50 protein-coding genes and 1 pseudogene (1 of these 51 only partly in view) are annotated in these 55,863 nt (G+C 70.6%); 16 read left to right on the top strand and 35 right to left on the bottom strand.

Going from position 1 to position 55,863, the window contains the following annotated elements; translation table 11 throughout:
- From ACTMTJ_RS40625 to ACTMTJ_RS40610, 4 genes are all read right to left on the bottom strand, one after another.
- Positions 1-192 carry the beginning of a shikimate dehydrogenase gene (locus ACTMTJ_RS40625; protein ID WP_441224092.1) on the bottom strand. The gene continues 663 nt to the left of window position 1, outside the view, so only the first 192 of its 855 coding nucleotides appear in the window; the start codon lies at positions 190-192; the stop codon falls past the left edge of the window.
- A 69-nt stretch (positions 193-261) separates the two neighbouring features.
- Positions 262-1,296 (bottom strand): DctP family TRAP transporter solute-binding subunit, encoded by a 1,035-nt coding sequence (locus ACTMTJ_RS40620; protein WP_441224091.1) that lies wholly within the window; start codon positions 1,294-1,296, stop codon positions 262-264.
- 47 nt (positions 1,297-1,343) lie between these two features.
- The gene (locus tag ACTMTJ_RS40615; RefSeq protein ID WP_441224090.1) at positions 1,344-2,624 is read right to left on the bottom strand and encodes a TRAP transporter large permease; all 1,281 of its coding nucleotides are present in this window, start codon (positions 2,622-2,624) and stop codon (positions 1,344-1,346) included.
- Complete coding sequence (locus ACTMTJ_RS40610) at positions 2,621-3,184, bottom strand: TRAP transporter small permease (protein WP_441224089.1); 564 nt, start codon at positions 3,182-3,184, stop codon at positions 2,621-2,623. Before ACTMTJ_RS40610 ends, ACTMTJ_RS40615 begins: the two co-directional genes overlap by 4 nt.
- Before the next feature lie 219 nt (positions 3,185-3,403).
- On the opposite strand from ACTMTJ_RS40610, the gene ACTMTJ_RS40605 reads away from it, so the two are divergent.
- A complete protein-coding gene (locus ACTMTJ_RS40605; protein ID WP_441224088.1) occupies positions 3,404-4,201 on the top strand; it encodes an IclR family transcriptional regulator in 798 nt (265 codons plus the stop codon).
- A 179-nt stretch (positions 4,202-4,380) separates the two neighbouring features.
- Positions 4,381-5,028, top strand: coding sequence for a TetR/AcrR family transcriptional regulator (locus ACTMTJ_RS40600; RefSeq protein ID WP_441224087.1), 648 nt, complete (start codon positions 4,381-4,383; stop codon positions 5,026-5,028).
- 190 nt (positions 5,029-5,218) lie between these two features.
- Here the strand turns inward: ACTMTJ_RS40600 and ACTMTJ_RS40595 are convergent, their stop codons facing one another.
- Genes ACTMTJ_RS40595 through ACTMTJ_RS40575 form a run of 5 tightly spaced genes read right to left on the bottom strand, consistent with a single transcriptional unit; the run spans position 5,219 to position 12,092 of the window.
- Positions 5,219-6,268 carry a Gfo/Idh/MocA family protein gene (locus tag ACTMTJ_RS40595; protein WP_441224086.1) on the bottom strand — a complete coding sequence of 350 codons (1,050 nt, stop codon included), beginning with the start codon at positions 6,266-6,268 and terminating at the stop codon, positions 5,219-5,221.
- Positions 6,265-6,717: a type II 3-dehydroquinate dehydratase gene (locus ACTMTJ_RS40590; RefSeq protein ID WP_441224085.1), complete on the bottom strand. Its 453-nt coding sequence runs from the start codon at positions 6,715-6,717 to the stop codon at positions 6,265-6,267. The genes ACTMTJ_RS40595 and ACTMTJ_RS40590 overlap by 4 nt, the downstream gene beginning before the upstream one ends.
- On the bottom strand, positions 6,717-8,840 hold the full coding sequence (locus ACTMTJ_RS40585; protein WP_441224084.1) for an outer membrane protein assembly factor BamB family protein: 2,124 nt from the start codon (positions 8,838-8,840) through the stop codon (positions 6,717-6,719). Before ACTMTJ_RS40585 ends, ACTMTJ_RS40590 begins: the two co-directional genes overlap by 1 nt.
- 34 nt (positions 8,841-8,874) lie before the next feature.
- Positions 8,875-10,623: a thiamine pyrophosphate-binding protein gene (locus ACTMTJ_RS40580; RefSeq protein WP_441224083.1), complete on the bottom strand. Its 1,749-nt coding sequence runs from the start codon at positions 10,621-10,623 to the stop codon at positions 8,875-8,877.
- A complete protein-coding gene (locus ACTMTJ_RS40575; protein WP_441224082.1) occupies positions 10,620-12,092 on the bottom strand; it encodes an aldehyde dehydrogenase family protein in 1,473 nt (490 codons plus the stop codon). Before ACTMTJ_RS40575 ends, ACTMTJ_RS40580 begins: the two co-directional genes overlap by 4 nt.
- Before the next feature lie 153 nt (positions 12,093-12,245).
- Here ACTMTJ_RS40575 and ACTMTJ_RS40570 point away from each other — a divergent pair, with 153 nt between their 5' ends.
- The 3 genes from ACTMTJ_RS40570 to ACTMTJ_RS40560 are packed head-to-tail and all read left to right on the top strand — an operon-like array spanning position 12,246 to position 15,202.
- Positions 12,246-13,415, top strand: a complete 1,170-nt coding sequence (locus ACTMTJ_RS40570; RefSeq protein WP_441224081.1) for a CaiB/BaiF CoA transferase family protein — start codon at positions 12,246-12,248, stop codon at positions 13,413-13,415.
- Entirely contained in the window at positions 13,412-14,224 is an 813-nt protein-coding gene (locus tag ACTMTJ_RS40565) for a citryl-CoA lyase (protein WP_441224080.1), read from the top strand. The genes ACTMTJ_RS40570 and ACTMTJ_RS40565 overlap by 4 nt, the downstream gene beginning before the upstream one ends.
- A 9-nt stretch (positions 14,225-14,233) precedes the next feature.
- Complete coding sequence (locus ACTMTJ_RS40560) at positions 14,234-15,202, top strand: ThuA domain-containing protein (protein ID WP_441224079.1); 969 nt, start codon at positions 14,234-14,236, stop codon at positions 15,200-15,202.
- Positions 15,203-15,218: 16 nt separating this feature from the next.
- Here the strand turns inward: ACTMTJ_RS40560 and ACTMTJ_RS40555 are convergent, their stop codons facing one another.
- The 9 genes from ACTMTJ_RS40555 to ACTMTJ_RS40515 all read right to left on the bottom strand — a co-directional run bounded on the left by ACTMTJ_RS40555 (position 15,219) and on the right by ACTMTJ_RS40515 (position 24,850).
- On the bottom strand, positions 15,219-16,409 hold the full coding sequence (locus ACTMTJ_RS40555; RefSeq protein ID WP_441224078.1) for an LLM class flavin-dependent oxidoreductase: 1,191 nt from the start codon (positions 16,407-16,409) through the stop codon (positions 15,219-15,221).
- Positions 16,410-16,479: 70 nt separating this feature from the next.
- Entirely contained in the window at positions 16,480-17,202 is a 723-nt protein-coding gene (locus tag ACTMTJ_RS40550; protein ID WP_441224077.1) for an ABC transporter ATP-binding protein, read from the bottom strand.
- Entirely contained in the window at positions 17,175-17,927 is a 753-nt protein-coding gene (locus ACTMTJ_RS40545; RefSeq protein WP_441224076.1) for an ABC transporter permease, read from the bottom strand. Before ACTMTJ_RS40545 ends, ACTMTJ_RS40550 begins: the two co-directional genes overlap by 28 nt.
- 122 nt (positions 17,928-18,049) lie before the next feature.
- Positions 18,050-19,009 carry an aliphatic sulfonate ABC transporter substrate-binding protein gene (locus ACTMTJ_RS40540; protein WP_441224075.1) on the bottom strand — a complete coding sequence of 320 codons (960 nt, stop codon included), beginning with the start codon at positions 19,007-19,009 and terminating at the stop codon, positions 18,050-18,052.
- A 207-nt stretch (positions 19,010-19,216) separates the two neighbouring features.
- On the bottom strand, positions 19,217-19,594 hold the full coding sequence (locus ACTMTJ_RS40535) for a VOC family protein (RefSeq protein ID WP_441224074.1): 378 nt from the start codon (positions 19,592-19,594) through the stop codon (positions 19,217-19,219).
- A 123-nt stretch (positions 19,595-19,717) separates the two neighbouring features.
- The gene (locus tag ACTMTJ_RS40530; RefSeq protein WP_441224073.1) at positions 19,718-20,638 is read right to left on the bottom strand and encodes a hypothetical protein; all 921 of its coding nucleotides are present in this window, start codon (positions 20,636-20,638) and stop codon (positions 19,718-19,720) included.
- A 23-nt stretch (positions 20,639-20,661) separates the two neighbouring features.
- On the bottom strand, positions 20,662-21,654 hold the full coding sequence (locus tag ACTMTJ_RS40525; RefSeq protein ID WP_441224072.1) for an MmpS family transport accessory protein: 993 nt from the start codon (positions 21,652-21,654) through the stop codon (positions 20,662-20,664).
- Positions 21,651-24,047 (bottom strand): hypothetical protein, encoded by a 2,397-nt coding sequence (locus tag ACTMTJ_RS40520; protein ID WP_441224071.1) that lies wholly within the window; start codon positions 24,045-24,047, stop codon positions 21,651-21,653. The genes ACTMTJ_RS40525 and ACTMTJ_RS40520 overlap by 4 nt, the downstream gene beginning before the upstream one ends.
- Positions 24,048-24,109: 62 nt before the next feature.
- Positions 24,110-24,850, bottom strand: coding sequence for a hypothetical protein (locus tag ACTMTJ_RS40515; protein WP_441224070.1), 741 nt, complete (start codon positions 24,848-24,850; stop codon positions 24,110-24,112).
- Positions 24,851-24,976: 126 nt separating this feature from the next.
- On the opposite strand from ACTMTJ_RS40515, the gene ACTMTJ_RS40510 reads away from it, so the two are divergent.
- The 3 genes from ACTMTJ_RS40510 to ACTMTJ_RS40500 all read left to right on the top strand — a co-directional run bounded on the left by ACTMTJ_RS40510 (position 24,977) and on the right by ACTMTJ_RS40500 (position 28,026).
- A complete protein-coding gene (locus ACTMTJ_RS40510; protein WP_441224069.1) occupies positions 24,977-25,480 on the top strand; it encodes a SigE family RNA polymerase sigma factor in 504 nt (167 codons plus the stop codon).
- The gene (locus ACTMTJ_RS40505; protein ID WP_441224068.1) at positions 25,477-26,526 is read left to right on the top strand and encodes a hypothetical protein; all 1,050 of its coding nucleotides are present in this window, start codon (positions 25,477-25,479) and stop codon (positions 26,524-26,526) included. Before ACTMTJ_RS40510 ends, ACTMTJ_RS40505 begins: the two co-directional genes overlap by 4 nt.
- A 108-nt stretch (positions 26,527-26,634) precedes the next feature.
- On the top strand, positions 26,635-28,026 hold the full coding sequence (locus ACTMTJ_RS40500; protein WP_441224067.1) for an alpha/beta hydrolase: 1,392 nt from the start codon (positions 26,635-26,637) through the stop codon (positions 28,024-28,026).
- Between the two features lie 62 nt (positions 28,027-28,088).
- Here the strand turns inward: ACTMTJ_RS40500 and ACTMTJ_RS40495 are convergent, their stop codons facing one another.
- On the bottom strand, positions 28,089-28,739 hold the full coding sequence (locus ACTMTJ_RS40495) for a TetR/AcrR family transcriptional regulator (RefSeq protein WP_441224066.1): 651 nt from the start codon (positions 28,737-28,739) through the stop codon (positions 28,089-28,091).
- Between the two features lie 60 nt (positions 28,740-28,799).
- Here ACTMTJ_RS40495 and ACTMTJ_RS40490 point away from each other — a divergent pair, with 60 nt between their 5' ends.
- Positions 28,800-29,243, top strand: a complete 444-nt coding sequence (locus ACTMTJ_RS40490; RefSeq protein WP_441224065.1) for an ester cyclase — start codon at positions 28,800-28,802, stop codon at positions 29,241-29,243.
- Positions 29,244-29,257: 14 nt separating this feature from the next.
- Here ACTMTJ_RS40490 and ACTMTJ_RS40485 read toward each other — a convergent pair whose 3' ends face one another.
- From ACTMTJ_RS40485 to ACTMTJ_RS40470, 4 genes are all read right to left on the bottom strand, one after another.
- Positions 29,258-30,556 carry an ArsB/NhaD family transporter gene (locus ACTMTJ_RS40485; RefSeq protein WP_441224064.1) on the bottom strand — a complete coding sequence of 433 codons (1,299 nt, stop codon included), beginning with the start codon at positions 30,554-30,556 and terminating at the stop codon, positions 29,258-29,260.
- Positions 30,553-30,999 carry a CBS domain-containing protein gene (locus tag ACTMTJ_RS40480; RefSeq protein WP_441224063.1) on the bottom strand — a complete coding sequence of 149 codons (447 nt, stop codon included), beginning with the start codon at positions 30,997-30,999 and terminating at the stop codon, positions 30,553-30,555. The genes ACTMTJ_RS40485 and ACTMTJ_RS40480 overlap by 4 nt, the downstream gene beginning before the upstream one ends.
- A 211-nt stretch (positions 31,000-31,210) precedes the next feature.
- Complete coding sequence (locus ACTMTJ_RS40475; RefSeq protein WP_441224062.1) at positions 31,211-32,071, bottom strand: RNA polymerase sigma-70 factor; 861 nt, start codon at positions 32,069-32,071, stop codon at positions 31,211-31,213.
- 9 nt (positions 32,072-32,080) lie between these two features.
- Complete coding sequence (locus ACTMTJ_RS40470; protein ID WP_441224061.1) at positions 32,081-32,995, bottom strand: NAD-dependent epimerase/dehydratase family protein; 915 nt, start codon at positions 32,993-32,995, stop codon at positions 32,081-32,083.
- Between the two features lie 190 nt (positions 32,996-33,185).
- On the opposite strand from ACTMTJ_RS40470, the gene ACTMTJ_RS40465 reads away from it, so the two are divergent.
- Positions 33,186-36,050 (top strand): BTAD domain-containing putative transcriptional regulator, encoded by a 2,865-nt coding sequence (locus ACTMTJ_RS40465; protein ID WP_441224060.1) that lies wholly within the window; start codon positions 33,186-33,188, stop codon positions 36,048-36,050.
- Between the two features lie 250 nt (positions 36,051-36,300).
- On the opposite strand, the gene ACTMTJ_RS40460 is transcribed toward ACTMTJ_RS40465, so the two are convergent.
- The 4 genes from ACTMTJ_RS40460 to ACTMTJ_RS40445 form a co-directional block, all read right to left on the bottom strand.
- Positions 36,301-36,966 (bottom strand): DUF5825 family protein, encoded by a 666-nt coding sequence (locus ACTMTJ_RS40460; RefSeq protein ID WP_441224059.1) that lies wholly within the window; start codon positions 36,964-36,966, stop codon positions 36,301-36,303.
- The gene (locus ACTMTJ_RS40455; RefSeq protein ID WP_441224058.1) at positions 36,963-38,852 is read right to left on the bottom strand and encodes a RiPP maturation radical SAM C-methyltransferase; all 1,890 of its coding nucleotides are present in this window, start codon (positions 38,850-38,852) and stop codon (positions 36,963-36,965) included. The genes ACTMTJ_RS40460 and ACTMTJ_RS40455 overlap by 4 nt, the downstream gene beginning before the upstream one ends.
- Positions 38,853-39,283: 431 nt before the next feature.
- Positions 39,284-41,050, bottom strand: a complete 1,767-nt coding sequence (locus ACTMTJ_RS40450) for an alpha/beta fold hydrolase (protein WP_441224057.1) — start codon at positions 41,048-41,050, stop codon at positions 39,284-39,286.
- A 3-nt stretch (positions 41,051-41,053) separates the two neighbouring features.
- Positions 41,054-42,307: an MFS transporter gene (locus ACTMTJ_RS40445; protein ID WP_441224056.1), complete on the bottom strand. Its 1,254-nt coding sequence runs from the start codon at positions 42,305-42,307 to the stop codon at positions 41,054-41,056.
- Positions 42,308-42,465: 158 nt separating this feature from the next.
- Here ACTMTJ_RS40445 and ACTMTJ_RS40440 point away from each other — a divergent pair, with 158 nt between their 5' ends.
- Complete coding sequence (locus ACTMTJ_RS40440) at positions 42,466-42,591, top strand: hypothetical protein (RefSeq protein WP_441224055.1); 126 nt, start codon at positions 42,466-42,468, stop codon at positions 42,589-42,591.
- Between the two features lie 30 nt (positions 42,592-42,621).
- Positions 42,622-43,068, top strand: coding sequence for a hypothetical protein (locus ACTMTJ_RS40435; protein WP_441224054.1), 447 nt, complete (start codon positions 42,622-42,624; stop codon positions 43,066-43,068).
- 37 nt (positions 43,069-43,105) lie between these two features.
- Here the strand turns inward: ACTMTJ_RS40435 and ACTMTJ_RS40430 are convergent, their stop codons facing one another.
- Entirely contained in the window at positions 43,106-43,699 is a 594-nt protein-coding gene (locus ACTMTJ_RS40430; RefSeq protein WP_441224053.1) for a dihydrofolate reductase family protein, read from the bottom strand.
- Positions 43,700-44,201: 502 nt separating this feature from the next.
- On the opposite strand from ACTMTJ_RS40430, the gene ACTMTJ_RS40425 reads away from it, so the two are divergent.
- Complete coding sequence (locus tag ACTMTJ_RS40425; protein ID WP_441224052.1) at positions 44,202-44,957, top strand: DUF4386 domain-containing protein; 756 nt, start codon at positions 44,202-44,204, stop codon at positions 44,955-44,957.
- Between the two features lie 38 nt (positions 44,958-44,995).
- Here ACTMTJ_RS40425 and ACTMTJ_RS40420 read toward each other — a convergent pair whose 3' ends face one another.
- Entirely contained in the window at positions 44,996-45,781 is a 786-nt protein-coding gene (locus ACTMTJ_RS40420; protein ID WP_441224051.1) for an SDR family NAD(P)-dependent oxidoreductase, read from the bottom strand.
- A gap of 85 nt (positions 45,782-45,866) precedes the next feature.
- Between ACTMTJ_RS40420 and ACTMTJ_RS40415 the strand changes: the two genes are divergently transcribed.
- From ACTMTJ_RS40415 to ACTMTJ_RS40405, 3 genes and pseudogenes are all read left to right on the top strand, one after another.
- Positions 45,867-46,724 (top strand): helix-turn-helix transcriptional regulator, encoded by an 858-nt coding sequence (locus tag ACTMTJ_RS40415; RefSeq protein WP_441224050.1) that lies wholly within the window; start codon positions 45,867-45,869, stop codon positions 46,722-46,724.
- Positions 46,725-46,757: 33 nt separating this feature from the next.
- Positions 46,758-47,744 (top strand): aldo/keto reductase, encoded by a 987-nt coding sequence (locus ACTMTJ_RS40410; RefSeq protein WP_441224049.1) that lies wholly within the window; start codon positions 46,758-46,760, stop codon positions 47,742-47,744.
- Between the two features lie 10 nt (positions 47,745-47,754).
- A pseudogene (locus ACTMTJ_RS40405) lies at positions 47,755-47,914 on the top strand (AraC family transcriptional regulator); the annotation flags it as partial.
- On the opposite strand, the gene ACTMTJ_RS40400 reads toward ACTMTJ_RS40405, so the two are convergent.
- The 6 genes from ACTMTJ_RS40400 to ACTMTJ_RS40375 all read right to left on the bottom strand — a co-directional run bounded on the left by ACTMTJ_RS40400 (position 47,907) and on the right by ACTMTJ_RS40375 (position 55,661).
- Complete coding sequence (locus ACTMTJ_RS40400) at positions 47,907-48,041, bottom strand: hypothetical protein (protein ID WP_441224048.1); 135 nt, start codon at positions 48,039-48,041, stop codon at positions 47,907-47,909. The pseudogene ACTMTJ_RS40405 and the gene ACTMTJ_RS40400 overlap by 8 nt on opposite strands.
- Positions 48,042-48,656, bottom strand: a complete 615-nt coding sequence (locus tag ACTMTJ_RS40395; protein WP_441224047.1) for a hypothetical protein — start codon at positions 48,654-48,656, stop codon at positions 48,042-48,044. It abuts the gene before it with no gap.
- A 67-nt stretch (positions 48,657-48,723) separates the two neighbouring features.
- Positions 48,724-49,722, bottom strand: coding sequence for a hypothetical protein (locus tag ACTMTJ_RS40390; protein ID WP_441224046.1), 999 nt, complete (start codon positions 49,720-49,722; stop codon positions 48,724-48,726).
- 57 nt (positions 49,723-49,779) lie between these two features.
- The gene (gene istB, locus ACTMTJ_RS40385) at positions 49,780-50,559 is read right to left on the bottom strand and encodes an IS21-like element helper ATPase IstB (RefSeq protein ID WP_441224045.1); all 780 of its coding nucleotides are present in this window, start codon (positions 50,557-50,559) and stop codon (positions 49,780-49,782) included.
- A gap of 136 nt (positions 50,560-50,695) precedes the next feature.
- A complete protein-coding gene (locus ACTMTJ_RS40380) occupies positions 50,696-53,446 on the bottom strand; it encodes a BTAD domain-containing putative transcriptional regulator (RefSeq protein ID WP_441224044.1) in 2,751 nt (916 codons plus the stop codon).
- Positions 53,447-53,561: 115 nt separating this feature from the next.
- Positions 53,562-55,661, bottom strand: coding sequence for an alpha/beta fold hydrolase (locus tag ACTMTJ_RS40375; RefSeq protein WP_441224043.1), 2,100 nt, complete (start codon positions 55,659-55,661; stop codon positions 53,562-53,564).
- Positions 55,662-55,863: the final 202 nt, after the last annotated feature.

Genomic DNA, 55,863 nt, shown 5'->3' with positions numbered 1-55,863 from the left:
GTTCAGCCCGCGGTATCCGAGCGTGCGGGCCCAGTGCAGCAGGTCGGGCAGGTCACCGGCCGCCAGGCGGCGTTCCGCCGAGTCGATGGTCGTGTAGTGCAGCCGGACTCCCTGGCGGTCGGCCTCCGCCTGGTGTAGCAGGGGTGCGTGTGATCGCTGGATGCCTTCGCCGATCAGTCCGATCAGGACCATGACACCTCCCGGTCGGCGCCGCCTGGGATGGACGTGGAGGGCCGGTCGCGCCGGCCCTCCGGCGGAAAGTCAGGCGGACGCGCGGACGTTCTTGTACAGCTCCAGGTCCGCACCCTTGAAGTAGGTGTTGAAGTACGCCTCGGACTTGCTGATGAACGCCTGGCGGTCGACCTGGTCGATCTCCACCACGGTCCGTCCCGAGTCCGCGCGCCACCCGTCGAGCACCTTCTGGGTCTCGTCGTCGACACACTTGCGGTTTTCGGCGCGGATGTCGCGGACCGCCTTGAACAGTCCGTCCTTCTGGGCCTGGCTCATCTTCTCCAGGGTCTTGTCGGACATGACGACGTAGTGGGTGCCGACCTGGTGGTTGGTCAGGCTGGCGACCTTGAGGATCTCGTCGAACTTCTGCGCGTGGGTGGCGACGACCGGGTTCTCCTGTCCTTGCGCGACGCCCTGTTGGAGAGCCAGGTAGAGCTCCTCGACGGCGATGGCGACGGCGTTCGCGCCGAGCGCCTTGGCGTTGGCCAGAAACTGCGGCGTGTTCGGGAACCTGATCTTCAGACCGGCGAGGTCTTCGGGCTTGCGGATCGGCTTGGTCGCGGTGAACGTGCGCATCCCGAAGTACCACGAGTCCACAATGGTCGTCTTGGTGGCGGCGTTGAACTCCTTGAAGAACTCCTGTCCATTCTGGTCGATCCACTTGAAGAAGTGGTCGACGTCGTTGAACACGTAGGCCGCGTCGAGCACGCCGATCTTCGGGAACGCGGTCGACATCGCGGACCCGCCCTGTAGGTCGATGTCGATGTCGCCGGTCTGGACACTGGCGAAGCGTTCGGCGTCGGGGCCTAGCTGGCTGTTTGGAAACAGGTCGAGGGTGAGGTTGAGGTTCTGCCCTTCGACTCTTTCCTTGAGGAGCTTCATTCCACAGTAGAAGTTGGGCTGTGTCTCGGGTTGGGAGCTCCCGATCTTCAAGGTGAGACGAGGGTTCTCACCTTCAGCGGCGGGCGCGTTGTTCTCCGTGGAGCAGCCGGCGACGAGAACCAGCGGCATGGTGAGGGCGAGCACGGCGACGAGCCGCCGCCGGCTGACCGGTCGTGGATACATGGGCTCCCTCTCCTATCAGGTCAGGGATGGGGTGCGGGGCTGGAGGGTCAGAATCCGAGCAGTCGGGGCAGCCACAACGCGACGGAGGGAAACGCGGTGACCAGGACGAGCACGGCCAGCAACGGGATCAGGAAGGGGACGACCCCGCGAAATACCTCTTCGACCGGTCGACCCGTTACCGAGGCGGTGACGAAGAGGACGCTGCCGACAGGAGGCGTCAGCAGACCGATCATCAGGTTGATGATGATGACGACCCCGAAGTAGATGGGGTCGACGCCGAGGTCGACGGCGATCGGCAGCAGCACCGGCACGGTGACGAGGATGGCGGCGGTCGCGTCGACGACCGTACCGATGACGAGCATGACGACGTTGACCATGAGCATGAAGACCCACGGCTCGTCCGACAACGACGTCACAAGGCCGGCAACGTCTCGGGACACGTGCGCGCGGGTGAGGATCAGACCGAGCAGCGCCGCTGAGCCCAGGATCAGCCCGATCCCGCCGGTGATGGCGGCCGTCTCGCGCAGGGACTGGAGCAGCACCCGGAGCGTCAGCGTGCGGTAGAGCAGGCCGAGCACGAACATCAGGAGCACGGCCACCGACGCCGCCTCGGTCGGCGTGAAGGTGCCCGACAGGATGCCACCGAGCAGGATGACCGGGACGAGGGCTGGGCCGATGGTGCCGATCGCCGCGTCGCGCAACCGCTTGCGGTCGAACGGCACGGAGACGAGATCTGGGCGGCGTGCGGTATAGAAGAAGACGTACACGCAGAGCCCGACCGCCATGAGCAACGCCGGGACGACCGACGCGGCGAAGAGCGCACCGGTGGAGACCGCCGCCGTCGCGGCGTAGATGACGGCGGGGATGCTCGGTGGCATGACCGGGCTGATGAGCGCCGACGACGCCGACAGGCCGGCGGCGAAGCGGTACGGGTAGCCGGCCTTGACCATGTGCGGGACCTCGATCTTGCCAAGTCCCGCGACGTCGGCGAGCGCCGACCCGCTCATCCACGAGAAGCCCACCGCGGTGCCGATGTTGACGTACGCGAGGTTGCCGCGAACCCGGGCGAGCGCGGCGAGGCAGAACTCGTAGAGCCGGTCGGCGATGCCAAGCCGGTTGGCCATGACGCCGACGAGGATGAACAGCGGGACGGCCAGCAGCGGGAAGCTGTTGAGGCCGTCGAAGGTGGTCTTCAGCGCGAACCCGCTGGAGTTTCCGTCGGCGATCGCCCACCACAGGCACGGGCCGATGAAGGCGAGCCCGACCGGCACGCGGATGAGCAGCAGCAGGGTGATGAGGGCGCCGACCATCCAGAGTTCGAGAATCATCGAACCTCCGCCGCGTCGAAAACCGGATCCGGGTGGCCGGCCTGGAAGATGCGCACGATCGCCCGCACAGCGCCGGAGAGGAAGCCGACCAACGGAAACGCGTACAGGATCCAGATCGGGATTTCGAGAGCCGCCGTGCGCCGGTTGGGATACGCCTGGATCAACGCGATCGCCTCCCACACCAGCAGCGCGCAGATCACCGCGGTGCACGCCGCCGACACGGCCTTGACGACCGTCCGGGCCCGACCCTTGGCCACGTAGTCGATGACCTGGATGGTGATGTGGCCGTTGTTGCCGATGAGATAGCCGACCATGACGAACGTCAGGATGATCAGCGAGTAGTTGGCTATCTCGCCCACCTCCGGCCAGTTGAGGGCCGGCACGTACCTGCTGATCACCTGCCAGAGCACGCTGAGGAAGATGGCCACGACCGCGGCGCAGGCGATCGCCAACTCCACCGACGCCCAGGCGCGCAGCAGCCGCGGCTCGGGCCGCCGAGGGACCTGCTCGGCGGCGTCGGCCGCCGAGAGGTCTGTGGCGACAACTTGCTCGCCGGTCATCAGCGACCACTCCCCTTCAAGGTAGACCACTAGCCGGACCGAATGGGCCATCTAGCGGACTGCGTGCTAACGTACGGGTGCCAGCCGCTTCTGGCAAGCTTTCGAGTCCGGACCGTTACGGATGTGTGAAACGCGCGGCCGGGTAGGAGAATCGCGGTGACGCGTGGTTCGATGGTTCGCTCGGCACCATCCACCGGTCGGCGAGGAGAGTGGGAGAGCGTGGAGGCGCGCACCAGGCGAGGTGCCCCGGCGGCGGAGGCCGCCGACGCGCAGGGCGTGCGGAGTGTGCAACGCGCGTTGGACATCCTCGGCCTGCTCACCGAGGATCGACCGGCCATCTCGATCCGCGAGATCGTGGAGGCGACCGGCCTGGCGAAGACCACCGTGCTGCGGATGCTGTCCACATTGGAGCAGAGCGGCCTGCTCTGGGCGACCGCCAACGGATACATGGCCGGGCCCGGGCTTTGGCGGTGGGCACACCTGGTGCAGCGCTCGTGGGAGCTGCCGCCGGACACGCAGCGCAGCATGCGCGAGCTTGCCGCCCGCCAGCGCGAGACCGTCAACGTCTACGTCGTCCGCGACGTCTACCGGGTGTGCATCGCCCAGCAGGAGGGCCCCCAGCCCCTGCGGCACGTCGTCCACGTCGGCGACGAGCTGCCGATGTGGGCAGGCGCCTCGGCGAAGATCCTCCTGCGCGATGCGAGCCCCGCCCTGCTGGACCGGATCGCCCGCAGCTCGCCCTACGGTCCGAAGCACGTCAAGCGGCTGCGCGAGTGGATCGACGGCGCCGCGGTGAAGGGCTACGCCGAAAGCCACGGCGAGCGCGAGGAGGGCCTGTCCGCCGTCGCCGCCCCGATCATCGGCGGATCCGGGCGGGTCATCGCCGCACTGGGGCTCAGCGGCCCGACGGTCCGTTTCACCGAGACCCGGGTGGCCGAGTTCGCCGCCGACCTCATGCGGATGGCCCGCCAGATGTCCGAGCGCGGGTTCACCCACCCCTTTGGCGCCGCCAGCTAGCGCGGCGTTCAAGTCCGAAAAGCACAAGGTTTGTCACCTCCGGCCGTGCGGACCGGTGAAGATGCTGGCGACGGTAGTTGTTATACGAACTGGTACGTTAGTTAGCCAGCCGTTGGCGGGAAAGTCAAGGGCCGTGGCAAGCTCGGTCACGCCGCGCCGGCTGGACATCGGAGGACGTGATGGCAGAAACTCGGGCGCCGGCCGCTGAGGGACGCGTGCGGGACAGCGTGCGGACGCGCGAGGAGATCCTCGACGTCGCCACATCGCAGTTCGCCGCGCACGGCTACCACGGCTCCCGGGTCGACGAGATCGCCGCCCTGACGCGCACGACCAAGCGGATGATCTACTACCACTTCGGCGGCAAGAAGCAGCTCTACATCGCCGTCCTCGAACGGGCCTACGCCCGGATCCGGGCGGCCGAGCGCGAGGTCAGCGTGGACAACCTCGACGCGGTCACGGCGCTGCGCCGGGTCGCCGAGGTCACCTTCGACCACCACGGCGCCCATCCTGAGTTCATCCGGCTGGTCAGCATCGAAAACATCCACAACGCCGAGCACGTCAAGGAACTGGTCAAGCTGGTCGACCTCAGCGGCCCGGTAATCTCCATGCTGGAGGGCATCCTGCGCCGCGGCCGGTCGGAGGGCCTTTTCCGCGCGGACGTCGACGCGGTCGACGTACACATGATGATCAGCGCGTTCTGCGTATTCCACGTCGCCAACCGGCACACGTTCGGCGCCATCTTCGGCCGCGACCTGCTCGACCCGTCGCGCCGCGACTACTACCGGACGATGTGCGGTGACATGGTCGCGCGCTACCTCGCCGCCTAGAGCTTCGGCGTCAGGTGGCGGGCCGTCCCGCGGAGCTGGCAGTGGACGGCCGGGGATTTCGGCTCGCCCTGGCGAGCCGCCGGCCGGGAGCGGTGCCCGCGGGAGCATACGGTCCGCAGCTGACGCGAAGGCGGGAAAATCTGCCTCGAAGTAACGACACGACGGACGGCGACCCCGACCCCGAAGGTCTCTAGTCGCCGGCGAGGTCCACCGGCGTGCCGATCCGGGACGACGCGTAGATCGCCTCGATGATTTGAAGAGACCGGACCGCGTCCACCCCGGTCACCGCCGGCTCGCGGTCGTGGGTGACGGCGTCGACGAAGTCGCTGATCTGCCTGGCGTGGTATGGCGCCAGGTGGTCGTGGACCTCGGCGAGCGGCAGGTCCGGCGTGCCGGCCTGGAGCCGGCCGGTCTGCGACGTCTCCTCGCCCGGGACGGTCGAGATGTCGGTGAAGCCGACGCCTTCCGGAAACTCCGTCACGCCGGCGGTGCGTCCGCGTGCGTCGCTGATCCAGACCTGCCCGCCCAGTCCGGGCCGGAACGTCGTGCCGGCCTGGATGGTGGCCAGCGCACCGGAGGTGAACTCGACGACCGCCGCCGCGGTGTCCTCCACCTCGATGAGGTCGCGGTGCACGAGTGTGGCGCAGCGGCCGGTGACCCGCCGGACCGGGCCCATGAACCATTGCAGAAGGTCGATGTGATGGATCGCCTGCGTCATGAGGACGCCGCCGCCCTCGGTGGCCAGGCGCCCACGCCACGGTTCGGCGTAGTAGTCGGCGTCGCGGTTGAGCCGGACCACGACGCCGCCGCAGATGGGCGTGGCTAGCCGGCCGTCGTCGATGGCTCGGCGGATCTGTGCCGCGGCCGGCCAGAAGCGGCGCTGGAACAGCACGCCGAACCGGACCCGGGCCGCGCGGGTCGCGGCGATCATCCGCTGGGCCTGCGCGACGGTGAGGGCGACAGGTTTCTCGCAGAGAACGTGCGTGCGGTGCCGGGCCGCCGCCAGGACGCCCTCCTCGTGGGCGGCGTGCGGGGTGCAGACGGTGACCGCGTCCAGGCCCGTGGCGAGCATCTGGTCCGCGTCCTGGTAGGCGTGCGGGACGCCGTGGGTGGCGGCGAATGCACGTGCGCGTCCGATGTCGACGTCGACGACCGCGACCACCTTGACGCCGGCGATGTCGCGCAGGGCGGTTACGTGACTTCGCGCGATCTTCCCGCAACCGATGACGCCGATCCTCATGCCGGCGGGCCGCCCGGCAATCCTTCGAGACCGCGCAGGGCCAGCTCGTACACGTCCGCGCCGAACCCGGCCAGGAATCCGCCGGCCGCGCGGGCGGTCACCAGCCCGTCGTGGTAGGTCGCCTCCCGGCTGAAGATGTTAGTGAGGTGGACCTCGATGACCGGTTGCTCGAGTATCCGGAGCGCGTCGTGCAGGGCGACCGACCGGGTGGACAGCCCGGCGGGGTTGACGATGACCGCGGCCGCCTCGTCGTACGCCTGGTGCAGCCAGTCGATCAGCTGGCCCTCGGCGTTCGACTGCGCGAAGAACAGGTCGAAGTCGAGTTCGGCGGCCAGCGTCCGGCACCGTTTTTCGATCTCGGCCAGGGTGACCGTCCCGTACACCCGTGGCTCGCGGCGGCCGAGCATGTCGAGGTTGGGACCGTTGAGGATGAACACGCGGCGGGCCACTAGTAGACCTCGATCTTGCCGGTCGACCTGGGGCTGGCCGGGTCGTTGAAGAAGTACTCGCCGGCGTGGGCGAACGTGTACTGGAACGACTCACCGGGCGCGAGGCGGACGTCGAAGAGGCCCTCGAAGAACTGGGTGACACCGCGTTCGCCGGTGTTGCCTTGATGGTTGGTGAACGTGACCGTGGTGCCGGCGGGGACCCGCAGGTGGGTGGGGGCCATGCCGGCGACCGCGAACGACTCGGTGGTCCCGATCTGCCCGGTGGCGGCGTTGTAGGTGCGTCCGACGACCACGGTGTTGGCGACCGCGGCGCCGTCGACCGGGCCGCCGGAGACCGGCCGGCGGATCACCGGGGGCGGCGGGGTGGGCGCCGGGCCGAGGTCGCCGTCGAGCTCGAAGGCCCAGAGGAAGTCGCCACGCGGGGCCGAGTTGCCGTACGGGATGTTCGTCCCGCCGGCGTACACGGCCAGGTACTCCTTGCCGCCGGCCCGGTACATGATCGGGCTGGAGCTGATCGCGGCCCCGGTCTGAAAGCGCCACAGCTCGCGGCCCGTGCGGGCGTCCATCGCGAGCAGGTTGCCGTCCGGCTGGCCGATGAACATCAGGTCGGTCTCGGTGGTGAGGATGCCGTTGCCGTGCGCCAGCGAGTAGGGCATGCGCCGCTTCCACCTGACCCGGTTGGTGCTGACGTCGACGGCGACGACGCCGCCGGTCTGGTACTCCCCCGGCGGTCGCAGGCCGTTGCTGCTCTCGGTCAGCGAGTGCGCCGCGGCGACGTACCCGAAGCCGGTGTAGACCAGGCCGGTGCGGTGGCTGAAGGACAGGTGCGACCAGTCCGCGCCGCCGCCGTGGCCGGGGATGGACAGGATCGGCACGTCCCAGTGCGGGTCGTAGAGCGCGCCCTGTACGTAGTTGGGCACGGCCCGGTTGGGGTCGCCGGGCACGGAGGTCCCCAGCGGCTGGTCCACGACGCGTTGCTCGGTCCAGCCGCCCTGCACCGGAAACGGCTGGGTCGGCCAGGTCTTCTGGCGCGGCTCCTGCGGCACCGGCCGCTCGACGACGCCCAGCGGAGCGGTGCCGTCGACCCGGTCGAGGATGAAGTACATGCCGGACTTGCTGCCGTAGACGACCACCTTGCGCCGCCGGCCGCGGATCGTGACGTCGGCGAGCACCGGCGCCATCACGTTGTCCATGTCCCAGATGTCGTGGTGTACCGACTGGAAGTGCCACCGGTAGGCGCCGGTGCGCATGTCCAGCGCCACGAGCGAGTTGGCGAACAGGTTCTGCCCGCCGCGCGCGGAGCCGTCCTGCGAGGAGTTGTAGCCGCGGGCGTTGCCGAACGTCCAGTACGTCAGCCCGAGCTCGGGGTCGACGGCCGGGTGGATCCACGGCGTGGCGCCGCCCTCCGTCCAGGAGTCGCCCTCCCACGTGTCGTTGCCGAACTCGCCCGGCCCGGGTGTGCCCCAGAAATGCCACAGCAAGGCGCCGTCGCGGGCGTCGAGCGCCACGGCGGCACCGCGCGGGCCGTCGTTGGTGCCGCAGAACAGCATGCCGTCGCAGTAGACGACGGCGACCTTCTCGATGTTGCCGAAGCCGTCGACCTGACGCTCCCACAGGACCTGGCCGGTTTCCTGGTCCAGTGCGATGACGTAGTTTTCGTTCGACTTGGTGAACACCTTGCCGTCGCCGACCGCCACACCTCGGCGGACCAGCGTGCCGCGCGTCTGCTCGAAGCGCCATTTCGTCTGGCCGGTGGCGCCGTCGACGGCGACGACGTTGCCGAGCGCGGACTCGATGTAGATGGTCCCGTCGACCGCGACCGCGGTGCTCTCGTTGTTGCCGGTGGTGATCCCGCCCTCGATGCGGTTGAGCCACGCGCCTCGCAGCCGGCGCACGTTGCCGGGGTTGACGCGCCGAAGCGAGGTGTAGTTCTGGTTCCCCAGGTTGCCGCCGACCTTGGGGAAGTCCTTGTCGCCGGGGGTGTCGAAGCGGCGCAGGTCCGCGGCGCCGGGTCCGCGCCCGCCCGCGGTGGCGGGTGTCGCGGCGGCGGCGGGGGCGGCGGTCGTGGCGACGGCCGCCGCCGCGGCGCCTTTGAGCAGGTTTCTCCGGTCGATGTATGCCATGGGGTCACCTCGATGCGTGGGGGGAAGAAAGCGCTCAGTCGAAGACGCCCTGGTAGATATCCTTGATGTTCCAGTGGCCCGGGGTCGGGACGGGCTCGTTGACCATCGGCACGTCGAGGACCGCCGGGCGGCGGGCCGCGACGGCGGCACGCAGCGCCTCGCCGAGGGCGCCGGCACTGTCCACTGTGTAGCCGTCCGCGCCGCAGGCCCGGCCGTACGCGGCGAAGTCCGGGCTGTACGGCAGGCCGTCCGGGCCGAGGAAGTCGCAGCCGTAGCTGCGGCCGAAGTTCGCCGCCTGCAAGTCGGAAATGGTGCCGTGCGAGCGGTTGTTCATCACGACGAAGATCACCGGCGCGCCCTGCTCGACGGCCATCGGCACGGCGGGCAGCTGGGCGCCCATACCGCCGTCGCCGATCAGGGCGACCACGGTGCGGTCGGGCTGGGCGATCTGTACGCCGACCGCCGCGGCCGGGCCGAAGCCCATCGTCGAGGCGCCGCCCGGGGTGATGAAGCGACCCTGCTCGGGTAGCTCGTAGCACTGGGCGACGCCGTTCTTGTTCCATCCCACGTCGGTGACGAGGATGGCGTCGGGCGGGAGGATGGCCCGCAGGTCGGTGAGGATCCGTTCGGGCCGCAGCGGAAACTGGGTGCTGGTGCCGCGTTCCCGGCTCTCGGTGAAGAGGGTGCGGCGGGTCGCGGTAACGGTCTCGCGCAGTCCGGGCCGCGGGCGCGGCGTGGCCTGTCGGTCGCGGACCGCCGCGTCGATCGCCCGCACGGCGTCGGCCACGTCGGCGACCGCGCCGACGGTGACCGGGAAGTTGCGGCCGATCTCGGCCGGGTCGATGTCGATCTGGATGAGCCGTCCGGGTGGAAACTGCCACGTGTACCGGCGGTCCCAGGAGCTTGCGTCGGTCTCGGCGAAGCGGGTGGCCAGCGCCAGCACGACGTCGGCCTCGCGGGTGTACCGGTTGGTCAGCTCCAGCCCCCAGAACCCGGGCATGCCCAGCAGCAGCGGATGGCAGTCCGGCAGCGTGCCCTTGGCCATCAGCGAGTGCGCGACCGGGATGTCGAGGTGCTCGACCAGCGAGCGCAGTGCGTCGAGGCCGGGGCCGCGGCGCAAGCCGCCACCGAGGTACACGAGTGGTCGTTCCGCGGCGACGAGCAGGTCGGCGATCCGTCCCGCCACGTCGGCGGGGAGGGCGGGCCGCTCCGGGGTCGCGAGCGGGAAACCGGCGGCGGTGTCCCGCGGCACCGGACGCGAGAAGTGGTCCATCGGCACGCTCAGCAGCACCGCGCCGGGCCGCCCGGAGGTCGCGGTCCAGAACGCCCGCTCGGTGAACCGCGCCAGGTCGGCGACCCGGTGCACCTGCCAGGCCCGCTTCACGAACGGCCGGTAGATCGCGGCCTGGTCACCGTCGGCGTGCAGGTTCACCTCCTGGTGCGGGTGCCGTCCCCGGTAGTACGACGGGATGTCGCCGGTGATCGCCACCAGCGGCACCGAGTCGAGCGCGGCGGTCATGACGCCGGTGACCGCGTTGGTCATGCCGGGGCCGACGTGCAGCAGCACGACGCCCGGTTTGCCGGTGGCGCGGGCGTACCCGTCGGCGGCGTGCGCGGCGGCCTGCTCGTGGCGGGCGATGACGAAGCGGATCGTGCTGCGGCTCATCGCGTCCAGCAGGGCGATGTTGGTGTGGCCGCAGGTGCCGAAGACGTACTCCACGCCGTACGACTCCAACTGGGCGACCATCGCCTCGGCCGCGGTGACCGTGTCGTCGGGGCTCATCGACTGCCTTCCTGGTCGCCGAACAGAGATATGCCGCGCAGCATGAGCGTCTTGACGACGGTGTAGTCGTCGATCATCCAGCGGGGTGACTCGCGGCCGAAGCCGGAGTCCTTGACGCCGCCGAACGGCACGTGGTCGAGCCGGAAGTTCGACGAGCCGTTGACCACCAGGCCGCCGACCTCCAGCTCGCGCCAGGCCGTCACGATCCGCCGGACGTCGTTGGTGAACAGGCCCGCCTGAAGGCCGTACCGGCTGTCGTTGCAGGTGGCCACGACGTCGTCGAAGTCGTCGTAGGGCAGCACGCTGACCGCCGCGCCGAACACCTCGTCCCGGATCAGGCGGGCATCCGCAGGTGGGGACGCGACGACCGTCGGTGCGACGGTGGCGCCGTCGCGGTGACCGCCGGTCGTGACCGTGGCGCCCGCGGCGGCGGCCGCGCCCACCCATTCGACGATGCGTGCGGCCGCGTCGTCGTCGACCATGGAGCCGACGTCGGTGGCCGGATCGAGCGGATCTCCCACGGTCAGCTTCTCCACCTCGCCGGTGAAGGATTCGAGGAACTGCTCGTAGCGGTCGCGGTGCACGTAGACCCGCTGCACGGAGATGCAGCTCTGGCCGGAGTTGCTGTAGCCGGTGGCGGCGCAGATCCGTGCGGCCAGGCCGACGTCGGCGTCCTCGCACACGATCGTGGCGGCGTTGCCGCCGAGCTCCAGGACGAGCCGCTTCGCGCCGGCCGCGCGGGCCACCGCCGCCCCGGTCGCCACGCTGCCGGTGAAGCTGATCACGCCGACCTCCGGCGCGGCGCACAACGCCGCCCCCAGCCGGCCGTCACCGTGCAGCACCTGGACCGCCTCCGGCGGCATCCCCGCCTCGAGAAGCAGCGCGACGAGCGCGGCCGAGGCGGCCGGGGCCTGCGGCGGTGGCTTGACGATCGTCGTGTTGCCGGCCGCGAACGACGCCGCCAGCTTGTGCGCCAGCAGGTTGGCCGGTGCGTTGAACGGCGTGATCGCCAACGCCACCCCCACCGGTGCGTGGTGCGTGAACGCGGTGTTTCCCACTCCCCTGGCCCAGCCTGCGACCGGCAGCACCTCGCCGCCGATCCGGCGGGCTTCGGCGGCGGAGACCGCGAACGTGTCGGCCACCCGGTCGATCTCGCCCCGCCCGTCCTTGAGCGGCTTGCCGAGCTCCAGTGCCAAAAGGCGGGCCAGTCCCTCCCGCCCTTCGACGGCGGCGACGGCCGCCCGCTCCAGCACCTCGGCGCGCGCCGCCGGCGACATCCGGGCGACCGCCTTGGCGCCACGTCGCGCGTACGCCAAGGCCGCCCGCACATCGCTGTCGTCCGCCTGCCGGGCTGTGCTCACCACCCGGCGCACCCACGGACCAACCCGGTCGAGCCGCGTCCCGCCGGTCCGCCAGTCGCCCGCCACGAGGCAGCCGACCTCGACGAGCTCGGCCGAGTTGTCGGGCATCACCGCTCCCTTGCCTGAACCACTAAGCGGCCCATCTGGACCGTTGTACGGACTAGGTGTAACGTACGGGCGGCGAGGTCGCCTGGCAATAGCTGGTTCCGAAGCCGTTACGGCGACATGAAGCCACGCCCGCCGACGACCGAGGGGCACCGCATGGAAGACCGACCGTTGCACGGCGTACGCGTCCTCGACCTGACCAACGTGCTGGCGGGCCCGTACTGTAGCTATCAGCTGATGCTCCTCGGCGCCGAGGTCATCAAGATCGAAAAGCCCGGCCACGGCGATCTCGCCCGCCGGCTCGGCCCTGAGCCGGCGCTCAACAGTGCCGGCATCGGCGCGTCCTTCCTCGCGCAAAACGCCGGCAAGAAGTCGGTCGAGCTCGACCTCAAGGACACGCAGGACCGGGTCGCCTTCGAACGGCTGGTAGCCGGCGCCGACGTCCTGCTGGAGAACTTCCGCGCGGGTGTCCTGGAACGCCTGGGGTACGGCTGGGAGGCGTTGCACCGCACCAACCCGCGGCTGATCTACTGCGCGATCTCCGGCTTCGGCCAGGCCGGGCCGATGAGCCAGGCGCCGGCGTACGACCAGATCATCCAGGGGCTCTCCGGCATGATGAGCATCACCGGCACGCCCGAGACGGCACCCCTGCGGGTCGGTTTCCCGGTCTGCGACTCGGTTGGCGGCCTGGTCGCCGCGATGTCGATCTGCGCCGCCCTCGCCGGCCGGGCGCACACCGGCAAGGGCGCCTTCCTCGATGTGTCCATGTTGGAGGCATCCCTGTCGGCCATGGGGTGGGCGGCCTCGAACTACCTCGTCAGCGACGTGCGCCCGGAACCCATGGGCGACCAGAACGCCACCGCCGCGCCATCGGGCACCTTCGACGCGGCCGACGGACCGCTCAACATCGCCGCGAACCGGCAGGAGCAGTTCGAGACCCTGTGCCGGCTCATCGACCGGCACGACCTCGTCACCGACGAACGCTTCGCCGACCGCGAGGCCCGCAAGGCGAACCGGACCGCGCTCAACCACGAGATAAACGCGGCCCTACGACGCCGTTCGGCGCTGGAATGGGAGCAGCTGCTCTCCACGGCGGGCGTGCCGGCCGCGCGGATCCTCACCGTTCCACAGGCGGTCGAGCTGGAGCAGCTGCGCGTGCGCGGCTACTTCACCGACCTTCCGTTTCCCGGCGACCCCAACCGCACCTTGCGGGTCAGCGGCAACGGCGTACACCTCAACCGCGCCCCGCTGCGACCGAGCGCGCCGCCGCCGCTGTTGGGTGAACACAACGCCGAGGTCGAGCCCGTCGGGGTGGAGCTGCCATGAGCGAGGAGCCTGTGCGGCCGACTGTCCGGGACGTGGCCGACTGGTGGTCCACCGCGGTCTCCCGCGTCGAACCCGACGTGATAGAGCTGCGTGGCCGCCCGGTACAGGAGCTCATCGGAAACATGAGCTTCGTCGGCGTGATCTGGCTGCTGCTGCGTGGCCAACCACCGACTCCGGCCCAGGAACGGCTCCTGGAGGCCGCGCTCGTGTCCTCTGTGGACCACGGACCGCACGCGCCGTCGATCGCGGTCGCGCGCATCGCCGCGACGTGCGGCATCGGTTTGAACAACGCCATCGCCAGCGCCGTGAACACCCTCGGCGACGTACACGGCGGCGCGGGCGAGCAGTGCATGCGGATGCTCGCCGAGGTCGACGCCCGCGCCGAGGCCGGCGAACCGCTCGACCGCGCCGCGTCGTCGGTCGTCGCCGAGTGGCGGGCGCGTTCGCGGTACCTGCCCGGCTACGGGCACAGGTTTCACACCGTCGACCCCCGCCGCGACCCGCTGCTGCACCGCGTCGAGGAGGCGGTCGCGGACGGCACCGTGACGGGCGCCTACCTGCGCGCCGCGACCGCCGTCGAACGCGTCCTCGCGACCGGACGCGACCGGCCCATACCCATCAATGTGGACGGTTGTACCGCCGTCGTCTACGGCGAGCTCGGATTCGCTCCGCCGCTCGCCCGCGGCCTGTTCGTCTTGAGCCGCAGTGTCGGGATCCTCGCCCACGCCTGGGAGGAGACCGGCCAAGGCCGCCGCAACAAAGGACCGATCCCACCCTCCATCACGCCGACCTACCTGAAAGACACCTGAGGAGCACACATGCCCCTGAGACGCAGCACCATCCTCAGTACCGCCTTCGGCGCCGCGATGGCCGCGACCGTCATGCTGCTGACCACATCCATCCCCAGCGCCGCGGAGAAGCGCCCGCCAAGCGGCGCGCAAAACCTCGGAAACCCCGACTACGGCGTGTGCCGGGGCACCGATCCCGAGTGTTATCACGACTGGGACAACTTCGACCCGGCCACCGACGGATACCGCGTGCTTGTCTACAGCCGCACCGCCGGTCCACGCCACGCCCACCTCGGCCCGGCGCTTCCCGCCGGACTCAACCCGCCGCTCACACCCGCCCACGCCGCGCAGAACGCGCTCGTGAAGCTCGGCGCGGACAACGACTTCGCCGTCGACTGGACCGAGGACGTCACCCAACTCTCGTCGCCGTCACGGCTGTTCCGCTACAACGCGGTCATCTTCATGAGCACCACCCGCGACACCCTCGACGACCCGGCACAGACCGCGCTGCGCCAGTACATCCGCGGTGGCGGCGGTTTCGTCGGCATCCACAACGCCTTCGGCACCGAGTACAACTGGGAGTGGTACGAGGGCCTGCTCGGCGGCGCCAACTACTACGACCACGGGCGTAACCAACCCGGCACCGTAGTGACGATGAGCCGCCGGGACGTGTCGACCGCCGGGCTGCCGGCCCGCTGGCAGTTCACCGACGAGTGGTACAACCTCGTGCCCTTCCCCAGCCGGGTCCGGATCCTCGCCAACGTCGACGAAGCGTCGCTGCCCGAAGGGCCGACCGGCGGCAGCGGCCACCCCGGCCACGGTCGCAACCACCCCGTCTCGTGGTGCCAGTACTACGACGGCGGCCGCTCCTGGGTCACCACCCTCGGACACGCCGTCGAGGCATGGACGGAAACCCCCACGACCGGCGACGAGTACTTCCTGCGCCACGTACTCGGCGGCATCGAGTCCGCCATGGGGCGCGAGCCGTTCTGCCGATGAACGTCGAGCGTCGCGCTCACGACGCTGCCGCCTTCGGGGCCGGCGGTGCCGCCTTCGGGGCCGGCGCCGCCGCGCCGAAGGGTACTACCGGCGCCGACTGCCGGCCGGGCGCCGAGTGGTGCCAGAGCCCCCGGCGGGACAGCTCGGGCAGCACGCCTTCGCCGAACCGGTAAGCCTCTTCAAGGTGCGGGTAGCCGGAGAGCACGAACTCGGTGATACCCGCCTCGACGTACTGCTCGACGAGGTCGGCGACCTGCTGGTGGCTGCCGACGAGGGCGGTGCCGGCGCCGCCCCGGACCAGCCCTACGCCGGCCCACAAGTTGGGGTGGATCTCCAGGCCATCCTTGGTGCCGCCGTTGAGGGCGAGCATCCGCCGCTGGCCCTCGGACTCACTGCGGCGCAGCCCGGCCTGTACCCGGCGGATCTGTTCCTCGGAGATGCCGGCCAGCAGCCGGCCGGCCTCCGCCCAGGCCTCCTCCGAGGTGTCCCGGGCGATCGTGTGCACCCGCAGGCCGAAGCCGAGGGTCCGGCCCTGCCGCTCGGCCAGTTCGCGCACCTGGCGCACCTTCTCGGCGACGGCATCGGGCGGCTCGCCCCAGGTCAGGTAGACGTCGACGTGCCGTGCTGCCACGTCCAGCGCCGCGGGCGACGACCCTCCGAAGTAGACCCGCGGCGTCGGGTCGGGCAGCTGGGCCAGGACCGCGTCGGCGAGCCGGAAGTGCCGGCCCTCGAACTCGACGGGCTTGCCGGACCAGAGCGCGCGGACGATCTCGAGGAACTCCCCGGTGCGCTCGTAGCGGGCGTCCTTGTCGAGGAAGTCGCCGTACATCCGCTGTTCGTGACTCTCGCCGCCGGTGACCACGTTGAGCAGCAGCCGGCCGCCGGAGAGGTTCTGGAACGTACCGGCCATCTGCGCGGCGAGGAGCGGTGAGGTGAGGCCCGGCCGGAACGCGACGAGAAACTTCAGCCGCTCGGAGACGCTGCTCAGCATCGCGGTGGTGATCCAGGCGTCCTCGCACCACGCGCCGGTCGGGGTGAGGGCGGCCTCGAAGCCGAGCTGCTCGGCCGACCGGGCGATCTGCCCGAGGTAGGCGACGGAGGCGGGGCGCCCGCCAGTACCGGCGGGGGTGCCGTGACCGCCGCCGACGATGTGCCGGCCGTCGCCGCCGTTGGTGGGTAGGAACCAGTGGAACTTCAGGTCTGTCATGGCTCACACCTGTCCGTGGGTTGGGACTTCCACGCCGCGGGGTCGTGGAGGTTCTTGGTACGGTCTTGCGTCAGAGCCCAGCGGCGGCCGGCACGCCCAGGCGGTCGAGCAGGTGCCGGCGCAGCGCGCCGAAGCCGGGGTCGTCCGGCGCGCGCGGGTGGGCCAGTGGCACCGGCGCGTCGTCGACGACCCGGCCGCCATCCAGTACGAGCGTGCGGTCGGCGAGCAGCAGCGCCTCCTCGACGTCGTGGGTGACCAGCAGCGCGGCAAAGCCATGCTCTGCGCGCAGCCGCCCGAAGAGGGCCTGCATCCGCAGCCGAGTCAGCGCGTCCAGCGCGCCGAACGGTTCGTCGAGCAGCAGCAGATCGGGCTCACGGACCAAGGCGCGGGCCACGGCGACGCGCTGGGCCTGGCCGCCGGACAGCTCGGCCGGCCAGGACCTCTCCCGGCCGGCCAGGCCGACCTCGGCCAGCGCCGCGGCCGTGCGGCGCCGCGCGTCGGGGCCGGTGACGCCGAGCGCCACGTTGTCGGCCACCCGCTTCCAGGGCAGCAGCCGATGCTCCTGGAAGACCACCGCCAGGCTGCCGCGCACCTGCCAGTCGCCGGTCGCGTCCGAGTCGAGGCCGGCGAGTATCCGCAGCAAGGTGGTCTTGCCCGAGCCGCTGCCGCCGAGCAGGGCGACCACCTCGCCGGGGCCGATCGTCAGGTCGACGCCGTCGAGGACGGCCGCGTCCCCGAAGGCGCGCCGCACGCCGGTGGCGGTGACTAGGTCGCCCGCAGGCCGCGCCGCCATGTCAACGCCCTCCTCTCCGCGACCCGCAGGATCAGGTCGGACAGCAGGCCGAGCAGGGCGTAGACGAACAGGCCGACGAGGACCACGTCGGTCTGGCTGAACTCGCGGGCCTCCATCATCAGAAAGCCGATGCCGCTCTGCGTGGCGACCGTCTCGCCGACCACCAGGCTCAGCCACGCGGCGCCGCTCGCCAGACGCAGCCCGAGGAACACCGACGGCAGCGCCCCGGGCAGCACGACGTGGCGGAGGCGGGCCAGCGCGCCCAGCCCGCAGGTGCGTGCGGCCTCGACCAGCCGCTCGTCGATGTCCCGGATGCCGGCGTACAGGTTGAAGTACATCGGGAAGAACACGCCCAGGCTGACCAGAGTGATCTTCAGCGACTCGCCGATGCCGACCCAGATGATCAGCAGCGGTACCAGCGCGAGATGCGGCAGCATCCGGGCCATCTGCACCGCTGGGTCGACCAGGTCGTCGCCGATCCGCAGGAGGCCGGCGACCGAGCCGAGGAGCAGCGCGAGGCTGGCGCCGATGGCGAGGCCGGCGCCCGCGCGGGTCAGCGAGTCGAGCAGGTGCGTGGCGAGCGTGCCGTCCGCGGCCAGCCGCCACCCGGTGCGCAGTACCTGGCTGGGTGGGGAGAGCTTCTCTTCGGGCAGCACGCCGGTACGCGAGGAGATCTCCCAGAGCGCGACAAGCGTGAGGGGCGTGACGAGGCGGCGCCACCGCAATCGGCTGGCCCTCGGGGCCTGTTGCGGCGCCTTCCGCGCGGTGGCCGGCGGCCGCGTGGCGAGGGCGGTCGCGGGGTCCCCGCGTAAACGTGGAGCGAAGCGAAGCGTTTTCGTGGGGTGCATCATGTGAAGACCTGCGTGAACTGGGTGTCGATGCGGGCCTTGATGTCGATCGGCTCGGGGATCAGCTCCAGCGCGGCGAAGCCGTCCGCGATCGCTTGCAGCTCGTCGCCGATCGCCGGCGTGACCGGGGCGAGCGGCTTGGCGCTGCGGGCCAGCGAGCGCTTGGCCACGTCCTCGGGGATCTTCAGCTCCGGCGCGAGCACGCGAGCCCGCTCGTCGGGGTTGGCGATGCCCCACTCGGTGGTGGTGTCGAGCTTGGTGAGCAGGTCGCGCACCTCGTCGGCCTTCTTCTCGACGGCGTCGGGCGCGGCCAGGATGTACTCCCGGTTGCTGGCCAGCCCGGTCGCGTCCGCGAGCACTTTGACACCGGGCTGCTCGGCCAGGGCGAAGTACGGATCCCAGATGACCCACGCGTCCACCTGCCCGGAGTCGAACGCGGGCCGCCCCTCGGCCGGTTTGAGGTACCTGACGGTGATGTCCCCCAGGGTCATGTTGTTGGCCTCGAGCAGCTTGACCAGCAGCCAGTGCACGTTGGAGCCCTTGTTCAGCGCGACCGTCCTGCCCTTGAGGTCGGCGAAGGTCTTGAACCCGCTGCTCTCCTTGACCAGCACGGCCTCACCTTGCGGCACCTCGTCCGACGTCGCCACGATCTTGAACGGGATCTTGCCGGCGGCGGCGAAGATGGGTGGTGCCTCGCCGGTCTCGCCGATGTCGATCGACCCGGCTTTGAGCGCCTCGGTGAGGGCCGGCCCGCTCTCGAACAGCGACCAGGTCACCCCCGGTGCTTGGTTGCGGGCCTTGAGCAGGCTCAGGCTGCCGTAGCGCTGGTAACCCACCCGCAGCGGGCCGTCGCCGCTCCCGCCTGCCTCGTCGTCGCCGCACGCGGTGAGCCCCGCGGCGGCGAGCAGGAGTGCTCCGAACATGACGAGCGCGCGGCGGCGCCACACTGACCTGTACATGCACCGAAGTCTACTGAACCTATGGGAGAAGTGGGTAGTCGCAGAACACAGGAAGACGGTGACCAGCGCCAGTCAGCCGTTGCCCGCCTCACGCGCCGCGAGGAGCTCGTCCAGGTGTGCCTCACTCCAGGACCGTGCTGCGTCGACCAGTTCCTTCACAGTCCACATTTCAGGACGGCGACCACGGCAGTAGAGCTGCCTCTGCGGCTATATAGGCGAGGGAAGCCAGCACAGGCAGAAGGGGTGGCCGGCCGGGTCGGCGTAGACCCGGAAACCCGAGGGAACCGTGGGATCGTCTGCCGCCTTCAACACTCGCCCGCCCAGCTCGAGCACCCTCGCGTGCGCAGCCTCGAGATCCTCGAGATAGAAGTCAAGGTGGATCTGCTGTGACGAAGCGTCGTCCGGCCAGCTGGGCGGAACGTGATGCGGCGCCAACTGGATCCCGAGCTGCCAGTCGCCGTCGACCCAGATGTTGTGCCATCTGTCGCCCTTATGGACAGTGCCGTCCAAAAGCCCGGCCCAAAACCCACTCTCCGCATCGAGATCCGCCGCCTCGAAAACGATCATCCGACGCTTGAACCGCACAACCTCACACCTCTTGGCTCGTCGTGCTCGCCCACCCTCATTCCGTTCAAGGATGGTAGGGCCGGTCTACAGCTGACGCGAGCGTGGGCAAATATGTCTCCAGCCATTCACGTGCCGACCGCGTTAGGGCAGGTGGCCTAGACAGCCGGCGAAACCGAAGTTCTGCTCCTGGCTGAGGATTTTGCCGTCGACGAGGATGCGGCAGGATATCCCGACCGGGAGGCCCCGGGTGATCGGCGTGTGCGCGTTGAGCGAGAAGTTTTGCAACTGCTCGCCGTGGTCGGCCAGCGGCAGGTCGACCTTCCACGGAAGCTTCACGTCCGTGAGGGTTTTGACGTCCCGGTCCGGCACCGAGTAGACGATCTGCCCGGCCTTGCCCTTGCCGTTGACCTCCAGGCGCAGCATCGGGGTGACGCCGGTGTCGGTCTTGCCGAGGTCGCCGACGCGTTGTAGGACGCGGTCGGCGAGGGCGACGAGCGTGCCCTTGGGGTCTTTCTCCTTGGTCTCGTCGATGCCGCTCAGGACCAGCGTGACCACCAGGGCGCCGCGGCGGACCTTGAGCTCGTAGTCCTTGAGTTTGTCGTCGTTGCCGCTGTCGACCCAGAAGTCGAGCCAGCTCTCGTCCGCGCCGGTGACAAGGTTTTCGACCAGCACCGTGTCGCGCTTGTGGGAGATTACTTGGGATTTGCGGCCGGCGAGCGAGCTTTGGTACCAGACCTTGGCGGACTCGGCGGTGGGCTGGAGCGTCAGCCCGAGCATGTCGGCCGGCGGGGCGCTGCACGAGACGCTGTTGGTACTTTCCTTTTGGCTGGTCAGCGGTTCGAGGTCGAGCAGCTGGCGGTGGTCGAACTGTTCGTAGTCCGCGCGGGTCAGCAGGCCGCACATCTTCGCGGTGAGCTGGCCGTTTTCCGGCTGGGGCCAGCCGCCGGCCGGTGGCTCGACGGATCCTCCGCCGGTCTCCTCGTCGCCGCCGGCACAGCTCGCCGCGGCCAGCAGGACGACGACGGCGGCGGCCATCGCGATGGACGTTCGACGCGTTCTCATTTCTCTCTCCCCGTGGATATCAGTCAGGGGAACCGCACGTGCACGTTGCACGACGGCCCCTCCGAAGCGATGGCCCTGCGCCCGTCCACATGAATGGCGCACTGGATCTTGGTGTTGGGTGCCTTGCTGGATACCGAGACCGCGAGATAGAGCAGGTCCGTCCGCGATCCGGTCCGGATCGGCTGCACCCAGGGCAGGCCGGTCGGCGCCGACGTGGTGCGCTGGGCCTTCCCCTCCGCGTCGACGTAGACGATTTCCATCCAGGTGACGGTGCTCGGAGCGCTGACGGTGTAGATGACGTCGTGTGGAGGCGCGGCAGAGGCCGGGGCTCCCGCGACCGGCACGGACGGAGGGGTGATCGGCCCGGCGCCGCGTACGCCGAGGAGGCCGGCCACCGCCGCGAAGACCAGCGCGACCGCCGCGGCCAGCGCCACCGCCCACCGGGGGACGTCGCGGCGCCCGGCCGACCGCCAAAAGCCCGCACGTCCCGCGGGCGCCGGCGTGGGCGACGCCGCCGGCCCGGCCGATCCGGTTGGCGCGGGCGAAACGGCGGCGGGCGCGGGCGAAACGGCGGCGGGCGCGGGGCGCGGGGCCGGGCGGCGCGACGGCAGTTGGAAGGAGGCGGCGGCCGCGAGCAACAACAATGTGAGTACGGCCGTACCGGTCATGAACCGCGCGTGCCACGTCACGCCGGCCGGTGCGCCGGACACCATGACGACCACGGCGACCACGGCCGCGACCGCTTCGAAGATCCAGGTCAGCATCCGGATCACCGGCGAACCGATCGACCCGAGCGCCGCAACCGCGATCGCCGCGCCGGCCGCGACCATCATCAGGAGCACCGCGGCGACCAGGACCAGCCCGGTCCTGGTGCTCGCCCCGGGGTCCTGCTGGAGATCGACCTGGTGGCGGGCGTACTGCGGGCCGGCGAACAGGGTCGCGACCGCGGCCGCCAGCCACAGGGCCGCCGCCCCGGACAGCAGCAGGGAGCCGACGAGATCCCGCGGCCGTCTCATCGCGCCACCCGGCGGCGACGGGCCAGCAGCAGGCCGGCGACGATCATCCAGATCAGTACCGGCGCGGCTGTCGCCGCCCAGAACACAGGTCTGCCGAGCGGCGATTTCGGTGCGGGGATCGGTGACCACCGCGGCCGCTCGGTCGACCAGCCACCGAGCCACATCGGGCCGCCACCGGCCTCGGCGACGGGCCCCGCCATCGCGGCTTTGACGGCCGCGTCCATGGCCGGCCGTTTTCCGGTGAAGTCGGCGCCGGAGAGCCGTCGTTGCGGGATGTCCGACAGGTCGACGCCGCCGTACACGTACAGCCGGGTGACCTGCATGAAGCCCTCGCGGGTGGTCCGCTCGACCCGGAACTCGCCGTCCTTGTACGACTTCACGAAGCGGTTCCAGGTGTCCTTCGGCGTCCACCTCTCGCGCAGCGGCCACGCGCTCACGTCGCCGGAGTCGATCAAGTGGCCGTACGCGGTGGGCTTCTTCGCGCTGCGCTCCCGGTACCACTCGGCGGCGACCCTGCTCGCGTACACCCGGCGCAGGTCGGCGTACTCGGGTGCCTCGTTGACCGCTTTCTGTAGCTCGGGCAGGACCACCACGCGGTAGACGCCTTCGTTGTGGCTGGTGTCCGCGGTCGAGTGGTTCGGGCACCCTTCTGAGCCGCTGCCCTTGGTTTTGAGGTATTCGGTCTCCATCTTGACCTCCAGCGGCGCGTCCAGGATGAACAACTCGTTGCCCTGCTCACGGACCACCGCCGGGCGCGGCACGATCCACTGCCGCATCGAGAAGCACGGGGTCTCGCCGTGGAGCTCCGGCCAGAACTGTTTGCCGGTCGCGGAGTCCGGATGGATCAGCTTCGCGACCGTCTTCTTCATCTGGAAATCCGCGTCGAGCAGCGTCCGCCCGGCCTCGGTGCGGCCCAGCTTCGCGTCCATGATGCGGTGTGGCTCGTCCGGGTTGAGGTTGACGGTGAAGCTCGCCGGGGGCAGCGCCAGCCAGGTGAAGAACGAGTCCGCGGCCAGCTGCGCGGACTGCCGCCCGCCGAAGGACACCTTGGCGCCCGGCTCCGGCTCGACCTGGTACGCGTAGCGCAGGCCGGCGCCGAGCCCGCCGTCGTACGTGTCGGACACGTACCGCAGCTCCAATGTGGAGAAGTCGACGCCGCCGAGCCGCTCCGGCGTCATCCCGGCCTCGTCCCCGTCCGCGTAACCGGCGGCGGCGGCCTCCTCCGCGGCGACCTCGGCGAGCGTCTGTGCGGCCGCGGCGGTATCCGGCGACGCGGCGACCAGCCGTTCCGCGGCCCCGTTCGCGGCGACCTGCCCACCGGCGCTCAGCGAACCGGTCGGCCCGCCCTTCGGCCCGGTCGGATTCGCCGGCCCGGCGGCCGGCTGCCCACCTGGGTCGCCCGTAGCGACCGGCGGAGACGGCAGCGCGGTCGCCGCGGCCGTGTGTGCGGCGATCGCGGCCGGCGTCGGCACCGGCGTCGTCGTGAACGACTGGCCGGCCGGCATGAGCCGCATGTCCACGCCCACCGGCGTAAGCGGGACCACGCGCGGCTCCACGACCGGCAGCGGCTTTTCGCCCCGTCCCGCCCGCTCGGTGTTCTCCTCCTCGATTTCCTTGATCAAATTTCGCAGCTCTTGCGCCGTGTCGTCGTCGAGCGCCCGGTTGAGGTAAAGGTGCAGCGTCTCGGCATCGATGTCCTTCGCGATCTCCAGCAGATCTCGGACCTGCCGCATATCGGAGATCCCGCCGGACTTGAACTCGGCGATCATCTTGAGGACCTCGCTGACCAGGTCCGGCCGCCGTTTGCTGCGCTGTCCGGGCAGCTTCTTGTACGGCTTGTCGTAGGCGATGCGAGGATCTGTCGGCGAGATGTTCAGCATCCGGAGGATCGCCAGCTCGAACGCTTTGCCGCGCATACGGTTGTCTTGGACCGTGACATAGGCTTTGAGGTAGGCCAGCCACCGGCCCTCGATCAGGTCGTTCGCCTTCTGCGCCCGCTCAGCTTCGTTCGCGTACTTCTTGTTGAGCTTTGCCAGCTCGCTCTTGAGGCTCCGGCGAGCCCTGCTCGTGAACCACGCGGTGAGCACGTGCTCCGGCTGGCCGACCTGGTATTGGTGGTGCGGGCCGAGCGCGCTCAGCGCACGATCGTCCAGCAGCCGCGGGTCCGATCCGTCGAATCCTGGCAGCTCATAAAGGAAATCCACCGACCAGTGATAGAAATTCTGGTCGAACCAGTCGGAGTGGGGAGCGCCGTCCATCTCGAACCCGATGGACGAGGGATCGGCCGGTGGCGCGGGCTCCGCGGAGACCGATCGCCCCGGTGCCACAAGCAACGCGCCGAGCAGCGCGAAGATCAGCGCTAAAGCGCGGAGCCGTAGTCTCGTGACCGGCATGCGGACACCTCATCCCCGTGGACTACAGCCTGTCAGGGTAGGCGCCGCTGTCAATGTCCGCACTATCTCGCGTACATCGAATACCAATCTCGTAGATGCCCCGGCTCCGCGACGGCACGCTCCAAGGCCAGCACCGGAATGATCTTTCCGCGATGCGGCCCGACCTGTTGCAAATAGACGAAGTCGACGTCGTCCTCCCAGAAACCGCCGAGCCCCCGCCGCAGCACCTCGCCGTAGTACCACGAGGCGCCGTCGCTGAAGTAGCGTTGCCGACCGTCGGTCAGCTCCGCGACCGACGTGACGGTCCGGCGCAGCACCTCCTCCAGCCGATCGAGCGAGCCGACGGAGAAGTCCCACTCCACACCCGGCCCGTACCTCGCCGCCCAGGCCGGAAACCCGGACTCCTGCCGGGCCAGCCACGCGGCCAGCGAAGACGTCTCGGCCCGGGGGCCGGCCGCCGCGGCCCAGGTGCGGTGCAACGCGGCGAGGCGCCCGTCGCGCTCGCCCGCCGCGGCGTCGATCTCGTCGATCGGCGAGACCGGCGGTAGGCCGAGCGCCGGGTCGGGCACCACGATCGGCCGCTTGGCCGACGCGTCCCAACCCCACTCGCCGTCCGCCGCGGCCAGCAGCGACTCACCCAGGTAGGCCGCCGCGCCCAGCCGCTCCTCGTCGTCGAGCGAGTCGAGCACATCTTGCAGCGCGGCAAGCGAGTCGCTCGACTGATCGGTGACGAAGCCGACGGCGTCCTGCATGAGCTGAATGCGGGCCTCGGTCAAATCGAGCCACTCCGTCAGCGCGTCCATCCGGCCAATCTAACGACACCCGGTGATCGCGGCTCGCGCCAGCGCGCCCAAAGATAAATTTCGGCGCGGTGGCGAAAATCCCACCCACCCTCCGGCGTCTCAGAGGGAAAGCGGGGAGGGAGCTGGATGAGCCAGTCCGTCGAGGAGGAGTTCACCGAGTTCGTGGCCGGACGCGGGCCGGCGCTGCTGCGCGCGGCCTTCGCGCTCAGCGGTGACGAGCACGGTGCCCACGATCTGCTCCAGACCGCACTCGCCAAGGCGTTCTCCCGGTGGCGGCAGATCCACGCCGCGCCCGAGCAGTACGTGCGCCGCATCATGTACAACGCCCATATTTCGGCCTGGCGGAAGGTACGGCGGCGCGAGGTACCCGTCGCCGCCGTGCCGGACCGGGCGGCCGGCGGCGAGGGCGCCGGCTCGACTGTGCTGCGGCTGACCCTGCGCGAGGCGTTGCAGTCGTTGCCACCCAAGCAGCGGGCCATCATCGTGCTCCGCTTCCTGGAGGACGTGAGCGTCGAGGAGACGGCCCGGATCGTCGGCTGCCGCGTGGGCACGGTGGGGAGCCAGACAAGTCGCGCGCTAGCCAAGCTGCGGTCGCTGGTACACGAAATCGACCAGGAGGTCACGCGATGAACGACACCGACAGCACGCTCCGTGACGCGATCCACGGCATGACCGAAGGCGTCCTGATGAAGCCCGACACCGCGTCCGCCGCGATCGCCTCCGGCCGCCGGATCCGCTCCCGCCGCAGGCTGCGTACCTCGCTGCTGGCCTCGGCCGCGGTCGTGTCGCTGGCCATCGGCGTCCCGTACGCGATCAGCCTCCCCGGCGACGAGCCGGTCGGCGTACCGCCCGCGCCACCCCCGACCCTCCCCGACGCGCCGGGCGAGCCGGGTGCCGCCCAGCGGCCCGACCTGGTCGGCGCGGATGCCGGGATACTCCACTTCGACGTGGACCTGTCCGGGGTACCGGGCCTGGACAAGACGAGCTGGCAGACCATGCCGGAGGGCGAATGGCTGCGCGTGTACACCAAGGGCGGCGCTGTCGGGGACACCCCGGCGTACACAGTGGAGATCCCCCGCCGCGGCGGCTCCGTGCGGACCGAGGCCGGCGCCGACGAGCGCCAGGTCTCCGTCCACGGGCGGCCCGCCACCCTGCGCGGTCTCAGCCCGACGTCCACAGAGGATCGACTCACCTGGCAGTTGGTGTGGCAGCCGGCGGACGGCCTCACCGTCTCGGTGTTGACGACCAGCCCGAGCGAGGAGGCGTTGACAGCTTTCGCCGAGGCCATCCGCCTCGACCGTGCCCAGCGCTGCGCGCAGCCGGTGCTGGCCACCCACATGCCGGCCGGCGCCAAACTGGAACGGTGCTCGATCGAGCTCGACGGCATCAGCGCCTGGGCACGCACGTCGTCGTTCACGCTCGTCGCGCCGGCGCCGTACGGGGAAATCCAGGTTTCGTTCGCTGAGCAGCCGCTCGGTCCCACCCCGAACCGCACCGTGGCGGGCAGGCCGGCGATGTGGTCGGACCAGAGCGACATGCTCATCGTCTTCGACTACTTCGGAGACCTCGACCTCGAGGTCTTCGGCCAGAGCGAGCAGACCGTCACCGACTTCGTCGAAGGCCTCGACCCCGCCGAAGACCTCCAAAATCCCCAGACCTGGCAAGGCCCGATGTAGCACCCGCGCCCGACGCTAGATGTACCGATGAGTTTCGTCTCCCCGGACGGTCTGTATGGCATTCACGCACCCGCACGCCGGGTGTCCGTCACGGGGAGAGGAAGGACCATGAGGAAGCTGATAGCGGTGCTGGTCGCCGGCCTGCTGGTGGCCGGACCGGCGACCAGTGCGTCAGCCGGGCCGGCCGTCGAGGAGCGCCGGACCTACACCGGCACGATCGAAGGCGCCGACTACCGGGTCGAGATGCCGCGGCGGTGGAACGGCACGCTGGTGCTGTTCAGCCACGGCTACTACCCGTTCCCCGGCTTCGGGGACGGCAGCCTGCTGGTGAGCAACGCCGAGGAGACCGCACAGTGGCTACTCGACCACGGGTACGCGCTGGCCGCCTCGGAATACCAGAACAACGGCCTCGGCTACCTCGTCGAGGAGGCGATGCGCGACCAGCTGTCGCTGCTGGACTGGTTCGAGGCGAACGTCGGCAGACCACACCGGACGGTGGTGACCGGGCAGTCGCTGGGTGTCGCGATCTCGACGCTGCTGGTGGAGCGGTACCCGCACCGGTTCGACGGAATGCTCGCCCTGTGTGGCGCCTATGATCCGTTGAACACGTTCAACACAGCCCTGGACGTCAACTTCGCGGTCAAGACGCTGCTCGCCGGCGGCGCGGACATCGACCTCGTCGACGCCGCCGATCCGGCGGCCAGCAGGGACGCGCTCGTCGCGGTCGTGGACCGGGAGCGGGCGACCGCGACGGGACGGGCCCGGCTCGCGCTCGCGGCGGCGCTCGGCAACGTCACCGGGTGGTACTTCTCGCTCCAGCCCAAGCCCACCGAGCCGACCGACTGGATCCAGCAGCAGAGCGAGTGGGTCAAGTGGGCGAAGGCGTTCGGCAACGGGCCGGTCGCGTTCGCCGACATCTCCCAGGTGGCCGGGGGCAATCCACTGTGGAACACCGGGGTGGACTACACCCGGCAGCTGGCCCGCTCCGGCCAGGAGGACGCGGTCGCGCGGGCGTACCGGGACGCCGGGCTGGACCTGCGCGCCGACCTCGCCCGCCTGGCCGGCGAGCCGCGCATCGCGGCAGACCCGGCGGCGGTGCGGTACATGTACCGCTACGGCGTCCCGACCGGGCGCACCGCGGTGCCGATCCTGTCGCTGCACACCACCGGTGACGGGGGCGCTCCCCCGGAGCAGGAGCGGTGGTACGCCGAGCAGATCCGCCGCGCCGGTGACCCCGGCCGGCTGCGCCAGCTGTACGTGGAGCGGGGCGGCCACTGCTCGTTCAACGCGGCCGAGGAGGTCACCGCCCTGCGTGCCCTGCTGACCAAAGTGGACACCGGCCGCTGGCCGGGCACCGATCCGGGCCGGCTGAACGGGGCGGCCAACCGGTTCGACCCGCACTACCACCAGGTGCTGGACCTGAGCACCTTCACCAAGGGCCTGCTGCCGCCGGCCTTCACCCGGTTCACGCCAGGGGTCACCCTCCGCCCCTCACGCTGAGACAGCGCCTCCGGGAGCCAGCACCGGCCACTCCGGCTCCCGGAAGGCGCGCCGGAAATCCTTTAGAGGAGGGTGCGGCAGAGGGTCTCGGCGAGCCAGGTTTGATAGTCCTCTGTGGACCAGCCACGCTGGGTGACAAGCTGGTCGTAGGTGGCGTGTGAGGCCAGCGTCCAGAGGATGTCGCGGGCCTGCTCGACCGAGAGCCCCGGGCGGAGCGCGCCGCGGTCGGCGAGCAGCTGGGCGAAGCGGCCCAGCCCCGCCAGCCGGAAGTCGTCCATCTCGCGCTGCACGCGGGCCAGCTCGGAGTCGGTGGCGGCGGCGGTGGCGAGCACCCGCATCAGCGGCCCCATCCGGTGGTGGATGCCGGGCTGGGTGGCCGCGTACCGCTCCAGCTGGCGGCGGGGGTCGGGCTCGTCGATCAGGGCGCGCACCGCCGGCCGCTCGTCGACGGGGACCTCGGCGCGGGCGGTGCCGCCGGCGACGGCCGCCTCGACGACGGCCTTGAAGAGGCCGGCCTTGCCGCCGAAGCCCCGGTAGATCGTCTCGACCACCACCCCGGCCGCCTTGGCGATCGCGGCGAGCGTCGTGCCGGTGTACCCGTGCTCCAGGAACGCCTCGCGGGCGGCGGCCAGCACGTCCTGGCGGGTCTGCGCCGCCTGTGCCTGGCGGCGGCTGGAGTCGTACCTGCGCCGGGGCTTGACATCCTCAGACATTCAGTGGAATCCTCATGACATCAAATCACGTTGGTTCCACTCATATTAGCGGAGGTAGTCATGTCCGGCACCATCGACGAGCTCAAGTCCCAGGCCCGCCGCGTGTGGGCGGAGATCATCCCGGCCAACGACGTGGCCGCGCTGCCCGAGGTCATGCACCCCGACTACGTCGACCACTCGGCGCGCCCCGACGAGCCGCCGGGCATCGAGGGGGCCGCCCAGACGATGCGCTGGCTGCACAGCGTCTTCTCCGACCTCAGCTTCGACATCCACCACGTGGTCGGCGACGGCGACACGGTGGCCGTGCACTGCACGCTGACCGGCCGCCACACGGGCGACCTGATGGGCATCCCGCCGACCGGCCGCGACGTGGCCACGCCGATGGTGCACATCCTGCGCTTCCGCGACGGCAAGGCGGCCGAGCACTGGGCGGTGCACAACGACATGGTGACCATGCGACAGCTCGGCGTGCTGCCCGGGCGACCGGTGCCCGCCGCCGGGTGACGGCGGTCCGGCATTCACGCGAGTGCGAAGTACCGCAGCCACAGGTACGGCACCGTCAGGGCTACGGTGACCACGGTGACGATCAGGCCGTACTTGGTGAACTGCCAGAAAGTGATGGGTTTGCCGGCGCGTTCGGCGATGCCCAGCACGACGACGTTCGCCGAGGCGCCCACCGCGGTGGCGTTGCCGCCGAGGTCGGCACCGAGTGCGAGAGCCCACCACAGCACCTGCGACTGGCTGGTGTTTCCTTCGGCGTTGACCATGTCGGCGACGACCGGGCTCATCGTGGCGACGTACGGGATGTTGTCGATGATCGCGGACAGCACCGCTGATCCCCACAGCAGCACCATGGAGGCGAAGAACAGCCGGCCTTCGGTGGCGTCGGTCGCGGCCCGGGAGATCTGTTCGATGACGCCGGTGTTGACCAGGGCGCCGATCATGACGAACAGGCCGGCGAAGAACACCAGCGTCGGCCACTCGACGTCCTTGGCGACATCACCGGCGTCCAATCTGGACAGTGCGAGCAGGACCAGGCCGCCGACGATCGCCACGACCGAGGGTTCCAGGTGCAGCACGGTGTGCAGGACGAACGCGGCGGTCACCGCGGCCAGTACCACCAGGCTGACCACGAGCAGCCGCACGTCGCGGATCGCGTCGCGTTCACGGAGGCTGGCGACCTGGGCGGCGCGCACCGGGTCGTAGGTGAACGCGGACCGGAAGAGGATGCGACACAGTCCGATGAACGCGACAAGTAGCAGCAGGACGATGGGCGCGAGGTGGAGCAGGAAGTCGTTGTAGGACAGGCCGGCCCGGCTGGCGATGATGATGTTCGGCGGGTCACCGACCAATGTGGATGTACCGCCGATGTTGGAGGCGAACACCTCGGCGATCAGAAACGGCGCGACCGGCACGTCGAGCCGTTCGCAGACCAGGAAGGTGACCGGGGCGATCAGCAGCACGGTGGTCACGTTGTCCAGAAACGCGGACGCGCCCGCCGTCACCACGACGAGCAGCACCATGACCCGAAACGGGCGGCCCTTGGCGCGTTTGGTCGCCCAGATGGCCAGGTACTCGAACGCGCCGGTGCGTTTGAGGACGGCCACGATGAGCATCATCCCGACGAGCAGGACGATGACGTTCCAGTCGATGCCGGCCTCTTCGGAGAAGAACGCGTGCTCGGCGTCGGTGGCGCCGATGACCAGCATGACCGCGGCGCCGCCGAGGGCGGCCGCGACTCGATGGATCTTCTCGGTGGCGATCAGGACATAGGCGACGGCGAAGACCGCGACCGCGGCCCAGGCGGTGCCACTCACGTGCCGAGCATCCGGTCCAGCAGCGCGTCCAAGGTGATCGCGCCCAGCAGCCGGCGGTCCTTGCCCGCGACGGCGACGAGAGGGCTGCGTGCGCGGGCCATCACCGCCGCGATCTCCAGCACCGTGGCGTCCGGGTCCACCACCGGCAGCTCACGGTGCTCGCGGGGCAGCAGCTCGGCCACGGTGCGGTCGCCGACGTTGCGGATGAACAGGTCGGCGGCGGCTTCGTCGATGACCCGGGCGAGCGCCGGATCGTCCTGGCAGTACGACGGGATCGCCATCCGCAGCACCTGCGTGCCCGGCAGGATCGTCTTCGGGCGGCCGGCGTCGTCGACCACGATCAGCCCCGGCAGATTCTGCCCCGCCAACAGCCGGGCCGCGTCCAGCGCCGGGGTGTCGACCGCCACCGTCGGAAACTCAGCGGCCAAGTCTCGGGCCCGCATGAGGAAGCACCTCCAGCCTCGCCGCCACGACAAATACGACGCCGACCAGGCTTCCCGGCACACCTGACGATTACCCTAACGCATCAACCGCCCCGGGGCTGGCGGGATTCGAGCCGAGAAGCGCAGCGACGAGGCCGAATGGCGCCGGCCATCCGGGGCGCCCAGCGAGCGAAGCGAGCGCAGCCAGCAGAGCCCCGGGGGCCCGGCACCTTCAGCGGGTGAGGCCGCGGAGCTTGTCCGGGTTGCCCTGCATGCGCACGCCGGTGATCCGCTCGCCGTCGAAGTCGAAGCAGATCGCTCCGGCCGGTTGCCCGTCGACGAGGCCGAGGATGCCCGGCCCGCCGTTGATCTCGGTGATCACGAGCCGCGTGCCGCGCACGTCCGGCTTGGCGAAGACCGCGAGCAGCCAGCGGGCGACGTTGTCCGCGCCTTCCAGCGGGCGGCGGGCCGCGGTCACCTTGCCACCGCCGTCCGACCAGCAGATCACCTCGGGCGCCAGGAGTTCCATCATCGCGTTCAGGTCGCCGCCGGCACAGGCCTGGCGAAACCGGTCCACCGCTTCTCGACGTACCTCCTGGTCGACGTCGAAGCGAGGCCGGCGGGCCGCGACGTGCGCCCGCGCCCGGGCCGCGGCCTGCCGCACCGCGACCTCGGACTTGTCGAGGATGGACGCAATCTCGGCGTGGTTGTAGCCGAAAACGTCGTGGAGCAGGAAGATCGCACGTTCGGCGGGGGTGAGCGTCTCCAGGACGACGAGCATCGCCATCGAGATCGACTCCGCCATCTCGGCCTCCTGACCCGCGTCGGGCGCGGTGAGCACCGGCTCGGGCAGCCATGGCCCGACGTACGTCTCGCGGCGGGCGCGGGCCGAGGTCAGCTGGTTGAGCGAGAGGTTGGTGACGATCTTGACCAGGTACGCCCGGGGGTTGGCGACCTGCTCGCCGTCGACGTCGCGGCACCGCAGCCAGGCCTCCTGGAGGATGTCCTCGGCATCGGCGACGCTCCCCGTCATCCGGTACGCGACGTCGAAGAGCAGCCGCCGATGCTGGGCGAAGACCTGGAGATCGATCATGGAAACAGGTTAGACGTGGGCGGACGCCTGCGCCCGCAGCCCGTCCAGCACGGTGGGGTATGCGGGCCGCCACCCGAGCTCGCGGCGGGCCTTCTCGCTCGAGACCCGCATGCTGACGCCGAGCATCAGGTGCATGTAGGAGGCGGGCGCCAGCATCCACGTGGGCACGGTGAACGGCTTGGGCGTACCGAAGATCTCGGCGATCGCCCGGATCAGCTGCCCGAAGCCCAGGTGGTCGTCGACGATGTTGTACGCCTCGCCGGGCCGTCCCCGATCGACCGCCGCGAGGACGGCGGCGGCCGCGTCCGCCAGGTGGGTCCACGGCGAGACGCGACCGTGGTCGTCGAACGCCGGCATCTGCCGCTTGCGCAGCATGTCCACCATCGCCTCGGTGCCACCCGGCCCGTAGAAGAAGCCGAAGCGCAGCGAGATCGCCTCCAGCCCCGACTCCAGGGCCAAGCGCTCCTTCTCCCGCATGCCCGCCAAGTGCCGGTTGATCTTCGGATCGGTCACCGGCACCCCGAACTCGTCGGCCTCGGTCAGCACCCGGTCGCCGAAGTCGCGGTAGCCGTAGCCGACGGCGACGTTCTCGCCGACGAAGCGGCGCACACCCGCGAGCTTGGCCGCCTCGATCAGGTTCGCGGTCCCGGCCACCCGCAGGTCGTCGGTGCCGAACATGCCCTTGTGCCGCATCGGCGGCTTGCGCAGCGCGGTCGCCGCGTGCACCACCACGTCGCCCTTGACCCCCTGGAACGCCCGCAGCAGTCCGTCCCGGTCGAGCAGGTCGGCGCGGATCTCGTTGCCCTCACCGCGGCCCAGGCCCAGCACGGTGTGCCCGGCGCCGGTGAGCGCGGCGCGGATGTGCCGGCCGAGGACACCACTGGCTCCGGCCACGATCACTGTCTGGTTCTTTGTCTCGGTCATGGCCATGGGACAAGGCGGCCGGCCGAACCGTGACATCCCCGGGCGTGACCCCGGTCACTCAATTCTCGACTCGGATTCACCGGCGGACACGCCTCTACCTGCTGCGCTTTGGCGAACTGCTCACGACAGACATTGGCGAAGCCCACTAGAATCCCGGCAGCGTGGCAATCTAGCTGATCCGGGTGGCCGCATGCGTTTCGAGGTGCTCGGCCCGTTACGGGTGTGGAGTGGTGACGGCGAGCTCGACCTTGGTCCGATACAGCAACGGGTGGTCCTCGCCGTGCTGCTCTCGAGAGCCAACCGGTCGGTCAGCCGCGATCAACTCATCGCGGCGGTGTGGGGCGACGCGCCGCCGACATACGCCGTAAACCTCGTGCAAAAGCATGTCGCCGGGCTACGCCGGGTGCTGGAGCCGGCACGGGCCCCGCGCACGCGGTCGCGCCGGCTCATGTGGACCGACGCCGGCTATCGCCTGGCCGTGCCCGCCGAAGATCTGGACCTCAGCCGGTTCGACGTCGGGGTCGCCGAGGCGCGCCGCGCGCGGGCCGCCGGTGACCTCACGGCCGCGACCGTGGCCTTGCGGGCGGCCCTGGACCAGTGGAGCGGCCCGTTCTGCGCGGGGCTGTCCAGCCCACTGCTGGACGCCGAGCGTGACCGGCATGAAGAGCGGCGCCTCGAGGTCGTCGAGGAACGCATCGAGCTCGACGTCGAGTTGGGCGCACATCGTGACCTCGTCGCGGAGCTGCGCGGCCTGCTCGCCGAGCACCCGCTGCGCGAGCGGCTGTGGAGCCTGCTGATGATCGCGCTGTACCGGTCCGGCCGCGCCGCGGACGCGCTGTCGGCGTTCCAGGAGGCGCGCCGTTATCTGATCGACGAGCTCGGTCTGGAGCCCACCGAGCAGCTGCGCCGGGTACACGAGCAGATCCTCAGCGGCGACCCCGCCATCGGCCAGCCGGCGCCGCTGGGCGGAGGCGTCGCCGTCGGCGGCGTGAGCACGGTGCCGCGGCAGCTGCCCGCGGGCGTCTTCGGGTTCGCCGGGCGGGCGGAAGAGCTGGCTCGCCTGGACGACCTCCTGGCCCAACCGTCAGGCGGCGCGCCGAGCGCGGTGGTGATCTCAGCGGTGTCGGGCTCCGCCGGCGTGGGCAAGACGGCGTTGGCCGTGCACTGGGCCCACCGGGTCGCCGACAAGTTCCCCGACGGCCAGCTCTACATCAACCTCCGCGGCTTCGACCCCGACCGGCGGGCGATATCGCCGACCATGGCCGTGCACGCGCTGCTCGTCGCCCTCGGCGTGCCACCCGACCGGATCCCACCCAGCCTCGACGCGCGGGCCGCCCTGTACCGCAGCATGCTGGCCGACAAGCGGATTCTCGTGCTCCTGGACAACGCCCGCGACGCCGACCAGGTCCGTCCGCTGCTGCCCGGCACCCGTTCGGCGCTGGCCCTGGTGACCAGCCGCAACCGGCTCACCTCCCTTGTCGCGGCCGAGGGCGCGCACCCGTTGAGCCTCGACGTGCTCTCGCCCGCGGACGCACACGACCTGCTCCGCGGGAGGCTCGGCCACAGCCGCGTCTCGGCCGAACCCGAGGCGGTCGATCAGATCGTCGCGGCGTGCGCCCGGCTGCCACTCGCGTTGAACATCGTCGCGGCCCGCGCCCAGCAGACCGGCTTTCGCCTGGCCGAGATCGCGGCCGAGCTCCGCCAGGCCGGACAGCGGCTGACCGTACTCGACGCCGGCGACCCGACCGGACGGGTCCGTTCGGTGTTCGCGCTGTCCTACGCCGCGCTCAGCGCACCCGCGGCGCGGTTGTTCCGGCTGGTCGGCCTGCACCCGCGGCCGGAGTTCTCGGCGGCGGCGGTAGCCAGCCTCACCGGCGAGTCGCCGGCCCGGGCCCGTGCGCTGCTGATCGAGCTCGACCTGGCCAGCCTCTTGACCGAGCACAGTCCGGGGCGGTACACGCTGCACGACCTGCTGCACGCCTACGCGGGGGAACTCGCCGACGATCAGACCGGCGAGCCGGATCGGCGCGCGGCGCTGCACAGGATGTTCGACTACTACCTGCACAGCGCCTACGCGGGCGAGCGGCTGCTGTACCCCAACCGCGACCCGATCACCCTCACCCCTCGGGGCCCCACCGTCGCCGTCGAGGAGTTCGCCGACGAAACCCAGGCGATGAGCTGGTTCGCGATCGAGTACCCGGTGCTGGTCGCCGGCGTCGACCTCGCCGCCAACGCGGGGTTCGACCAGCACGCCTGGCAGCTGGCTTGGGTCCTGGGTACGTTCCTGCAACGGCGCAGGCAGTGGTCGGAGCTCGCCGCGATCGGACGGGTCGCGCTGGAGGCCGCCGACCGGCTGGAGGACGCGACCGGCCAGTTTCACGCGCTGCGCGTTCTCGCCATCGCGTCGACGCGGCTGCGCCGGTACGACGAGGCCGAGGACTACGTGCGGCGAAGCATCGAGGTGTCGGCGCGGTGGAACGATCCGGCCAGCCAGGCCACCGGCCATCGGATCCTGAGTGATCTGCTCGTCGCCCAGGAGCGCCACCAGGAGGCGATCACCCACGCTGAGCGGGCGCTCGACCTGTACCTGGCGATGGATCACCTGGCCGGCCAAGCCCTCGCCCTCAACGCGATCGGCTGGTGCCACAGCCGAGCCGGCGACCATCGCCGCTGCATCACCTGCTGTGAACAGGCGCTGGTCCTGCACCAGCGGCTCGGCAACCGCCTGGCGGAATCGGCCACCTGGCACAGCCTGGGCTACGCACACCACCACCTGGGTCTCGACCGCGAGGCGATCGCCTGCTTCGAGCGGGCGTTACGCATAACCCGGGAGATGAGCGACTGGGACGGCGAGGTCAACATACTCAACGACCTCGGCGATGCCCTGCACGCCACCGGCGACACCGACGCGGCTCGCCGCGCCTGGCAGCGCGCGGTGGACGTGCTCGGCGCGACCGACCCCTCGGTCGCCGATCAGCTCCAGATCAAGATCGCGACGTTGGAGTTTCGGGAAGAACTAGCTCCTTCGGGCAGTGTGCACAGGCGTCCGCGCTGATCCGCGTGCTCCCCGTCGTGTCGACGGCGCCACGGTCGTGGCCATCGCGCGTGGCCGCACCGCCGGCGCCGGCCGAGATGGCAGCGGCGCAGAGCAACGCCATCGACAAGCGACGAAGTAGGACATTCATGATTCACTCCACGGGCGCGGGCCGACTCTGGAGTGTCGAGAGTAGCAATGCCATCGCCGGACGCCGATGTTTCAGCGTGCCCTCCTGCGGCCCGTCGCGCCCTGTGGATGACGCTGGCGCTCACACCACCAGGGACGGCCACGGCCACCGCCGCACCCGGTACGGCAGCCACCAGGCGAGTTCACCGACGATGCCAGCCAGTCCCTCCTCGAGGAACGCGGTCAGGATCGGCGCGGGAACGGCCTCGGCCGGCGCGCCGTCGAGCAGCGTGCCGACGGCCGCGATGTAGTCCGGGTCGTCGATGGTGAACCGGGCCAGCGAACCCGCCCTACGGTCGCGCACCTGGATGAAGCCCGGGCCCTGCCGGTAGACGCACTTGCACAGGTAGAACGTCTGGCGCCAGTCGCCGAGCGCCGCGTCGGCGTCCGGGTGCCCGACCATCGCCTTCGGCGGGTACAGGTGATTGAGCCGCCGCCACATGTCGGGGTCGTCGAAGTGGGCCACCCAGTCGACCGCGATGCCCCAGCTGGTCAGCTCGCGCAGCAGGATCATGGCCTGCACCAGGCCAGCCGGGTCGGTGTTCCGGGTCAGGTCCACCGGGTCGCTCAGCGCCGCCCGGCGCACGCCGCCGTGGTACAGCCCGGCGACCGTGGCCGCCGCGTCGGTCCAGCCGGCCGGGCCGGGCCTGCGCATGCCCATGACGATCCCGGGCATGTTCAGCAGGGCGTCGTCGTGGTCGCGCCACAGGGTCAGCACCTGCGGCTCGATGTTCGCCAGTGGTTTCACACCGCCACCTCCTCGAGCTCCGGTTCGGCGATGGCGATCCGGATCAGTTCCTGATTGCCCGCCACGGGTACGACATGCACGAACTGGCCGGCGTCGGTGAACAGCAGGCCCAGCCGGACCCACCGGTCGAGCAGGTCGGCGACGGCCGCTTCGGTCACGCGCGCCGGATCGGCGCCGTCCGCCGCCAGCTTCTGGGCCAGCACCGCCGGGCGGTGCGGCTGGTCGAGCAGCCGGAACGCGGCCACCTCGACCGGGTCCTCCAGCCGCAGGACCGACCAGTCGAACGACCGTCGCCGGCTGACCAGAACGATCTCAGTGCCCAGGTCTACATAGGACAGGCGACTGAGGTGGTACTCGCGTTGCCAGCGATCGACCGCCGCCCGCAGCCGGTCACCCAGCCGCTCGTCGATGCCCTGCGGCGCCGCCTCGAAGATGTAGGCCAGGCCGAGCAGCTCCTCCTCCGGCAGGTCGTAGTTCAGCCGGTACTGCCGGGCCGGGCGCAACTCGCCGAAGCCGAGCTCCGGCTTGTTGAAGTACGGGCTGAACCGCTCGATCGCGATCCGGTACACGCCGTCGAGCGGCGGCAGGTGGTGCAGCGCCGGGAACTGCTCGACGATCGGCTCGTAGTCCTCGGGCGTCTCGCCGGGGAACCCGTACAGGTAGTTCCAGGCCACGCTCAGCCCGGCGGTCGCCGCGTCGCGCAGCATCCGCACGTTCTGGCAGCCGGTGACGCCCTTGTCCATGATCTTCAGGACGCGGGTACTCAGGCTCTCGATGCCGGGCTGGACGTTGACCAGGCCCGCCTGGGCGAGTGTGGTCAGCTGCCCGAGCCGCATGTTCGACTTGATCTCGTACTGGAGCCGCAGGTCGTACCCGCTCTCGATGAGCATCGGCAGCAGGGACGTCACATAGTTCATGTCGAGGATGTTGTCGACGACGAACATGTCGAGGACGCGGTGCCGTCGCACCAGGTCGAAGATCTCGTCGCGGAACACGGATGGGCTCTTGCTGCGGAACTCCATGAACGAGCCGTTGAGCCCGCAGAACGTGCAGTGGTGCTTCTGCCCCCACCAGCAGCCGCGGGCGCCCTCGACGACGAGTTTCGGCTCGACCCAGTCGCGGGCGACCGACCTGTCGAGGCGGTCGAAGTAGCCGTCGTAGTTGGGGCCCACGATCGCCGCCGGCGGCAGCGGGCGGGCACTCATCGCGTTGACGGCCGACGTGCCGTCCGGGCGCCGCCAGCACAGCCCCGGGACGGCGCCGAGGGTCCCGTCACCGGCCAGCGCCCGCAGCATCTCGGGGAACGCGGCCTCGCCCTCACCACGCGCGACAAGGTCGACGAAGGGAAAGTTGCGGTGGATCGCGGCGCCCTGCTCGCCGTCGCAGTTCGCGCCGCCGAGGACGGTCGTGACGTGCGGCGCCGCCGCCTTCACCGCCCGCGCCGTCGCCAGCGCCGCGGCGTTCTGCTGATACGTCGAGGTGAATCCGACGACGTCCGGGGCGAACCCCAGGATCTGCTCGGTGAGGTGGGCGATGAACTCGGGTGAGCGCCGATGCAGGCGGACGGTCGCGTCCAGCCTCGGTCCGCGGAACGAGGCCTGCGCGGTGAACTCCTCGACGCGCCACTCCGGTACGCCGTGCAGGGCCGAGGTGAAGACCCAGTCGCCGACGCCGGCGAAGTACGTCTCCAGCGAGTAGTAGTGGTAGTCGCCGACGCCGAAGGCGTCCTCCCGCTCGGCGATCCAGTCGACGTACTCGAGGTTGCCGTGCAGCACCTCGATTTCGGCGTCGGGCAGCGCGCGGCTCGCGGCATTACGCAGGATGCCCAGTCCGAGCGACGGGACGTCGATCAACGCCCACGGCATGTTGACGAGGAGGATTCGCATGGCGGGCTCCTGCTCCGGTCGGGCCACGGCGGCTGCCGCTGGCGGTAAGGGGGTTGCGTGAGCCGGCGATATGGGGCGCCGGCTCACGCCGCCGGGTTGCTACTTGGCGCTGACGTGGATGTGGATGTGGACGTCGCGGCCCTGCTCGCGGCTGACACCGAGCGGGTCGTTGCGGACGACGGTCTTGTTCATGTGTGGCTCACCTCCTCCCCACCCTGGTAAGTCGGGCTGCGCGCCTGCCGACGCGCCGGTCAGGCGGCGGGTCAGAACTCGATCACGATCTGGATCATGATGTCGACGCCCCGGTTGCGCTCACCGCTGAGACCCAGCGGGTCACTCAGCACGACGGTCTTCGTCACAGCTCCACCTCCTCTCGCCACGTGTACCGTCCGGACAGCGGGATACCGCCGCCGGTCACTGGTGCGGTCGCTTCAGCCGCCCACCGCGGCCGGCGCCTGCTCCGGCTGGCCACCGGCGGCCAGCCCGAGGTGCCGCACCACGGCGGAGAGGATGCCGACCCGGCCGGAGACGTCGTAGGCGTCGTGACCGTGGCCGGTCCAGAGCACCTCGATGTCGTCGTGCCCGTGCCGCCGCACCTCGTCGGCGTACCTGCTGATCTGCGCCGGTGGACACTTCACGTCGTCCCGGCCGGCGACGATCAGCACCGGTGCCCGCACCGCCTTCGCGTAGGTGGCCGGCGACGCCCGCCGGTAGGCGTCGGGCATCTCGTCCGGGGTACCGCCGAACAGGCGCACGTCGAGGGCCCGGACGGCCGGTGTGGTGTCGCGGAAGGCGAGGGCGTAGTCGGCGATCGGGTTCACCGCCGCGACCCCGCACCACAGCTCGGGCCGGGTGCCCGCCGCGAGCAGCGCCAGGTAGCCGCCCCACGACTCCCCCGCGACGCAGACCCGCGCGGGGTCGACCGTCCCGCTGTCGACGAGGTACCGGTGCACGGCCTCGATGTCGGCCACCTGCGTGTGCCCGACGCCGGCGTCGAACGCCGTCCGCCACGCCGCGCCGTACCCGGGGCAGCCGCGGTAGTTGAGGCGCACGACCGTGAAGCCGATGTTCCGCAGTAGTTCGACCGCCGGATCGTAGGCGTCCATGGCGGCGCGGAACGGGCCACCGTGCAGCAGGAACACGGCCGGCCGGGGGCCCGCCGCGGCGGCCGGGGTCAGCAGCACGTGCACCGGTCCGCCGGGCCCGGGTACCCACAGGTCCGTGTCGGGCTCCCGATGCGTCCGGCCACCGGCCCCGCCCGCGCCAGCCGCGTGGGTCGGCGGATCGGTGCGGATCTCGGGTGCCCGGCCACCGCGTGTCCACACGTAACGCAAGATGCCGTCCGGCTGGGCCGCCGCGTCCAGGACGCTGCCTGTCTCGGTCGGTACGGTCCGGCGGCTGCCGTCCGCCGGGTCCAGCGCGATCAGTACGCTGCGCGCGTGCCGGTGCTGGCGCACCAGCAGGCGACCGCCGTCCGGAAACCAGCTGGCGGTTATCTCGGTGTCGAACCCGGGCCCGGGCACGGCGACGAGCCCGCCGGCGGACGTCCACACCGCCGGCCGGTACACCCCGTCCCTTTCGAACACGCACAGGAACGCCGCCGGTCCCGAAACCGGCCGGAACCCCAGGCCCCACACCCGGGCACCGGTACCGGAAAGAACCGCGGTGGTGCCGCCGTCCGGGCGCAGGATCCGTACGGCGTCGGGCGCGTCCGGCTCGGTGGAGACGGCGAGCAGGTCGCCGTCCGCCGACACGTCGGTCAGTTCGGCGTGCCCGGCGATCCGGGCCACCTGCCGGGGTTGGGCGCCGGGGGCACGCAGGTACACCAGCACGTGGTCGCCGTCGCCGAGACCGGCCGCGACGGTGCCGTCGAGCGCCATCGCCAGCCCGGCCGGCCGGCCGCTGGCGGTCCCCGGTAACGCGTCGGTGTCCGGACCGCCGGTGAACGGCTGGACCCGCCAGCGGCCGACGCCGTGCGCGTCGTCGTCGAACCACCAGACCCGCCCGCCGTCCGGTTCGATCGCGTACCGGGCCGTACCCTGCGGCCGGTCGGTGACCGGCCGGCGCCCGCCGGTGCGGCTGTCGATGGCGAACGCCTGGCAGGTGCCGTTCAGGTCGCCGAGGGTGACGGCACGGTGCGGGCACCGTTCGGCGACCGACGGCAGCTCCGGCACGACGAGGCGGATGCTCACTTCCACGGCTCAGCCCTTCAGGTCTGTCGTCGCAACGGTGGCGAGCTCGGGTTCCGGCGGCGGCGCGGGCGGCGGCGTGACGTGGTGGCGGTTGCGGGTGGCGTACCAGGCCAGCGCCGCGAGGCCGGCGCCGAACAGCGCCGCGACCAGCAACGGCGCCGTCACCGCGACGAGGAAGCCGGCCAGCAGCGGCGCGAACGCGGCGGCGCCTTCGCTGACCGTGCTGAGGACGGTTCCGATCCGGCCCTGCATGCCGTCCGGGATGATCATGATCGCGCGGGTGGTGAGCACCACGCTCAACGCCGGGCTGATCAACGCGACCGCACTGAGCACCAGCGCGAACTGCCACGTCGACTCGACCAGCGCGAGCGAGATCACCACGGCCACCAGCAGCCAGGACGCGCCCGCCACCAGCCGGTCGCCACTCACTACCGACATGATCCGCGGGGTCAGCAGCGAGCCGACGAGACCGACCGCGCCGGACACCATGAGGATCAGGCCGATCGACGCCGCCGACGCGCCGTTCATCCGGGCGACGAGGACGACGTGGAAGTACAGGGCGGCGAGCGCGAGGTTGATGCCGCCCGCCCAGATGACCACGAACCGCAGGAACGGCTGCTGGAACACGAACCGTACGCCCGCCACAAGATCGGCGCGGAAGCCGCTCGACCCGTCCGGCCCCGGCCGGCGATCCGGGCCGAGATCCGCCCGGACCAGCCGGACCAACCCGGCGCTCACGAGGTAGGAGATCGTGTCGAACAGGAACGGCGCCGCCGGCGCGAGCTGGTACAGGCCGCCGCCGATCCCCGGACCGACCAGCTCAGCGCCCTGACCGCGGGCGCGCAGCGAGGCCACCGCCCGCTCCGGGCGCTCCGCCGGCAGGACTCGGCGCAGCGCGGCGGCGCTCGCCGCGGCGTACCAGCCCGCCGCCGCACCCTGGACGATCGCGGCGCCAAGCAGAGCGGGCCAGGTCATCGTGCCGGTGGCGACCCCGATGGCGATCACGCCCGTCGCGGCGGCCGCGACGACCGCGGCCGCGCTGAGCTGGGTGCGCCGCGAGAAACGGTCGGCGTACACCCCCGCGAAGGGACCGACGCCGAACCGGGCCAGGGCGCCGAACGTCCCTACCAGACCGGCCTCGACGGGACCGCCGCCCACCGCGAGCACGAGCACAGGCGTCACAAGGCTGGACGCGTGCGACCCGAGTTGGTCGGCCGCCCCGGCGACCCAGAACAACCGGAAATCCCGCGATGCCTTGTGCATGCATGCTCCTCCAGAGTTGTTGGACGGCAGCCGGTTCATCGTGGCGACAGCGACTGGACCGGCCACTGGAGTACCGGCTGACCGGCAACCGGTGCGCGGTATAGCGGGCGGTCCAGGGCCGGGCCGTACGGTGCCTGCCAAGACCACGGGGAGGAAACGTGAACCGAACCATCACCAGGGATCAGCTGGACAAGTCGATCCGGCGCGCGGCCGCGGGCGCCGGCACCAAGGCGTCGGCCAAAGGAACGCGAACGATCTTCATCGGCCTGATCCTCATGAACTAGACGTCGTCACGTCGAGAAAGGTGGGCCGGCATGGACCACACCGAAGACCGCACCTGGTGCCCCAGCGCGCCCGCCGACCGGCCGGAGGCCGTCCTGCTCGGTGTCCATGCCGGCTCCGACGGTCTCAGCTACCTGAACGAGCCGGTGCCGGCCGCGGAGGCGCTCGCCCTGGTCCCGGAGGGCGTCGAGGCGACAAGCATCATGCGGTTCGCGGCGCACTGCACGCAAAAGTGCGGCCACCACACGGGCACCGGATGCGGGCTGGTGACAAAGGTGGCGCTCGCCGCGCCCACCGTCCCCGGCCACACACTCCCCCGCTGCCACCTGCGCGGCCAATGCCAGTGGTGGCGGCAGACCGGGGTCACGGCGTGCCGCCGCTGCCCGCTGGTGCGTACGGAGCTGGCCGAGACACAGGCCGACGACCTGACCCACAAGCTGGCCGACCCGGCCGTCGGGCCGCACGACCTGCCAACCTGAGAGGGCCCCCGCGCCCGCGGGAGCCCTCCGCCGCGCTTCAGGCCGCGCCGGCCGGGTGGGGAGTCGGGCGGTAGACGAGCTCTTGGGTGTGGCCGTCGAGGGTCCGGCTCTCGATCAGCTCCAGGTCGAAGTCGCCCGCGCCGCCCAGGATCGGGCTCGTGCCGGTCCGTCCGGAGATGACGGGAAAGATCGTCACCTGGAGGCGGTCGACCAGCCCGGCGGCCATCAGTGCCCAGTTCAGCGACAAGCTTGCCTGGGACCGCAGCGGCACGTCCGACTGCTCCTTGAGCCGGGCGACGATGTCCACGGCGTCGCCGCTTACGATCGTCGCGTCCGGCCAGCCGAGCGTGTCGCGCAGCGTGGACGAGATCACCGTCGCCGGCATGCGCATCGTCCTGACGTTCCACTCGTCGAGCGCGTGGGGGTCGATGCCCGAGGACATGATCTGCGCGTTCTCCCGGAAGGTGGTGGCGCCGAACACCATCCGCTGCTCGGTATCGAAGATGGCGGCGCGGTGTTCGAGCAGCTCGGGGCCCTGCTTGCCCCAATAGCCGCCCCAGTCGGCGCCCTCGGCGAAGGAGCCGTAGCCGTCGAGGGTGGAGAAGACGTCCCAGGTGTAGATGGCGGTCATGACAATCCCTTTCTGCTTCGCGGTCATGAGTGCGTTCACCCCTTCCACGAAGGGCTCACCCCGAATCCGACACTTCTTCCAAAGAAACCTCCACGGAACCTGGCTGCGGTCGGCTCGCGTCAGCGGCGGACCGTATCTCCCGCGGGCACCGTTCCCGGCCGGCGGCTCGCAGCGCTCGCCGAAACCCTGTTGCTTTCCCGGATCGCCGATCCGGGAAAAGGCATTGTGGACAAACGTCGACCCACCGGCGCGACCAGCGGCGGACGGGTGAGGCCGCGGGAGCAGCGGTCTGGACCACGACGCACATCGCGGTAGCTCAAATCTCTGTCCAAATAGGGGGGTCGAGCCACCCCGACTCCGAAAGGTCTCTAGCAAGATCCACGATTCGGCGAAGGTGTGCGTCGCGGCGACCGAAGTACGACATCTGTCTCCCACCATCGGCCGGGCGGAGTCCGGCCCATGTCGCGATGAGCTGCCGCCCCCGCTCCGTCACGCTCGTGGCATGACGGCCGGGACCGCCCGGTCCGGAAATGAGGGGGACGCGATGTTTACCGAGTCGCAGCAGCGCACCGCGGCCAGGGTCGCGGGGTTGATGTTACTGCTGCTGATGGCAGCCGGGTTCTTTTCGCAGGTCTTCGTTCCGGCCAGCCTGATCGTGGCTGACGACGCCGCGGCGACCGCACACAACATCGTGGAATCGCAACGACTCTTTCGCGTCGGCGTGTCCCTCGACGTGCTCATCTTCGCCGGTGACATCGTCATGGCGGTCGCCCTGTACGTGCTGCTCCGGTCGGTGAATCCGGGCCTCGCCATGCTCGCGACGCTCTGGCGGACAGCACAAGCGGCGATCATGATCGCGAATACGGTCGCGTTCCTGTCGGTGCCGGCCATGCTCACCGATCCCGACAACGCCGGAAGGCTCGACACCGGCCAGCTCGAGGCTCTGGCCAACGCGTACATCGGCGTGCACACCACGGGTTTCGGCGTCGGGCTGGTCCTGCTCGGCCTCGGCAACGGCGTCTTCAGCTACCTGCTGTTCAAGTCGCGGTACGTACCAAGGGCGCTGGCCGCGTGGGGCGTGTTCGCCAACCTGGTCCTGGTGACTATCACCATGGCGGTCAGCATCTTCCCGGGCGCCGAGGACAACGCTGTTGTCGCGATCGGTCGTTACGTGCCCATTTTCTTCTTCGAGGTGCTCCTCGGCGGGTGGCTTCTGTTCCGGGGTGCCCGGCTGTCCCAGGCCGCCGCACTCCGCTGATCGCCCGCACCGGCCCCCGCACTCGTACCGCCGTGAGTTCAGGCGCCGGCGCCGCCGTCGACGGGCACGATCGCGCCGGTGACCATCGAGGCTCGGTCGCTGAGCAGCCAGGCGGCGACCTCGGCGACCTCGCGCGGCTCCGCCATCCGGCCGAGCGGGATCGAGGCGTTGATCTGCTTGACGATGCCGGGAGTGGCGGCCTCCCACGCGTCGATCATCGCGGTGGCGGTGCCGCCCGGGGTGATGCCGTTGACCCGTACACCGTGTGGGGCCCAGGTCACGGCGGCGGTCTCGGTGATGCTGTTGAGTGCCCGCTTCATGGCGCCGTACGCGGGCAGGGCCGGGTTCGCGCGGCGGCTGCCGATGCTGGACGTGTTGACGATCGCTCCGCCACCGGTGCGGCGCATGAGCGCGGCCTCCGCGGTCATGGCGGTCCAGTGGGCGCGGAAGTTCACGGCGAACTGCTCGTCGATGTCGTCGTCGCTGGTGGTGTCGAGTGGGCCGGGCCGGTGTTGGATTGCCGCGCCGTTGTTGAAGGCGCCGTCGAGCCGGCCGTGCAGCTGCTCGACCCGGTCGACAGCCGCGCGGATGCTCGCCCGGTCGGCGAGGTCCAGGGCGACCGCGTCGGCGACGCCGCCGTCGGCGCGGACCTCGGCGACGAGGCGGTCGAGGGCGTCGGTGCTACGGGCGGCGAGCACGACGGCGGCGCCTTCCCGGGCGAAGAGCCGGGCCGCGGCCGCGCCGATGCCGCGGCTCGCGCCGGTGATGAATACGACCTTGCCGGTGAGCAGACCGGCGGCGGTGGTGTCGAGACGGTTTGTCATGCCGATAGCGTCGCCGCGCTCGGGATCCGGATGCAGGCACAGACGGTACCAGGATCGCCGCCGCGCGAACGCGCAAACTTGGCGTATGGACAAGCAGGAGCTCGGGCGGTTTCTCCGCAGTAGACGCGAGCGGCTGCGGCCGCAGGACGTCGGCCTCGCTCCGGGTCCGCGACGCCGGACTCCGGGCCTTCGGCGGGAAGAGATCGCCGTCCTCGCGCACATCTCGACCGAGTACTACGTCCGGCTGGAGCAGGGCAGGGCACCCCGCCCGTCAGGCGAGGTGCTCGCCGGCATCGCCGGCGCGCTGCGGCTCACCGACGCCGAGTCCGACCACCTCCACGTCCTGGCGGGCACCGCACCGATCCGCACCGGCCTGCACCGGCGCGACGTGCGCCCGAGCATCCTCGCGCTGCTCCAGCGCCTCCCGCTGACCGCCGCCATCGTCACGTCCGGGGCGTTCGAGGTGCTCGCCTGGAACGACCTCGCGGCGGCACTCATGGAAGACTTCGGCCGGCTCGCCCAAGCTGACCGCAACCTCGCCCGCCGGGCTTTCCTCGGGCCGCCGGGACCGCGAACGCCGTTGTACGGGGTCTCCGACGGCGCCGAGTTCCGCCACCACGTCGTCATGCGGCTGCGGGTCACCCTCACCCGATACCCGACAGACCCCGCGGTGACCGGCCTCGTCGAGGAACTCCGCGCCGGCAGCCCCGACTTCTCCCGGCTCTGGGAACGCCACGACGTGCAGGGCGCACCGATGCTCACCAAGACGTTCCAGCACCCGGCCGTCGGAGAGATCACCGTCGACTGCGACTCCCTCACCCTCACCGACCGCGACCAACACCTCGTGCTCTACACCGCGCCACCAGGATCCCGCGACGCCGAAGCGCTAGCGCTACTGAACGTCCTGGGAACCGATAGCCTCAAGACCAGCGGAACGCTTTGAGGGGCTGACCGCCAGCGCAGCCAAGGAGCACCGATGCACACCCGAATCCTCGGCCAGGGCCTGCGGGTCTCGGCCATCGGCCTGGGCGCCATGGGCATGTCCCAAAGCTACGGGCCCAACCCCGGCGACCGGGACGCCATGATCGGCGTGTTGCGCGGTGCGGTCGACCGAGGCGTCACCTTCTTCGACACCGCGGAGGTCTACGGCCCGTACGTCAACGAAGAGCTCGTCGGGGAGGCCCTCGCCCCGCTTCGCGACCAGGTCGTCATCGCCACGAAGTTCGGTTGGCGGATCGAAGACGGCCGGTCGGTAGGGCTCGACAGCCGGCCCGGGCAGATCAGGCGGGTCGCCGACGCGTCCCTGCGCCGGCTGCGGGTCGACGCGATCGACCTGTTCTACCAGCACCGCGTCGACCCCGACGTGCCGGTCGAAGACGTCGCGGGCGCCGTCGCCGAGCTCGTCCAGGCCGGGAAGGTGCGCCATTTCGGCCTCTCCGAAGCCGCCGCGGCCACGATCCGCCGCGCGCACGCCGTGCACCCCGTGACCGCGGTGCAGAGCGAGTACTCGCTGTGGACCCGCGACCCCGAGCCGGAGGTGCTGCCCACCTGTGCCGAGCTGGGCATCGGGTTCGTGCCGTTCAGCCCGCTGGGCAAGGGCTTCCTGACCGGCACGGTCACCGCCGCGACCGAGTTCACCCCCGGCGACGTCCGGGCCGGCATTCCGCGGTTCGCCGCCGGCAACCGCGCCGCCAACCTGGCCCTGGTCGAGCACGTCACCGGACTGGCCCGGGCGAAGGGCGTCACGCCAGGTCAGGTCGCCCTCGCCTGGCTGCTCGCCCAGCACCCGCGGATCGTGCCCATCCCCGGCACGCGGCGCCTGGAACGTGTCGAGGAAAACGCCGCCGCCACCGCGGTGCCGCTGTCGGCGGACGAGCTCGCCGACCTCGACGACCTCGCGGCGCGGGTTGGCGTGCGGGGCGACCGGTACAACCAGCACCACATGTCCATGGTCGGCCGGTGATCCGTACACCGGCACCGACGCGCCCGGCTGGTACCGCGCACACAGCGACCCGCTCGTCGCGCCCGCCCTGCGACACATCCAACGACGACCCGGCCCGGCCGTGGACGGTGGCCAGCCTGGCCGCGGCGACCGGAGCATCGCGGGCCGCGTTCGCCCGCCGGTTCACCGCGCGTCGGTGAGGGCGAAGGCGTTGGCGTAGCCGCGGACCTGGCAGTGGACGGCCGGGGATTTCGGCTCGCTCCGGGAGCCGCCGGCCGGGAGCGGTGCCCGCGGGAGCGTACGGTCTGGCACTGACACTCAGGAGTCCTTTGGTGTCAGGGCATCCAGCACGCGTGGCAGCAGCACGGCGTTCCAGGTGTTGTTCAGGATCTCGAGCGCTTTCTTGGTCTTGCCGCCGTCGCGGGCCAGCACTCTCAGGTACGGGTGCTTCACCTCGGTGCCCGCGACGTCTCCCCAGGCGACGGACCTGCGGAAGATCCCTCCCTTGTGGACGCCGTCCGGCGTGAGCCGGAGGCCGGCGAACTCGACTTCCTGCCCCTGCCGCACGCTCCGCACCGCCGCGGAGACCAGGCGCACGCATACACGCGCGTCCACGATTTCCAAGGCTCTGAGCCAATCCGCGCGGTTGCGATCGCGATTGTCGGTGTCGACCCGCCCACCCAACAGGCCTGTGGTGCCTGAGTACAACGAGAACTGGACGTACTTCTTGGCGGCGCTGCCCACGTCGATGGTGTACGTGGTGCCGATGTACGCGCCGTTGACACGCTTGTCCACGGCGCCGTACCTGACCTTGTCGATCTCCGACCAGCGGAGGCTCTTTCCGCCGAGGTCGATAGCGTCTTCGGTGAGGGTGAGCACCAGCCCGTACTTCTTGCCAGGTGCGGTGTCGATCTGTAGCAGGGCGCCTGTCATCGTTGGTCTCCCGGGCGAGCCGTCATGCTTGCGGTGCTGACCGGTCGACCGACCGGCCGAAGGTACGCTAGCACTCGGTCGGTCGACCGACAAGGGGCCGGAGCCGAGATGGATCGCGGCGGATCATCACGGCGCACGCGGGAGTATCGGCGCCCGGCTGGTCGACGAACTCGGCGAAGATCGTGCAGCCGTACGGCGCGCCAGGGATGTCGACCGGGTAACTCACCCAGAACTCACGGCCGGGATGTACGCGGGGCACGTCGGCACCCGGCCCCAGCCGGTCGTCGAGATGGGCGCGGGTGAGGTTGGTCCCGACGAGCCGCGCCTCCAGCCGGGAGAACTCGCCCGCGCGTTCGACCAACCTCAGCTCACTGCTCCCGGGCGGCGGTGGTTCTACCCGGACCGCGTCGACGAATGGCACCACCGTGCCGGGCACGCCGAGCTCGAAGAGCAGCTCGGCCGGGTCGGTCGTCGACGCCACGCAGACGCGCACGCCCCACTCCGCGACACGGTTGGCGTCGACCGACCGCTCGAGGAGGACGCCGCTGTCGGTCACCTGGTCCGCGTACCTCAGGTTGTCGACGTCGTACGACCATTCGGCGTCGAGGGCCTCCGCCGCTCGACGCACACCCGCGAGGAAGCGGTTGAGGCGAGGGGTGTGCCGTTCGGCGAGCGGACTGTTGTCGTAGAAGCGGTAGGCGTCATCGTTGATACCCACGACCCGGGGAAACCAGATGTCGGTGTTCAGTGAGATCGTGATGTAGGGCGGCTTGCTCCGGTAGAGCGAACCCGGACCGGAGACGGATACCGCGGGTACGTGTGGCACGTGCGAAAGCTCCGGCCGGAGCGAAAGCAGCTCGGCGCCCACGTCGGCTACGCGCCGCTCCTCCACGCCGGCCGGGCCGAATACGCTGACGCGGGAGATGTCCTCGCGGCTGCCGAGTTCGACAAGTGCGTCGGCGAATGCCAGCAGCTTCGCCGGCGACTGCCGCAACCGCGGCGGAAACTCGGCGTACCACGTGACAAGGCTGTTCTTGTAGGTGCCCCAATGGTTGTTCGTGGTCACGGCGTCCTGATCGGGTGGAGGCCTCGGCTGGCCGCGCCGCCGGCCGGTGACGGGAGTTCAGGTGATGCTTCGGCGGCGATAGCTGGGGCCGTTGATGTCGACGACGGTGCAGTGGTGCAGAAGGCGGTCGAGGATGGCGGTCGCGAGGGCTTCGTCGCCGAAGACGTGTCCCCAGTCGTGGAAGCCGCGGTTGGAGGTGAGGATCGTGGCACCCTTCTCGTACCGCCGGGACAACACGTCGAAGATGAGCGCGGCTTCGGCGTGGGCGAAGGGCTGGTAGCCGACCTCGTCGATGACGAGCAGGTCGGGGCGCAGGTAGGGACTCAGGTCGCAAGCCAGCCGGCTGCCGTTCGCACTGCCCGCCTTGAGCTGGCGGGCCATGTCGTCCACGGTGGTGAAGGAGACCGTGTACCCGGCGCGGCAGGCCGCGACGGCGAGGCCGACGGCGATATGGGTCTTACCGACGCCGGGCGGGCCGAGCAGGGCGACGTTGGCCTTCGCGGGGATGAACGCGAGTGTGGTGAGCTCGCGGACCCGTTGCTCGTCAAGGTCGGGCTGGTACGTGAAGTCGAAGTCATCGAGGGTCTTGTGGTGTGGCAGCCTGGCTCGCCGCAGGGCGGTGCGGAAGCGGCGTTCGCCGCGTGCGGCGAGCTCTTCGGCCAGCACCATGTCGAGGAAATCAAGGTGTCCCATGGCCTCGGCGCTGGCGTAGGCGGTGTGGCGTTCCAGAGTCTCGGCCAGGTGCGGCAGGCCGAGCCGCACGGCGGCCGACCGGATGCGAGCTACGGGTGTCATGCCGGCTGGCATCGATCCCGCCGCGGCCTCGAACACAGTCATGAACCATTTCCTCCCCCTGAAGCCCCGGGCCAAGCCCCCTGACCCGCCCTACACGGTGACGGCGCACCGCAGGCTCGAACAGGGTGGAGTGCCGACCTGGAACGGCGCTGAAACGGCGCTGAAACGAGAGTTGCCCTCACACTTCGCGCAGCTTGACGCGCACGTCCTCGGCGTCCGGATGGTCGAGTTTCGTGAGCGTGTGCAGCGCCTCTTGCCAGGCACGACGAGCGTCCTCGGGCTGCCCCGCGTCCTGGTACGTGTCGCCCAGGTCGGCGAGGGTCACCGCCTCGTTGTACGCGTCCACGAGCTCCCGGTACAGGTCGACAGCGTGCTGATAGCAACTGACCGCCTGCTGATGGTGGCCGAGGTGCCGGTGCGCGTACCCGAGGCTGTCCCAGGCGCCGGCCTGGCCGAGGCGGTCGTCGAGTTTCTGGCAGAGCGCCAGCGCCTGTTCACAGTGGACCAGCGCCTGCCGATGGTCGCCGATCTGGGCGTGGAACCAGCCCAGATCGTTGAGGAATCGAGCCTTGTGGACCTGGTCGGCGCCGCCCTCGACGAGGGAGAGGGCACGCTTCATGCGGTGCAGGCCGTCGGCTGGGCGGCCCTGCCGCTCGGCGATCCAGGCCAGGCCTTCGAGGGCGACGGCTTGGCCGAGGCGGTCGTCGACCTGTCCGAACAGGTCCTGGGCCTCCCACAGATAGGGCTCCGCCTCCTCGAACCGGCCGGCACGAGAGTGCCCGAGACCGAGGCCGTAGAGGGCGTGTGCCTGACCCTTCCGATCGGCCTGCCGCCGAGCGGCGGCCAGCGCCGCGTCGTGTGCGACCGTATGGTGCGGCCAGAGTCCCTGTCGCAGCGAGTAGGTGGTGAGGGTCCAGGCCAATTGCCAGGGGTACGACTCGAAGCCGGCCTCCGCGGCCCATTCGACGGCGGACAGCAGGACGGCGTGCTCCGCCGCGAACCAGGACAGCGCGGCGTCGTGGTCGGCGGGTGGCTCGACGACGACATCCGGTTGGATCGGTGCCGGGCTGATCGGCACCAGAAACGGGTCCAGGATCACGGCGGCCGCGTGTGCCGAGTGCAGGTAGTGGTCGAGCGTCCGGTGCACCGCCGCCCGACGGTCGCGTTCATCGTCGATTGCTCTGGCCTGGGTCACGGCGTAGGCGCGGAGCAGGTCGTGGAAGGCGAAGCGGCCAACCGCGTGCTCAGCGAGCAGGTGTGCACCGGTCAGTTCGAACAGCATGGACCGGGCCTGCTTCGCGGCTACCCGGGCCAGGCTGGCCGCGGCCGCGACGGTGATGTCCGGCCCGCAGTGCAAGCCGAGCAGCCGAAACATCCGCGCCGCGCCAGGGCTCAAGGTGCGGTACGACCACGAGAATATGGCGCCGAGATCGGTGACGTGGTCGCCGCCGTTCAGCGGCTTCAGTGCCCCGGCGGCGTCGCGCAGCTCCGCAGCCAGCGCGGACAACGGCAGGTGTGGTCGGCTCGCGGCGCGCGCACCGGCGATGGCCAGTGCCAGCGGCAGGCACGCACAGCGGTCGACGATCTCGTCTACCGCCTCCGGTTCGGCCGCCGCTCGCCTGTCGCCGACGCGGCGGGTGAGCAATTCGCGCGCCTGGTCGCGGGTCAGCAGGTGCAGCGTCAACAGGTGGGCGCCCTCGGTGGCGACGAGGCCGACGAGCAAATCGCGGCTGGTCACGACCACCATGCATCCCGCCGCGCCCGGCAGCAGCGGCCGTACCTGGGCGTCGTCGCGGGCGTTGTCCAGCACGACGAGCACCCGCTTGCCAGCGAGCGCGCTGCGATAGAGAGCGGCCTGGTCGTCCAGGCCGGCGGGGATCCGTTGGGCCGGCAGCCCGAGCGCCTCCAGGAACGACCGCAACGCCACGGCGGGGTCCAGCGCCGACCCGGCTGGATCGAACCCGCGCAGATTCACGTACAACTGACCGTCGGGAAACCGCGGGGCGGCGCGGTGCGCCCAGTGCAACGCCAGCGCGGTCTTGCCGATGCCGGCCGTCCCGGACAGCACCGCGACCGCCATCGTCCCACGATCCGATGCCGCGTCACCGGGTTCTGACAGGATCTCGTCCAGGTGTGCGAGCTCTGCCTCACGACCGACGAACGTCCGTATTGCCAGAGGCAACTGCGCGGGCGTCGGCCGCGCCGGCGCGGCGGATCCGGTGACGATCGCCTGCGGCGGCAGGTCGAGATCGGTGTCGTGCCGGAGGATGGCGGACTCGAGGTCGCGCAGCGGCGGGCTCGGGTCGATCCCGAGGTCGTCGCGCAGTTCCTGCCGTAGCCGCTGGTACACCGCGAGCGCGTCGGCCTGCCTGCCGGACCGGTACAGGGCGACCATCAGCTGCCCGTGCAGGCTCTCGTGGTACGGCTGTTCCGCGGTCAGGCGCTGGAGCTCGGGCAGGAGTTCGGCGTGCTCGCCCAGCGCCAGGCGGGCTTCCAGCAGCGCGTGCGTCGCCTCCATCTTGAGATGCGTCAGCCGTTCCGCCTGCGCCTCCAGCCAGCTGAGGCCGGCGACGTCCACCAGCGCCGGACCGCGCCAGAGCGCCAGGGCGGCGCGCAGCCGGGCTGCCTTGGTGGACCAGTCCGCCGCCTGTCTGGCTTGTCCAATGAGGACCTCGGCGACACCGACATCGGTCGCGTCGGGGCCGATCTGGAGCATGTAGCCGGGTGAACGCGCCACGATCGCGTCGCGGACGCCGAAGACTCCACGCAGATGCGACACGTGATTCTGTAGGGTGTTCAACGCGGTCGCGGGTGGGTGCTCGTCCCAGATGGCGTGGACCATCTGGTCGACGCTCACCACCGATCCGGCGTGCAGCGCCAAGACGGCGAGCACGCCCTTGCGGCGCAGACCCGAGATCGGTCGCATCATGCCAGCGACGGTCACGTCGACCGGGCCGAGAAGCCTGACCCGCATTCCGAGGCCCCCGTCCGTTCCAGCGTTGGTTCAGCGCCAGGTCAAGGCGCCACCGGCTCGACCACAAATGTCAGATCAGGTCGGCCAGCAGGCTCGCGGCGCGGGCGGCGCCGTCGGTCTCGACCGGGCGGTAGTCGACTTCACGCCCGATCTCGGCGGCTATCGCGCCGGCGATCACGTCGGGTGTCGCGTCGGCGTAGTCGAGGCGCCGCCCCGCGCCGTAGCGGTCGAGCCGGTGCGGCACATGGATGTTCTGCTCGAAGTGGTTGCGCAACGGCACGTAGATGAACGGCCTCCGGTTGGCCGTGAGCTCCATGCACGTCGTAAGTCCACCCTGGACGATGGCGAGGTCGCTGGCGGCGAGGTGCCTGTGCAGGCCGTCGACGTAGCCGTGGACCTCGACGCCCGCCGGCGCGGGCAGGCTGGCCGGGTCGATGCGCGGCCCGGCGACCACGACCATCCGCAGCCCGGGCACCCGCCGCGCCGCCTCCGGGTAGGCGGCGACGACCCGGCGCAACAAGTGGACGCCGACACCTGAGCCACCCACCGTCACGACGCAAACCGGCTCGTCCGGGCGATAGCCGAGGTCGGCGCGGAGCGCGGCGCGGTCCGCGTGCTCGCTCGGGTCGAAGCCCGTCACGTACCCCGGGAAGTGGTAGTGCTTCGCGGTCCACTCGCGGATGCTCGGCAGGTCTGGGCCGAAGCGCTCGTCGACGACGTCGGCCTGGTTGCCCACGAAGACAGCCCGGTCGCGCAGGCGCGGATGGCGGGCGACGTGCTCGAGCATCTCGGCGTTGTAGTCCGCGGTCAGATACGCCTCGCGCTCGCCGCCGTCCGGCATCGGCAGGTTGCCGACGAAGTCGGTCAGCCACGCGTACGCGAAGCGTTTCAGCTCCGGCGCCTCGTGCAGGAAGTGGTCGACGTCCCAGGCCTCGTCGCCGACGATCAGGTCGTACCGCTGCTCGGTCACTACGTCGTGGAACAGCATGAAGTTGGCCAGCAGGATCTCGTCCATGCGGCGGACCGCCTGAAAGCAGTTCAGGTCGTGCTCGACCGCCTCGCGCTCGATGTGCGCCGACTCGTTGGCCAGCCACCGGCTGGCCGGGTGCACGCGCTCGCCGGCCCGGTCGAGTACCCGCGTGACCGGATCCTGGGCCAGCCAGTCGATCTCCACGCCGGGATACTGGCGGCGCAGCTCACGGGCGATCGCCACGTCTCGCCGAGCGTGCCCCAACCCGATCGGGGACGACAGGTACAACACGCGTTTGGGCTTTCGGCCCGGCGACGCGACACTCGGGCGCTGGCGCGCGGACGGCGCGATCCGCTCGACGAACTCGCGGAGGCGCAGGTTTACCGGCACCGGGTGCCGAGCCGGCGGAAGGTGCCCGCTGCCGGCCATCACGACAAGCTCACCACCGGTGAGCTCGGCGAGCCGCCGGCTGCGCGACACCGGACTGATCAGGTCGTCCTCGCCGTGGATCAGCAGCACGGGGCAGCGGACGGCCGCGCACCACCCCTCGACGGTCGCGGCGTCGGGCATGGCCGCGCCGCTGTCCGCGATAAGCACCTCGGCGCTTGTCTGGAGCCCCCAGGCGAGCCCGTCCTCGATCGCCTTCGTCGAGTGCGGCTCCGGAAAACACTGGCCGGCGAAGAACCACAGGAAGTCTTCGTACTGCTCCAACCAGTACCGCCGGTTGTGCTTGGCCCAGTGCGACCGCGGATCGCGGCCACCGGCCGGCACCTGTGAAGGCGCCAACCGCGGCGGCGGGGCCTCGAACGCGGCCTGGGCGGCGGCCCGAGCCGCGGACGGCGTTTCAAGTGACACGGCGGAGCCGACGAGGCCGAGGCCCGCGACGCGGCCGGGATGTTCGGCGGCCAGCTGAAGAGCCCAGTTGGCCGCCTTGGACAGGCCGACCACCACGGCCCGGTCGGTGCCGGTCGCCGCGAGCACCTCCAGCGCGTACCGGACCTGTGCGTCATGCTCGTACGGCTCGGTGCGCGTGGGCCGGTCCGACCGGCCGTTGCCCGGTCCGTCGTAGGTCACCACGCGGTGGTGCCGGGACAGGTAGGCGATCTGCATCTTCCACACGCGCGCGTTCGTGATCGTCCAGGTCGGCAACAGCAGGATCGTCGGCCCACCGTCGCCGTACACCTCGTAGTGGATCTTCAAACCGTCGCACTCTACAAAGCCCTCGCCGTCAGGATCACGTGCTCGCATGTCGCCCCCATCCGCATCAGCCGATCCTAGGCTATCACCTCGGTCGGTCGACCGACAAAGCCGTTAGGATGGCTTGGGTGGTGGGCTGGACGTCCTTGCCGCCCACCCGCACGGTGGGCGTGCCGGTGACGCCGTCCCCGCTGGCCTCGTCGGT

Origin of the sequence: Phytohabitans sp. LJ34 (assembly GCF_052068095.1) — a bacterium.
Lineage (GTDB): Bacteria > Actinomycetota > Actinomycetes > Mycobacteriales > Micromonosporaceae > Phytohabitans.
Note: the sequence above shows the minus strand (reverse complement) of the source record. Positions and strands in the feature narration are given on the sequence as shown.

What these genes read in the sequence shown, in the direction of transcription:
- ACTMTJ_RS40620 (WP_441224091.1), bottom strand. Translation starts at nt 1,296, where the DNA reads ATGTATCCACGACCGGTCAGCCGGCGGCGGCTCGTCGCCGTGCTCGCC.
- ACTMTJ_RS40615 (WP_441224090.1), bottom strand. Translation starts at nt 2,624, where the DNA reads ATGATTCTCGAACTCTGGATGGTCGGCGCCCTCATCACCCTGCTGCTG.
- ACTMTJ_RS40610 (WP_441224089.1), bottom strand. Translation starts at nt 3,184, where the DNA reads ATGACCGGCGAGCAAGTTGTCGCCACAGACCTCTCGGCGGCCGACGCC.
- ACTMTJ_RS40600 (WP_441224087.1), top strand. Translation starts at nt 4,381, where the DNA reads ATGGCAGAAACTCGGGCGCCGGCCGCTGAGGGACGCGTGCGGGACAGC.
- ACTMTJ_RS40595 (WP_441224086.1), bottom strand. Translation starts at nt 6,268, where the DNA reads ATGAGGATCGGCGTCATCGGTTGCGGGAAGATCGCGCGAAGTCACGTA.
- ACTMTJ_RS40585 (WP_441224084.1), bottom strand. Translation starts at nt 8,840, where the DNA reads ATGGCATACATCGACCGGAGAAACCTGCTCAAAGGCGCCGCGGCGGCG.
- ACTMTJ_RS40580 (WP_441224083.1), bottom strand. Translation starts at nt 10,623, where the DNA reads ATGAGCCCCGACGACACGGTCACCGCGGCCGAGGCGATGGTCGCCCAG.
- ACTMTJ_RS40575 (WP_441224082.1), bottom strand. Translation starts at nt 12,092, where the DNA reads ATGCCCGACAACTCGGCCGAGCTCGTCGAGGTCGGCTGCCTCGTGGCG.
- ACTMTJ_RS40570 (WP_441224081.1), top strand. Translation starts at nt 12,246, where the DNA reads ATGGAAGACCGACCGTTGCACGGCGTACGCGTCCTCGACCTGACCAAC.
- ACTMTJ_RS40565 (WP_441224080.1), top strand. Translation starts at nt 13,412, where the DNA reads ATGAGCGAGGAGCCTGTGCGGCCGACTGTCCGGGACGTGGCCGACTGG.
- ACTMTJ_RS40560 (WP_441224079.1), top strand. Translation starts at nt 14,234, where the DNA reads ATGCCCCTGAGACGCAGCACCATCCTCAGTACCGCCTTCGGCGCCGCG.
- ACTMTJ_RS40555 (WP_441224078.1), bottom strand. Translation starts at nt 16,409, where the DNA reads ATGACAGACCTGAAGTTCCACTGGTTCCTACCCACCAACGGCGGCGAC.
- ACTMTJ_RS40550 (WP_441224077.1), bottom strand. Translation starts at nt 17,202, where the DNA reads ATGGCGGCGCGGCCTGCGGGCGACCTAGTCACCGCCACCGGCGTGCGG.
- ACTMTJ_RS40540 (WP_441224075.1), bottom strand. Translation starts at nt 19,009, where the DNA reads ATGTACAGGTCAGTGTGGCGCCGCCGCGCGCTCGTCATGTTCGGAGCA.
- ACTMTJ_RS40530 (WP_441224073.1), bottom strand. Translation starts at nt 20,638, where the DNA reads ATGAGAACGCGTCGAACGTCCATCGCGATGGCCGCCGCCGTCGTCGTC.
- ACTMTJ_RS40525 (WP_441224072.1), bottom strand. Translation starts at nt 21,654, where the DNA reads ATGAGACGGCCGCGGGATCTCGTCGGCTCCCTGCTGCTGTCCGGGGCG.
- ACTMTJ_RS40520 (WP_441224071.1), bottom strand. Translation starts at nt 24,047, where the DNA reads ATGCCGGTCACGAGACTACGGCTCCGCGCTTTAGCGCTGATCTTCGCG.
- ACTMTJ_RS40515 (WP_441224070.1), bottom strand. Translation starts at nt 24,850, where the DNA reads ATGGACGCGCTGACGGAGTGGCTCGATTTGACCGAGGCCCGCATTCAG.
- ACTMTJ_RS40510 (WP_441224069.1), top strand. Translation starts at nt 24,977, where the DNA reads ATGAGCCAGTCCGTCGAGGAGGAGTTCACCGAGTTCGTGGCCGGACGC.
- ACTMTJ_RS40505 (WP_441224068.1), top strand. Translation starts at nt 25,477, where the DNA reads ATGAACGACACCGACAGCACGCTCCGTGACGCGATCCACGGCATGACC.
- ACTMTJ_RS40500 (WP_441224067.1), top strand. Translation starts at nt 26,635, where the DNA reads ATGAGGAAGCTGATAGCGGTGCTGGTCGCCGGCCTGCTGGTGGCCGGA.
- ACTMTJ_RS40495 (WP_441224066.1), bottom strand. Translation starts at nt 28,739, where the DNA reads ATGTCTGAGGATGTCAAGCCCCGGCGCAGGTACGACTCCAGCCGCCGC.
- ACTMTJ_RS40490 (WP_441224065.1), top strand. Translation starts at nt 28,800, where the DNA reads ATGTCCGGCACCATCGACGAGCTCAAGTCCCAGGCCCGCCGCGTGTGG.
- ACTMTJ_RS40480 (WP_441224063.1), bottom strand. Translation starts at nt 30,999, where the DNA reads ATGCGGGCCCGAGACTTGGCCGCTGAGTTTCCGACGGTGGCGGTCGAC.
- ACTMTJ_RS40475 (WP_441224062.1), bottom strand. Translation starts at nt 32,071, where the DNA reads ATGATCGATCTCCAGGTCTTCGCCCAGCATCGGCGGCTGCTCTTCGAC.
- ACTMTJ_RS40470 (WP_441224061.1), bottom strand. Translation starts at nt 32,995, where the DNA reads ATGACCGAGACAAAGAACCAGACAGTGATCGTGGCCGGAGCCAGTGGT.
- ACTMTJ_RS40465 (WP_441224060.1), top strand. Translation starts at nt 33,186, where the DNA reads ATGCGTTTCGAGGTGCTCGGCCCGTTACGGGTGTGGAGTGGTGACGGC.
- ACTMTJ_RS40455 (WP_441224058.1), bottom strand. Translation starts at nt 38,852, where the DNA reads ATGCGAATCCTCCTCGTCAACATGCCGTGGGCGTTGATCGACGTCCCG.
- ACTMTJ_RS40445 (WP_441224056.1), bottom strand. Translation starts at nt 42,307, where the DNA reads ATGCACAAGGCATCGCGGGATTTCCGGTTGTTCTGGGTCGCCGGGGCG.
- ACTMTJ_RS40435 (WP_441224054.1), top strand. Translation starts at nt 42,622, where the DNA reads ATGGACCACACCGAAGACCGCACCTGGTGCCCCAGCGCGCCCGCCGAC.
- ACTMTJ_RS40430 (WP_441224053.1), bottom strand. Translation starts at nt 43,699, where the DNA reads ATGACCGCCATCTACACCTGGGACGTCTTCTCCACCCTCGACGGCTAC.
- ACTMTJ_RS40425 (WP_441224052.1), top strand. Translation starts at nt 44,202, where the DNA reads ATGACGGCCGGGACCGCCCGGTCCGGAAATGAGGGGGACGCGATGTTT.
- ACTMTJ_RS40420 (WP_441224051.1), bottom strand. Translation starts at nt 45,781, where the DNA reads ATGACAAACCGTCTCGACACCACCGCCGCCGGTCTGCTCACCGGCAAG.
- ACTMTJ_RS40415 (WP_441224050.1), top strand. Translation starts at nt 45,867, where the DNA reads ATGGACAAGCAGGAGCTCGGGCGGTTTCTCCGCAGTAGACGCGAGCGG.
- ACTMTJ_RS40410 (WP_441224049.1), top strand. Translation starts at nt 46,758, where the DNA reads ATGCACACCCGAATCCTCGGCCAGGGCCTGCGGGTCTCGGCCATCGGC.
- ACTMTJ_RS40395 (WP_441224047.1), bottom strand. Translation starts at nt 48,656, where the DNA reads ATGACAGGCGCCCTGCTACAGATCGACACCGCACCTGGCAAGAAGTAC.
- istB (WP_441224045.1), bottom strand. Translation starts at nt 50,559, where the DNA reads ATGACTGTGTTCGAGGCCGCGGCGGGATCGATGCCAGCCGGCATGACA.
- ACTMTJ_RS40380 (WP_441224044.1), bottom strand. Translation starts at nt 53,446, where the DNA reads ATGATGCGACCGATCTCGGGTCTGCGCCGCAAGGGCGTGCTCGCCGTC.